Source organism: Pseudomonas sp. P7548, assembly GCF_013386585.1.
Lineage (GTDB): Bacteria > Pseudomonadota > Gammaproteobacteria > Pseudomonadales > Pseudomonadaceae > Aquipseudomonas.
Genome location: NZ_JACARO010000013.1, coordinates 1 through 56,948, shown reverse-complemented (window position 1 = coordinate 56,948; position 56,948 = coordinate 1). Strand labels below are relative to the sequence as shown.

The 56,948-nt window shown below is 62.8% G+C and carries 50 protein-coding genes and 3 pseudogenes (1 of these 53 running past the window's edge); 32 read left to right on the top strand and 21 right to left on the bottom strand.

What is annotated here, in order from left to right; all coding sequences use genetic code 11:
- A protein-coding gene (locus HX803_RS06460; RefSeq protein ID WP_178919678.1) for a sigma-54-dependent Fis family transcriptional regulator crosses the window boundary here: on the bottom strand, positions 1-1,435 show its 5' portion. 539 nt of this gene lie to the left of the window's left edge; only the first 1,435 of its 1,974 coding nucleotides appear in the window; its start codon is at positions 1,433-1,435; the stop codon falls past the left edge of the window.
- Between the two features lie 184 nt (positions 1,436-1,619).
- Between HX803_RS06460 and HX803_RS06455 the strand changes: the two genes are divergently transcribed.
- The 5 genes from HX803_RS06455 (at position 1,620) to HX803_RS06435 (ending at position 6,169) form a co-directional block, all read left to right on the top strand.
- Entirely contained in the window at positions 1,620-2,639 is a 1,020-nt protein-coding gene (locus HX803_RS06455; protein ID WP_178919677.1) for a Gfo/Idh/MocA family oxidoreductase, read from the top strand.
- Positions 2,636-3,415, top strand: coding sequence for a TIM barrel protein (locus HX803_RS06450; protein WP_178919676.1), 780 nt, complete (start codon positions 2,636-2,638; stop codon positions 3,413-3,415). The genes HX803_RS06455 and HX803_RS06450 overlap by 4 nt, the downstream gene beginning before the upstream one ends.
- A 19-nt stretch (positions 3,416-3,434) precedes the next feature.
- The gene (locus HX803_RS06445) at positions 3,435-4,361 is read left to right on the top strand and encodes a sugar ABC transporter substrate-binding protein (protein WP_178919675.1); all 927 of its coding nucleotides are present in this window, start codon (positions 3,435-3,437) and stop codon (positions 4,359-4,361) included.
- Positions 4,362-4,460: 99 nt separating this feature from the next.
- Positions 4,461-5,303, top strand: coding sequence for an oxidoreductase (locus HX803_RS06440; RefSeq protein WP_178919674.1), 843 nt, complete (start codon positions 4,461-4,463; stop codon positions 5,301-5,303).
- 173 nt (positions 5,304-5,476) lie between these two features.
- A complete protein-coding gene (locus HX803_RS06435; RefSeq protein ID WP_178919673.1) occupies positions 5,477-6,169 on the top strand; it encodes a GNAT family N-acetyltransferase in 693 nt (230 codons plus the stop codon).
- On the opposite strand, the gene yghU is transcribed toward HX803_RS06435, so the two are convergent.
- From yghU to HX803_RS06415, 4 genes are read right to left on the bottom strand one after another with little or no spacing between them, the layout of a single operon-like run.
- Positions 6,166-7,002 carry a glutathione-dependent disulfide-bond oxidoreductase gene (yghU, locus tag HX803_RS06430; RefSeq protein WP_178919672.1) on the bottom strand — a complete coding sequence of 279 codons (837 nt, stop codon included), beginning with the start codon at positions 7,000-7,002 and terminating at the stop codon, positions 6,166-6,168. The genes HX803_RS06435 and yghU overlap by 4 nt on opposite strands.
- A gap of 2 nt (positions 7,003-7,004) precedes the next feature.
- Positions 7,005-8,450 (bottom strand): efflux transporter outer membrane subunit, encoded by a 1,446-nt coding sequence (locus tag HX803_RS06425; protein WP_178919671.1) that lies wholly within the window; start codon positions 8,448-8,450, stop codon positions 7,005-7,007.
- Entirely contained in the window at positions 8,443-9,612 is a 1,170-nt protein-coding gene (locus HX803_RS06420) for an efflux RND transporter periplasmic adaptor subunit (protein ID WP_178919670.1), read from the bottom strand. Before HX803_RS06420 ends, HX803_RS06425 begins: the two co-directional genes overlap by 8 nt.
- 1 nt (position 9,613) lies before the next feature.
- A complete protein-coding gene (locus HX803_RS06415) occupies positions 9,614-12,793 on the bottom strand; it encodes an efflux RND transporter permease subunit (RefSeq protein ID WP_178919669.1) in 3,180 nt (1,059 codons plus the stop codon).
- Positions 12,794-13,066: 273 nt separating this feature from the next.
- Between HX803_RS06415 and HX803_RS06410 the strand changes: the two genes are divergently transcribed.
- Positions 13,067-13,537: a MarR family winged helix-turn-helix transcriptional regulator gene (locus tag HX803_RS06410; RefSeq protein WP_218646961.1), complete on the top strand. Its 471-nt coding sequence runs from the start codon at positions 13,067-13,069 to the stop codon at positions 13,535-13,537.
- Here the strand turns inward: HX803_RS06410 and HX803_RS06405 are convergent.
- The 4 genes from HX803_RS06405 to HX803_RS06390 all read right to left on the bottom strand — a co-directional run bounded on the left by HX803_RS06405 (position 13,534) and on the right by HX803_RS06390 (position 17,818).
- Complete coding sequence (locus HX803_RS06405) at positions 13,534-14,634, bottom strand: agmatine/peptidylarginine deiminase (protein WP_178919668.1); 1,101 nt, start codon at positions 14,632-14,634, stop codon at positions 13,534-13,536. The genes HX803_RS06410 and HX803_RS06405 overlap by 4 nt on opposite strands.
- Before the next feature lie 183 nt (positions 14,635-14,817).
- The gene (locus tag HX803_RS06400; protein ID WP_178919667.1) at positions 14,818-15,894 is read right to left on the bottom strand and encodes an extracellular solute-binding protein; all 1,077 of its coding nucleotides are present in this window, start codon (positions 15,892-15,894) and stop codon (positions 14,818-14,820) included.
- Positions 15,891-16,772 (bottom strand): N-carbamoylputrescine amidase, encoded by an 882-nt coding sequence (aguB, locus tag HX803_RS06395; protein WP_178919666.1) that lies wholly within the window; start codon positions 16,770-16,772, stop codon positions 15,891-15,893. Before aguB ends, HX803_RS06400 begins: the two co-directional genes overlap by 4 nt.
- Positions 16,769-17,818 carry an agmatine/peptidylarginine deiminase gene (locus tag HX803_RS06390; RefSeq protein WP_178919665.1) on the bottom strand — a complete coding sequence of 350 codons (1,050 nt, stop codon included), beginning with the start codon at positions 17,816-17,818 and terminating at the stop codon, positions 16,769-16,771. The genes aguB and HX803_RS06390 overlap by 4 nt, the downstream gene beginning before the upstream one ends.
- A gap of 134 nt (positions 17,819-17,952) precedes the next feature.
- On the opposite strand from HX803_RS06390, the gene HX803_RS06385 reads away from it, so the two are divergent.
- Positions 17,953-18,810, top strand: coding sequence for a LysR substrate-binding domain-containing protein (locus HX803_RS06385; RefSeq protein ID WP_178919664.1), 858 nt, complete (start codon positions 17,953-17,955; stop codon positions 18,808-18,810).
- 1 nt (position 18,811) lies between these two features.
- On the opposite strand, the gene HX803_RS06380 is transcribed toward HX803_RS06385, so the two are convergent.
- Complete coding sequence (locus tag HX803_RS06380) at positions 18,812-20,038, bottom strand: MFS transporter (RefSeq protein ID WP_178919663.1); 1,227 nt, start codon at positions 20,036-20,038, stop codon at positions 18,812-18,814.
- A 65-nt stretch (positions 20,039-20,103) separates the two neighbouring features.
- Here HX803_RS06380 and HX803_RS06375 point away from each other — a divergent pair, with 65 nt between their 5' ends.
- From HX803_RS06375 to HX803_RS06365, 3 genes are read left to right on the top strand one after another with little or no spacing between them, the layout of a single operon-like run.
- The gene (locus HX803_RS06375; RefSeq protein WP_178919784.1) at positions 20,104-21,102 is read left to right on the top strand and encodes an AraC family transcriptional regulator; all 999 of its coding nucleotides are present in this window, start codon (positions 20,104-20,106) and stop codon (positions 21,100-21,102) included.
- Entirely contained in the window at positions 21,099-21,632 is a 534-nt protein-coding gene (gene mug / locus HX803_RS06370) for a G/U mismatch-specific DNA glycosylase (RefSeq protein WP_178919662.1), read from the top strand. Before HX803_RS06375 ends, mug begins: the two co-directional genes overlap by 4 nt.
- Before the next feature lie 28 nt (positions 21,633-21,660).
- Entirely contained in the window at positions 21,661-22,257 is a 597-nt protein-coding gene (locus tag HX803_RS06365; protein ID WP_178919661.1) for a glutathione S-transferase family protein, read from the top strand.
- A 134-nt stretch (positions 22,258-22,391) separates the two neighbouring features.
- On the opposite strand, the gene HX803_RS06360 is transcribed toward HX803_RS06365, so the two are convergent.
- A complete protein-coding gene (locus HX803_RS06360) occupies positions 22,392-23,159 on the bottom strand; it encodes an SDR family NAD(P)-dependent oxidoreductase (protein WP_178919660.1) in 768 nt (255 codons plus the stop codon).
- Between the two features lie 137 nt (positions 23,160-23,296).
- Here HX803_RS06360 and HX803_RS06355 point away from each other — a divergent pair, with 137 nt between their 5' ends.
- A complete protein-coding gene (locus tag HX803_RS06355; RefSeq protein WP_178919659.1) occupies positions 23,297-24,445 on the top strand; it encodes an aldose epimerase family protein in 1,149 nt (382 codons plus the stop codon).
- Positions 24,446-24,561: 116 nt separating this feature from the next.
- On the opposite strand, the gene araH is transcribed toward HX803_RS06355, so the two are convergent.
- Genes araH through HX803_RS06320 form a run of 7 tightly spaced genes read right to left on the bottom strand, consistent with a single transcriptional unit; the run spans position 24,562 to position 32,899 of the window.
- Positions 24,562-25,530 (bottom strand): L-arabinose ABC transporter permease AraH, encoded by a 969-nt coding sequence (araH, locus tag HX803_RS06350; RefSeq protein WP_178919658.1) that lies wholly within the window; start codon positions 25,528-25,530, stop codon positions 24,562-24,564.
- A 9-nt stretch (positions 25,531-25,539) separates the two neighbouring features.
- Positions 25,540-27,042, bottom strand: coding sequence for an L-arabinose ABC transporter ATP-binding protein AraG (gene araG, locus HX803_RS06345; protein WP_178919783.1), 1,503 nt, complete (start codon positions 27,040-27,042; stop codon positions 25,540-25,542).
- On the bottom strand, positions 27,039-28,043 hold the full coding sequence (locus HX803_RS06340; RefSeq protein WP_178919657.1) for a substrate-binding domain-containing protein: 1,005 nt from the start codon (positions 28,041-28,043) through the stop codon (positions 27,039-27,041). The genes araG and HX803_RS06340 overlap by 4 nt, the downstream gene beginning before the upstream one ends.
- Before the next feature lie 36 nt (positions 28,044-28,079).
- Positions 28,080-28,943 carry an SMP-30/gluconolactonase/LRE family protein gene (locus tag HX803_RS06335; RefSeq protein ID WP_178919656.1) on the bottom strand — a complete coding sequence of 288 codons (864 nt, stop codon included), beginning with the start codon at positions 28,941-28,943 and terminating at the stop codon, positions 28,080-28,082.
- A 36-nt stretch (positions 28,944-28,979) separates the two neighbouring features.
- Positions 28,980-30,560 (bottom strand): aldehyde dehydrogenase (NADP(+)), encoded by a 1,581-nt coding sequence (locus HX803_RS06330; RefSeq protein ID WP_178919655.1) that lies wholly within the window; start codon positions 30,558-30,560, stop codon positions 28,980-28,982.
- A gap of 11 nt (positions 30,561-30,571) precedes the next feature.
- Positions 30,572-31,561: an AraD1 family protein gene (araD1, locus tag HX803_RS06325; RefSeq protein ID WP_178919654.1), complete on the bottom strand. Its 990-nt coding sequence runs from the start codon at positions 31,559-31,561 to the stop codon at positions 30,572-30,574.
- Positions 31,562-31,576: 15 nt separating this feature from the next.
- Positions 31,577-32,899: an MFS transporter gene (locus HX803_RS06320; RefSeq protein ID WP_178919653.1), complete on the bottom strand. Its 1,323-nt coding sequence runs from the start codon at positions 32,897-32,899 to the stop codon at positions 31,577-31,579.
- Between the two features lie 192 nt (positions 32,900-33,091).
- Between HX803_RS06320 and HX803_RS06315 the strand changes: the two genes are divergently transcribed.
- From HX803_RS06315 to HX803_RS33090, 7 genes and pseudogenes are all read left to right on the top strand, one after another.
- Positions 33,092-34,828, top strand: coding sequence for an IlvD/Edd family dehydratase (locus HX803_RS06315; RefSeq protein WP_178919652.1), 1,737 nt, complete (start codon positions 33,092-33,094; stop codon positions 34,826-34,828).
- 48 nt (positions 34,829-34,876) lie between these two features.
- The gene (locus HX803_RS06310; protein WP_178919651.1) at positions 34,877-35,599 is read left to right on the top strand and encodes a FadR/GntR family transcriptional regulator; all 723 of its coding nucleotides are present in this window, start codon (positions 34,877-34,879) and stop codon (positions 35,597-35,599) included.
- A 74-nt stretch (positions 35,600-35,673) separates the two neighbouring features.
- Positions 35,674-35,871: pseudogene (locus HX803_RS06305) on the top strand (LysR family transcriptional regulator); the annotation flags it as partial.
- A 153-nt stretch (positions 35,872-36,024) separates the two neighbouring features.
- Positions 36,025-37,371, top strand: coding sequence for a hypothetical protein (locus HX803_RS06300; RefSeq protein ID WP_178919650.1), 1,347 nt, complete (start codon positions 36,025-36,027; stop codon positions 37,369-37,371).
- A gap of 107 nt (positions 37,372-37,478) precedes the next feature.
- Entirely contained in the window at positions 37,479-38,369 is an 891-nt protein-coding gene (locus HX803_RS06295; protein ID WP_178919649.1) for a bestrophin family protein, read from the top strand.
- A gap of 144 nt (positions 38,370-38,513) precedes the next feature.
- Positions 38,514-39,593, top strand: a pseudogene (locus tag HX803_RS33095) (cache domain-containing protein); the annotation flags it as partial.
- 321 nt (positions 39,594-39,914) lie between these two features.
- Positions 39,915-40,457, top strand: a pseudogene (locus HX803_RS33090) (methyl-accepting chemotaxis protein); the annotation flags it as partial.
- A gap of 54 nt (positions 40,458-40,511) precedes the next feature.
- Here HX803_RS33090 and HX803_RS06285 read toward each other — a convergent pair.
- Positions 40,512-41,882 (bottom strand): APC family permease, encoded by a 1,371-nt coding sequence (locus HX803_RS06285; RefSeq protein ID WP_178919647.1) that lies wholly within the window; start codon positions 41,880-41,882, stop codon positions 40,512-40,514.
- Positions 41,883-42,020: 138 nt separating this feature from the next.
- On the opposite strand from HX803_RS06285, the gene HX803_RS06280 reads away from it, so the two are divergent.
- From HX803_RS06280 to HX803_RS06245, 8 genes are all read left to right on the top strand, one after another.
- Positions 42,021-42,779, top strand: a complete 759-nt coding sequence (locus HX803_RS06280; RefSeq protein WP_178919646.1) for an autoinducer binding domain-containing protein — start codon at positions 42,021-42,023, stop codon at positions 42,777-42,779.
- 81 nt (positions 42,780-42,860) lie between these two features.
- A complete protein-coding gene (locus HX803_RS06275; RefSeq protein ID WP_178919645.1) occupies positions 42,861-43,751 on the top strand; it encodes a proline iminopeptidase-family hydrolase in 891 nt (296 codons plus the stop codon).
- 130 nt (positions 43,752-43,881) lie between these two features.
- Complete coding sequence (locus HX803_RS06270; protein WP_178919644.1) at positions 43,882-44,472, top strand: amino acid synthesis family protein; 591 nt, start codon at positions 43,882-43,884, stop codon at positions 44,470-44,472.
- Between the two features lie 45 nt (positions 44,473-44,517).
- Entirely contained in the window at positions 44,518-45,351 is an 834-nt protein-coding gene (locus HX803_RS06265; protein WP_178919643.1) for an alpha/beta fold hydrolase, read from the top strand.
- On the top strand, positions 45,348-46,829 hold the full coding sequence (locus tag HX803_RS06260; protein ID WP_178919642.1) for an aldehyde dehydrogenase: 1,482 nt from the start codon (positions 45,348-45,350) through the stop codon (positions 46,827-46,829). The genes HX803_RS06265 and HX803_RS06260 overlap by 4 nt, the downstream gene beginning before the upstream one ends.
- 12 nt (positions 46,830-46,841) lie before the next feature.
- Positions 46,842-47,327, top strand: a complete 486-nt coding sequence (locus HX803_RS06255) for a flavin reductase family protein (RefSeq protein WP_178919641.1) — start codon at positions 46,842-46,844, stop codon at positions 47,325-47,327.
- 114 nt (positions 47,328-47,441) lie between these two features.
- The gene (locus HX803_RS06250; protein WP_178919640.1) at positions 47,442-48,194 is read left to right on the top strand and encodes a GntR family transcriptional regulator; all 753 of its coding nucleotides are present in this window, start codon (positions 47,442-47,444) and stop codon (positions 48,192-48,194) included.
- A gap of 2 nt (positions 48,195-48,196) precedes the next feature.
- Entirely contained in the window at positions 48,197-48,760 is a 564-nt protein-coding gene (locus tag HX803_RS06245; RefSeq protein WP_178919639.1) for an NUDIX domain-containing protein, read from the top strand.
- A 140-nt stretch (positions 48,761-48,900) separates the two neighbouring features.
- Here HX803_RS06245 and HX803_RS06240 read toward each other — a convergent pair whose 3' ends face one another.
- Entirely contained in the window at positions 48,901-49,194 is a 294-nt protein-coding gene (locus tag HX803_RS06240) for a DUF1330 domain-containing protein (RefSeq protein ID WP_178919638.1), read from the bottom strand.
- 70 nt (positions 49,195-49,264) lie between these two features.
- Here HX803_RS06240 and ribBA point away from each other — a divergent pair, with 70 nt between their 5' ends.
- From ribBA to HX803_RS06215, 5 genes are all read left to right on the top strand, one after another.
- The gene (gene ribBA / locus HX803_RS06235; RefSeq protein ID WP_178919637.1) at positions 49,265-50,374 is read left to right on the top strand and encodes a bifunctional 3,4-dihydroxy-2-butanone-4-phosphate synthase/GTP cyclohydrolase II; all 1,110 of its coding nucleotides are present in this window, start codon (positions 49,265-49,267) and stop codon (positions 50,372-50,374) included.
- A gap of 166 nt (positions 50,375-50,540) precedes the next feature.
- Complete coding sequence (locus HX803_RS06230; protein WP_178919636.1) at positions 50,541-51,566, top strand: ABC transporter substrate-binding protein; 1,026 nt, start codon at positions 50,541-50,543, stop codon at positions 51,564-51,566.
- Positions 51,563-52,480 carry an ABC transporter permease gene (locus HX803_RS06225; RefSeq protein WP_178919782.1) on the top strand — a complete coding sequence of 306 codons (918 nt, stop codon included), beginning with the start codon at positions 51,563-51,565 and terminating at the stop codon, positions 52,478-52,480. Before HX803_RS06230 ends, HX803_RS06225 begins: the two co-directional genes overlap by 4 nt.
- A gap of 6 nt (positions 52,481-52,486) precedes the next feature.
- Positions 52,487-53,296 carry an ABC transporter permease gene (locus HX803_RS06220; RefSeq protein WP_178919635.1) on the top strand — a complete coding sequence of 270 codons (810 nt, stop codon included), beginning with the start codon at positions 52,487-52,489 and terminating at the stop codon, positions 53,294-53,296.
- A 17-nt stretch (positions 53,297-53,313) separates the two neighbouring features.
- The gene (locus HX803_RS06215) at positions 53,314-54,468 is read left to right on the top strand and encodes an ABC transporter ATP-binding protein (protein WP_178919634.1); all 1,155 of its coding nucleotides are present in this window, start codon (positions 53,314-53,316) and stop codon (positions 54,466-54,468) included.
- A 189-nt stretch (positions 54,469-54,657) separates the two neighbouring features.
- Here the strand turns inward: HX803_RS06215 and HX803_RS06210 are convergent, their stop codons facing one another.
- Entirely contained in the window at positions 54,658-56,064 is a 1,407-nt protein-coding gene (locus tag HX803_RS06210) for a cytosine permease (protein ID WP_178919633.1), read from the bottom strand.
- A gap of 319 nt (positions 56,065-56,383) precedes the next feature.
- Here HX803_RS06210 and HX803_RS06205 point away from each other — a divergent pair, with 319 nt between their 5' ends.
- Positions 56,384-56,869: a flavin reductase family protein gene (locus HX803_RS06205; RefSeq protein ID WP_178919632.1), complete on the top strand. Its 486-nt coding sequence runs from the start codon at positions 56,384-56,386 to the stop codon at positions 56,867-56,869.
- The last annotated feature ends 79 nt before the right edge of the window (positions 56,870-56,948 follow it).

Sequence of the window (56,948 nt, the reverse complement as noted above, 5' to 3'; positions counted from 1 at the left end):
CAATGATGCGCACATCCACCCGTCGCGAGTTTTTCGCACCCACGCGGGTGACCTCCCCCTCCTGCAACACCCGCAACAAACTCACCTGGGCATCGAAGGACATGTCGCCAATCTCATCCAGGAAGATGGTGCCGCCATCCGCCAACTCAAACTTGCCCGCCGAACCGCCACGGGTGGCGCCGGTGAACGCGCCTTCCACATGCCCGAACAGCTCGCTTTGCACCAGGTCCCGTGGGATCGCGCCGCAGTTGACCGCAACGAATGGGCCTTTATGACGGTCGCTGCCGTTATGGATCGCCTGGGCGAACAGCTCCTTGCCGGTGCCGCTTTCGCCGAGGATCAAGGTGGTGGAATCGCTGCGACTGGCGATGCGCCCCAGGTGCAAGGCGTCCTGGATCGCTCGCGAACTGCCCTGGATGGTCTCAAAGGTGTAGCGGGCCTGGGTGCCGATGATGCGCCGGGTAATCTCGCGGATACGCCGGTTCTCGCGCAGCGAGACGATCACCCCGCCCTGCTCCAGCGGGCACACCGAGACCAGGCAGGCGAGCTGGCTACGGTCCTGCAGGTGAAAAGTGCAATCGAGGTCGCGCACCGGCTCGGCCAGCACGTCGCTCAACTCGCTGCGGCCCAAACACTGGAACGGGCTGCCGATCAGCTCCAGGCCCACGCCGAACAGTTGCCGCGCGTAACGGTTGAGCGCTTTGATGCAACCGCGCTCATCCAGCACCACCAGGCCTTCGTTGAGCACTTCGAGCACGGCTTGCTGCTCTTCCAGCAAACCGTGCAGCGCCATCTGCCGCGACACCGCTTCGGCTGCGGCCTGCACGGTGCCCAAGGTATGGAAGTGAAACCAGCCAGGCTCGGCGGTGAGGGTCAGCATCGCCAGGGTCTGGCCCTGGGCGTTTTTGATCGGCGCGGCGGCGCAGTGCATGCGGCGTTGGCGCAAGCCCGTGGCGAAGTTTTCTTCGGCCAGCACATACACCAGGCGGTCTTCGGCCAGGGCCAGGCCGGTGCAATTGGTGCCCTGCACCGACTCCAGCAGGCGGCTGCCGACCGGCGTGATATCCAGCCCGCAGAAGTACAAGGTGGTGCCGTGAGCATCGGTGAGGTTGATATGCCCGCGCGGGTTGTAGGCCAGCAGGCCGTGCATGACGTGCGCGGCGGCGGCGATCAGGACGCGGTGGGCGGCCAGGGTGGCGGCCAGGGTTTCATCGGCGACGAAGCGATACGCGCTGTCAGCCGGGTCAAGCCCCGCCTCGACACTGCGCCGCCATGAATCCCAGATGACCTGCCGCACCCCATCCGGGCGCTCGACCTCACCCGACAGGCACGCCAGCCACGCCTGCTCCAGGGCTGGAACGGGGCCGTCATTCAGCGCCGCTGGCCCCAGGGCCGTGAGGTAATCGAGGTCTTGTACGCTGAACGCCATGCTCATCCGGGGTGCCCATGTTCATATTTTCGACATGTCAGTATAGACATGTCATTTAAATGAACACTTTTTGTTTATAAAGATTAATTAATCGATAAATATCAGTAGTTTATGAATTGGCACAGCCCTTGCTCCTACCTCATTGCCCATCAGGACCGTCCTGAGGCCAACAATAAGAAGGGGTCAATTCATGAGTACACAGAACATCCGCCTAGGTCTGATCGGTGCCGGTCGCATGGGCAGCTTCCACGGCCTGACTGCTGCGCGGCACATCCCCGGCGCCAGCCTGGTGGCGATTGCCGACCCTACTCCAGGCCAGGCCGCGCGCCTCGCCGCTGAATTGGGGGTGGCCAAGGTCTACACCGACCCGCAACAGTTGCTCGACGACCCCGACATCGACGGCGTGATCATCGCCGCCCCCGCCCGCAGCCATGCCGAACTGGTGATCAGCGCCGCCCGCGCCGGCAAGGGCGTTTTCTGCGAAAAACCCATGGCCATCACCCTGGATGAAGCCGACCGCGCCATCGCGGCTGCAGCCGACGCCCGAGTGCCGCTGCAGGTCGGCTTCAACCGGCGTTTCGCCAAGAGCTTCCGCACCGCCCACCTCGATGTCGCTGCCGGCCGTATCGGCACCCCGCAGTTGCTGCGCTCGCTGACCCGTGACCCGGCGCTGAACAATCCGGCTGCTTCGCCGCAGTGGGTGATCTTCCTGGAAACCCTGATCCACGACTTCGACACCCTGCGTTATCTCAACCCCGGGGCCGAAGCGGTGCAGGTCTACGTGATGGCCGACGCCTTGATCGCCCCGGCCTTCAAAAGCAAAGGTTTCCTCGACACTGCCGTGGTTGCGATCCGCTTCGACAACGGCGCCATCGCCACTGCCGAAGCCAACTTCCAGGCGGTGTACGGCTACGACGTGCGCGGCGAAGTGTTCGGCAGCGAGGGCATGTTGAGCATGGGCAGCCTCAACGATTCCGACCTGGTGCGCTACCTGGCCCAGGGCATCCAGGCCGACACCCAGCGCATGGACACCGACCTGCTGCGCGACGCCTACATCGCCGAACTCAACCACTTCGCCGACTGCCTGCGCACGGGTGCCAAGCCGATGGCCAGCGGCGAAGACGCCCGCGCCGCCCTGGCGATTGCGCGCGCTTGTATCGAATCATTCGAAACCGGCAAGGCCGTGGCCGTACAGGACGCCCGCCCATGATCCCTTTCAAGCTGGCAATCAGCGCCGAGATGGTCTTTCTCGACCTCCCCTTCATCGAACGTGTGAAGCGCATTCATCAATTGGGGTTCAGTGCGGAAATCTGGAACTGGACCGACAAGGACATCAGCGCCCTCGCCGCCACGGGCGCTGACTTCACCTCCATGACCGGCTACATCAGCGGCACCCTCACCGACCCCGAGGGCATCCGCCAGTTGCTCGACAGCGCCCGCGAATCCATTGGCGTCGCCGAGCAACTCAACTGCCCCAGCCTCAACTTGCACGGCACCGGCCTGGGTGAAGGCGGCCTGCCCGTGCAACCGGTCAGCCAGACCACCGGACGCATGTGGCTGAGCGCCTGCAAGACGCTGGAAAAAATCGCCCGCCTGGGCGAGGACGCCAACCGCGTGTTCCTGCTGGAAAACCTCAACACCGAGGTCGACCACCCCGGCACGCCCTTCGCCCGTGCCGACGATACCCTGGCGCTGATCGAAGCCGTGGGCAGCCCGCACTTGAAGATGAACCTGGACCTGTACCACGCGCAGATTGGCGAAGGAAACCTGATTGAACTGATCCAGCGCGCCGGCGATTCCATCGGTGAAATCCAGGTGGCCGATGTGCCGGGCCGCAAGGAACCCGGCACCGGCGAAATCCACTACCCGGCCATCGCCAGGGCCTTGCACACCATGGGCTACACCGGCGTGGTCGGCCTCGAAGGCTGGGCCAGTGGCGACAGCGAATTGGCCCTGGAGCGTTTCCGCCAGGCCTTCACCCTATAACAATAAAAGGACCATCCTCATGCATCGCTATTCATTGCTCGTTGCCACGCTGTTGCTGCTGTTCAGCCAATGGACCTTCGCCGCCTACCGCATTGGCGTGAGCATCGCCCGGGTCGACGATAACTTCATGACCTATGTGCGCACCGGCCTCGAAGCCGCCGCCAAACAGCAAGATGTGCAGATCCAGTTCGAAGACGCCCAGGGCGACGTGGTGCGCCAGCTCAATCAGGTCGAAGGCTTTCTCAATCAGAAGGTCGACGCCGTGATCGTGTTGCCGGTGGACACCGCCGCCACCGCCAACATGACCCGCGCCGCCGTCGCCGCGAAGACGCCGCTGGTGTACGTCAACCGCCACCCGGATGAACGCACCCTGCCCAAGGGCGTGGTCACCGTGGCCTCCAACGACATCGAGGCCGGGCAGTTGCAGATGCGCTACCTCGCGGAAAAACTCGGTGGCAAGGGCAACGTGGCGATCATCATGGGCGACCTCGCGCAAAACGCCACCCATGACCGCACCGAAGGCGCCAGGCAGGTGCTCAAGGACTTCCCCGGGATCAAGGTGGTGGAGCAGCAAAGCGCGGAATGGCAACGCAACAAGGGCATGGACCTGACCAGCAACTGGCTGCTGGCGGGCACACAGTTCGATGCCATCGTCGCCAACAACGACGAAATGGCCATCGGCGCCGCCATGGCGTTGCAACAGGCGGGCAAGGCCAAGGGTGACGTGGCGATCATCGGCATCGACGGTTTGCCGGACGGTCTGGCGGCCATCAAACGCGGCCAGCTTGCCGCTTCAGTGTTCCAGGACCCCAAGGCCCAGGCGACCCAGGCCGTGCAGGCAGCCATCCGGATGATCAAGGGTGAGCCCATCGAGCCGGAAGTCTGGGTGCCCTTCGAGCTGATCAAACCCGAGCAAGTGGCGGTGTTTGAGCAGCGCTACAAGTAGGTATTGTGAAGCACGGCTTCAAAGCCTGAGCAGCTTCTGCCCGATTGTGTGCCTGGCCTTAACGGAGAAAGATCCCAGGCACACTCACGGGAGATCACCATGCCTGCACAACCCCAGAAAACCTGGCTTATCACCGGTATCAGTTCCGGCTTCGGCAAAGCCCTGGCCGAGGCCTTGTTGGCTGCCGGCGAGCGCGTCGTCGGCACCGTGCGCACGCCGGAGGCCATCGACGCGTTCGACCGGATCAAACCCGGCTACTCCTTTGCGCGCTTGCTGGATGTCACCGACAGCCTGTTTGTCCCGGCCGTGGTGGCCGAGATCGAAAAGAACGTTGGCGCGATCGATGTGCTGGTCAACAACGCCGGTTACGGCTTTGAGGGCGTGCTGGAAGAGTCGTCCCTGGACGATGTACGCCAGCAATTTGAAGTCAACGTGTTCGGCGCGGTGGCGATGATCCAGGCGGTGCTGCCGTTTATGCGCAAGCGCCGTCGCGGGCATATTCTCAACATCACCTCGATGGGCGGCTTGACCACCTTCCCCGGCCTGGGCGTGTACCACGGCAGCAAGTTTGCGCTGGAAGGCATCTCCGAGGCGTTGGGCAAAGAGGTGAAACCGTTCGGTATTCACGTCACCGCGATTGAACCGGGTGGCTTTCGCACCGATTGGGCGGGGCGCTCGATGATCAGGGCCGAACGCAGCATTGCCGACTACGACGCCTCGTTTGATGCCGTACGAGCGGCGCGGCACGCCCGCAGCGGGCGACAGGACGGCGACCCGGCAAAAGCGGCCCTGGCGATGATGCAGGTGGTGGCAAGCGCCGAGCCACCGGCGCATTTGCTGCTGGGCAATGACGCGGTGGAGCATGTGACGGCCAAGCTCACAGCGTTGCAAGCCGAGATCAGCGCCTGGGAAAGCGTTTCCCGCGCAACCGACTTTGGATAACCCAACCCTGTAGGAGCTGGCTTGCCGGCGATGGCCTCGACTCGGTGTACCTGATGCACCGAGGCGCCTGCAGGTGATGGCGTGAACGGTCTCAATAATGGCGTTTGCGACAATAGCCGCAACAGCGCACGGGCCGTAGAGTTCACTCACCTGATCCCTGCAGAGCCCCTGCCATGACCCCACTGGACATCGCCTTGAACAACCCCGTGTGGCACAGCCTGACGGGGAGCCACGCCCACCTGGGCAATGCCGGCACGCTGGCGGCGCTCTATCATTGCGACGTCACGCCCTTTGCCGGCTTGGCCGAACCCTCGGCCGAAGCCTTTGTTCAATTGGCCAAGATGACGACACCCGGCCAAGTGGTGGCATTGCCCAGCGCGCAGGCGGTCCATCCCTCCTCCGAATGGCAGATCATCCACCAGACGACCGTGGAGCAATTCACCTGCTCGCAGCTCGTCACACCAGCGTTGGAAAACCGGGCGCAATGGATTGCCCTGGGCGCCGCCGACACCGATCAGATGCTCGCATTGGCAGCCCAGACCCAGCCAGGGCCGTTTGGAATTCGTACCCGGGAATGCGGGCACTATATTGGCGTGCGCGCCCCCGAACTGGTGGCCATGGCCGGCGAACGCTTTCAGTTGCAAGGCGCGGTGGAGATCAGCGGTGTATGCACCGCCGCCAGCCACCGCGGCAAAGGCCTGGGCGGCCGGATGGTAGCGGCGCTGGCCGAGCGTATGCTCGCACGTGACACCGTGCCGTTCCTGCACGTTGTCACCACCAACACCTCGGCCATCCGCCTCTATGAAGCCCTGGGTTTCAGCCACCGGACGACGCTGCAGTTGACCACCCTCAAGCGCAATGCCTAAACGTCGAAGTCACTCGCGGCGTGCCGCTCGCGCAGTTGCTCATGCGGTTCGCCGGACACCCGGTTGACCCTGCGCCCGCGCTGCACGGCCGGCCGTGCCTCGATGGCGTCCGCCCAACGCAGCACATGCTTGTATTCATTCACCGACAGGAACTCAGCCGCGCCGTACAACCGCCCCTTCACCAGGCCGCCGTACCAAGGCCAGATCGCAATGTCGGCAATCGTGTACTCATCCCCGGCAATGTATTCGCTCACGGCCAAGCGCTGGTCGAGCACGTCCAACTGGCGCTTGGTCTCCATGGCAAAGCGGTTGATCGCGTATTCCATCTTGCTCGGTGCATACGCATAGAAATGCCCGAAACCACCGCCCAGGTACGGCGCGCTGCCCATTTGCCAGAACAGCCACGACAGGCATTCAGCACGTGCCGCCGGCTCGGTAGGGAAGAACGCACCGAACTTCTCCGCGAGATATTGCAGGATCGCCCCCGACTCGAACACCCGGATCGGCGTGGCGCCGCTGCGGTCCAGCAGTGCGGGAATCTTGGAGTTCGGGTTGACGCCCACAAAGCCGCTGCCGAACTGGTCGCCGTCGCCGATCTTGATCAGCCAGGCGTCGTATTCCGCGCCGCTGTGCCCCAGGGCCAGCAGCTCTTCGAGCAGGATGGTGACCTTTTGCCCGTTGGGCGTGGCCAGTGAATACAGTTGCAACGGGTGCTTGCCCACCGGCAATTCCTGCTCGTGGGTCGCTCCGGCGATAGGCCGGTTGATGCTGGCGAAAGTGCCGCCGCTTTCGGTGTCCCAGGTCCAGACTTTCGGGGGTACGTAGTCAGTCATCGTTACTGCTCCTTGGGTTGAATAGGGTTCGACGCCGCCAGTTGCGTCACGTTCCAGCCGCCACCCAGTGCCTTGATCAGGCCCACATTAGCGCTCAATTGCTGGGTTTGCAGTTGCAACACCGTGCGCTTGGCTTCCAGCGCCGCCACTTGGGCGGTCACGACATCGAGGTAGGCCACGGCGCCCTGGCGATAACGCGCGGTGGAAAGGTCCTCGGCGTACTGCGCAGCCGCCGCTGCATCACGCTGGTCGTCCAGGGCGCTGCCCAGCCCGGCGATCTGCGAGAGGTTGTCTTCCACCTGTTCGAACGCCCCCAGCACCACGCCCCGGTATTTGGCCGCGGCTTCATCGGTAGCGGCCTTGGCAATGTCGACCTGAGCCTGGCGCGCGCCGCCGTCGAACAGCGTGCCCACCAGTGATGGGCCGATGGCCCAGAACAGGTTCGGCGCGCTGAGCAGGCGCGCAAACTCATCGCTCTGGTAACCGCCCTGGGCGCTCAGGGTGATCTGCGGGAACCACGCGGCCTTGGCCACACCGATGCGTGCATTGGCTGCGGCGATGCGGCGCTCGGCGGCGGCGATGTCCGGCCGGCGTTGCAGCAGGCTCGACGGCACGCCGGTGGGCACGTTCGGCAAGGCAATCGGCGCAACGTTGACCGCCACCGTATAGGTCGACGCCGACTCCCCCAGCATCGCCGCAATCGAATGCTCCAGCACCGCGCGCTGCACCAGGCTCTGGCTCAATTGCGACTTGACCGTGGACAGTTGCGTGCGCGCCCGTGCCACGTCGAGGCCGGAGACAATCCCGCCGCCGTGCAGGCCTTCGGTCAGGCCCAACGCTTTGGCGTACGCGTCACGGGTCTGTTCCAGCAGTTGGTTCTGCCAGTCGATGCCGCGCAGGCGAATGTAGCTGTCGGCCAATTGCGCCTGCAGGCTCAGGCGCACCGAGGCGAGGTCGGCCTTGGCCGCTTCGGAGTCGCTGGTGCCGGCGGCGACGGTGTCGCGCACGCGGCCCCACAGGTCCACTTCATAGTCGACTTCCAGGCCCAGGGTGGCCGAGTTGTAGACATTTGGCGAGGTGGCCGAACGCAGCGGTTTGGTGTCGGACTGGCGAATACGCTGGCCGTTGCCGATGGCCGACACTGTCGGAAACAGCCCCGAACGCGCCTGGGCCACATAGCCCTGGGACTGCTCGTAATGGGCCAATGCCGCACTCAGGTCGGGGTTGTTCTTCAGCAACTGCTGCTGCATCGCGTCCAGTTGCGGGTCGTTGTAGATGTGCCACCAGCCGTCACGGCTGGCCTGGTCGTTAGGCGCGCCGACCGTCCACGGGCCCTGGGTGTGAAACTGTGCCGCCACCGGGGTTTCGGGCACTTTGAGCGGCGGCGCCAACGAGCACGCCCCCAGGCTCAAGGTGGCGACCAGGCCGAAGAGAGTGCGCTTAGCCATGGGGCTTGACCTCGGCTGGAGCGGCCGCCAATTGCACCGCATCGTTGTCGGCCAGGCCATCGGGCGGTGTGTCGATCACACGTTCGTTCGCTTGCAGGCCGCTGGCAATTTCCACGCTGTCGCCAAAGTCGCGGGAAATGCTGACGGTCTTGAAGCGCACGTGATCCGTGCTGTCGAGGGTGGCGACGCGCATGCCGTGGTCATCGAACACCAGGGCGCTGGAAGGCACCCGCAGCACATCGGCCTGCACCGGCAAGTCGAACTGCACGCTGGTGTAGCCGCCCGGCAGCAGGCGCCCGCCCGGGTTGTCCACCAGCAGTTGCACCAGGGTGCTGCCGGAGGCGGCATTGACCGCGTCGGCGGTGGCGATCACCTTGCCGGTGAAAGTTTCGCCGCGATATTCCGGCACGCTCAGGCGCGCCGTGGTGCCTTCGCGGATCTGCGGCGAAAAGGTCTGTGGCACCTGCACGTACACGCGCAGGCGGCTGACGTCGGCCACCGCGAACAGCTCTTTGCCGGCAGCGCCACCGGCACTGATCAGTGCGCCCACGTCGGTGCTGCGGGCGGTGACCACGCCGGCAAACGGCGCCACCAGGCGCTGGAAGCCCTTGGTTGCCACCAACTGGTCGACATTGGCCTTGGCCGCCGCCACCTTGGCTTGTTTGGCGGTCAGGTCGCCGGTGCGTTCGTCCACGTCCTGGCGCGACACCGAATCGGTCGCCAGCATCGCCTGCCAACGCTTGGCGGTGGTTTCGGCAAGGTGCGCATCGGCCTGGGCCGAGGCCAAGGTAGCGCGGGCCTGCAGCAATTGCTGGTCGAGTTCCGGGGTGTCGATTTCAGCCAGCACCTGGCCGGCTTTCACCCGGGTGCCGATGTCGACGTTCCAGGATTTGAGGTAGCCATTGACCCGCGCAAAGATCGACGCACGGGAATAGGCTTCCATGCGCCCCGGCAGGTTGAGCACCGGGCCCTGGGCCTGCACCAACGGCTTGATCAGCTTGACGCTGGGCAGCGCCTGCGCGTCGGTCCAGGTCTTGAGGTCACGGGACTCATTGGCGCGCACGCCGATGCCCACGCCCACGATGGCAACCACCACCACCCCGCCGACGATCAGCCAGAGCAGCCCACGGGAAGACTTCGGTTTAGAAAGAGAAACGGACATGTCAAACCCCTTGGGTAACGGTGGTCGCCCGCGTGGCGTGCTGGCGACGCCCGTGGACAAGACTGAAAATCAGCGGAACCAGAATCAGCGTGGCGATGGTGGCAAACGCCAAGCCACCAATCACCGCACGGCCGAGCGGCGCGTTCTGCTCGCCGCCCTCCCCCAGGCCCAGGGCCATGGGCGCCATGCCGATGATCATCGAAATGGCGGTCATCAACACCGGCCGCAGCCGGGTAAAGCCGGCTTCCAATGCGGCCTGCACGGCATCGCCATGCACTGCCAGGCGCTCGCGGCAGAAGCTCACCACCAGGATGGCGTTGGCGGTGGCCACGCCCATGCACATGATCGCCCCCGTCAGCGCCGGCACCGACAGCGGTGTATGGGTGACAAACAGCATCCACACGATCCCCGCCAGTGCGGCCGGCAAGGCGGTGATGATCACGAACGGGTCGCTCCACGACTGGAAGTTGACCACGATCAACAGGTAGATCAGCACCACCGCCCCCAGCAGGCCAAACAGCAAGCCGCTGAACGCGGCGTTCATGGTCTGCACCTGGCCCTGCAACAGCACCTTGGAACCGGTGGGCACTTCACTGGCGTGGGCGGCGATGATCTTCTGGATATCGGCCGCCACGGCGCCCAGGTCACGACCCTGGATCGCGGTGAGCACTTCGACCACTGGCTGGATATCCGACTGGGTAATGACCGAGTTGCTGTGGCTGCGCTGGATATTGGCCAGGCCGCCCAGGGTCTGGTCGGTGGCCGCGCCGGCACTGCCGCTGAGCGGCAGGTTATGCAGGGCCGCCAGGCTTTCCAGGCTGTACTGCGGGGTTTGCATGACGATCGGGTAGGAAATGCCGTTGGCCGGGTTCAACCAGAACGTCGGCGCCACCTGGCTGGAACCGGCCAGGTTGACCACCAGGCTGTTGGTCACATCGCGCTCGGTGAGGCCGACCAATTGCGCGCGGGTGCGGTCCACGTCGATGTTGAATGTGGGCAACTGTCGGGACTGCTGGATACGCGCGTCCACCACTCCGGGCACGCGGCGAATATCCCGCAGCAATGCACTGGCATAGGTGAAGTTGGCGGCCAGGTTGTTACCGGTGACTTGCACGTCCACCGGTGCCGATGAACCGAAGTTGAGGATCTGCCCGACGATGTCCGACGCCGGGAACGAGAACACCGCACTCGGGAATTCCCGTGGCAGGCTTTCACGCAGCTCACGCATGTACTCAGCGGTCGGACGATGGCCTTCGTTGAGGCTGATCTGGATGTCGCTGTCCTGGGAACCCACGGTGCCGGTGTTGTTGTACACCACGTTGATGCCGCTGATGGACAGGCCGATGTTGTCCACCAGGGCCTTGAGGTCTTCGCCCGGGATCTTGCGGCGGATCGAGTTCTCGATGTCGGCAATCAGATGCGCATTGCTTTCCACCCGTGTGCCCACCGGAGCACGCACGTGCAGCAGGATCAGCCCGGAATCAACCTCGGGGAAAAAGTTGCGGCCCAAAAACGGCACCAGCGCAAACGACACCGCGACAAACGCCAGCAAGCCCACCACCACGGCGCGGCGATGGTGCAAGGCGCTGTCGAGCACGCCATGGTAGCGCTCGCGGAACGCTTCAAAGTGCCGCTCGAACCCACGCTGGAATTTCACCAGCGGGTTGCGCGACGGCGCATGCCCGTCTTCGCCGTGCACATGGGGCTTGAGCAGGTAGTTGGCGAGGGTCGGCACCAGGGTCCGCGACAGGATGAACGAGGCGATCATCGCGAAGATCACCGCTTCGGCCATCGGCACGAACAGGAAACGCGCCACGCCGTCGAGGAAGAACATCGGCACGAACACGATGCAGATACACAGCAGCGAGACGAACGCCGGGGTCACGATCTGCGCCGCGCCGTCGAGAATCGCCGTCTCCACCGGCTTGCCCTGCTCCAGGTGCCAGTTGATGTTTTCGATGGTCACCGTGGCGTCGTCCACCAGGATCCCCACGGCCAGCGCCAGGCCGCCAAGGGTCATGATGTTGAGGGTTTCGCCCAAGGCCGAGAGCGTCGCAATCGAGGCCAGGATCGCCAAGGGAATCGACGTGGCAATGATCACGGTGGAACGCCAACTGCCGAGGAACAGCAGGATCATCAGGCTGGTCAGCGCCGCCGCGATCAAGCCTTCACGGGCCACGCCGCCGATGGCCGAGCGCACGAACAGCGATTGGTCGCCGATCAGGTCGATGTTCAGGTTGGGCGGCAAGGCGGCTTTGTTATCGGCCAGCTTGTCCTTGACCCCGGCGATCACGCCCAGGGTGGAGGCCGAACCGGTCTTGAGCACGGTCAGCAGCACCGAACGGTTGCCGTTCACGTGCACGATGTTGGTTTGCGGCGGGTTGCCGTCGCGCACCGTGGCCACGTCACGGATCAGCACGGTGGTGCCGTCGGCGGTCTTGATCGGCAGGTTTTCCAGGTCATGGAAGTCCGACGGCGAGTTGTTCAACTGCAGGTTGAACTCGTAGCTGCCGATCTTTTGCGTGCCCACCGGGGTGATCAGGTTCTGGGTGGCCAGGGCGGTGGCGACGTCTTGCGCCGACAGGCCACGGGCTTGCATACGCGCCGAGTCGAGGTCGATCTGCACCTGCCGGCTCTTGCCGCCGAACGGGTACGGCAGCGCCGCACCCGGCACGGTGGTGAGCATCAGGCGCACGGAGTTGATGCCGATATCGCCCAGTTGCTGCTCACTCAGGCCCGGGCCCGATAAGGCCAGCTGCACGATGGGCACGGTGGACGCGCTGTAGTTGAGCACCAGCGGCGGCACCGTACCCGGCGGCAGTTGGCGCAGGATCGCCTGGGACACCGAGGTCACCTGGGCGTTGGCGGTACTGATGTTGACCCCGGGCTGGAAGAAGATCTTCACGATGCCGTAGCCGTTCATCGACTGCGCTTCGATGTGCCGGATGTCGTTGACCGTGGTGGTCAGCACCCGCTCGAACGGCGAGGTGATACGCCCCGCCATCTGGTCCGGCGGCAAGCCGGTGTACTGCCAGATCACGGCAATCACCGGGATGCGAATTTCCGGAAAGATGTCGGTTGGCGTTCGCCAGGCCGCCAGCGGGCCGATGATCAGGATGAAAATGGCCAATACCAGAAAGGTATAGGGGCGCCGCAACGCGATGCGCACGAGGCTCAGCATAGGAGGTGATCCAGACAGGGGGTTGGATGTTCAAGCCGGCAGGGCCGTGCCTTTTTTCCGCCTCGCCCCATGCGCTTCCTGGGGAATTTGCAACGACATCCGGGTCACAAAGAGGCATACGCCACGATATCGAATTTAGTGGCGTACGCAACTAATTTGTTTCAAGCTGTCTCAGTCTTCATCTGGAAGGGCATATTCGGCCGAAAAGCCTTGTCCTGAAGGGTTCGAACGGCATAATTGCCACGTCGTTTTTGTATCAGAGAGTATCCGCCCTTGAAAGCTGCAAAGCCTTGCTCCGAGAGCCCCAGCGCCTGTGTGAACGGTGCCGTGCGTCGCACGTCGCGCCGCCTGGGCCAGATCTATGACGAGGCGTATGCCCCCTGCGGTTTGAAAGCCACCCAGTACGCAGTGCTCAACCAGATTGCCAAGGCCGGCACGCCGAAGATGGGTGAGTTGGCACAAAACCTGGTGATGGACCTGTCGGCCCTGGGCCACACGCTCAAGCCGCTGGTGCGTGACGGGCTGGTGGAGTTGCGCGTGGACGAACTGGACCGCCGCACCCGCCGCGTGCTGCTGACCGAGGCCGGTGTGCAGACCCACGCGACGGCCCGGCAGGTGTCATTGAAAATGGCCGAACGCTTCGATCAGGCGTTCGGCCGCGAAGCCGCGGCGCAGTTGCGCCAGACCCTGGACTTCATCGCCTCCGACGAATTTGCCAGGGTGCTGCTGGCAAAGGACGACTAAGCCAGCGGCTGGTGGTTGGTCACGCAGTGAATGCCACCGCCACCTGCCGCGATCGCGTCGATATTGAGCTGCACCACCCTGCGGTTCGGGTAGAGCTGCGACAGCAGGTCCAGCGCCTTGCGGTCGGCCACCGCATCGCCAAACTCTGGCGCAATCACCGCGCCGTTGATCACGAAGTAATTGATGTACCCCGCCGCGAAATCCTCATTGCCTCGGCTGAACTTGCTTTTGCGCGGGTTCAGCGGCGGCGACACGGTGTGCACGGTCAGCGGCCGGCCGTCGGCGTCGGTGGCGTTCTTGAGGATGTCCAGGTGCGCCAGGGTGACCTTGTGGTCGTAGGACTCAGGGTCGGTGTCGAGGTTGGCCAGCACCACACCCGGGGCGACGAAGCGCGCGTAGAAATCCACGTGAGCGTCGGTGATGTCCTTGCCCTTGATGCCGGGCAGCCAGATGATCTTGCGCAAGCCCAGGCGCTCCTTGAGTTCGGCTTCGACGTCGGCCTTGCTCCAGTCGGGGTTGCGATTGCGGTTGATCCAGCTGCTTTCGGTCATGATGCCGGTGCCCAGCCCATCCACCTCGATGGCACCACCCTCACCCACCAGTTCACTGCGAATGTGGCGCGCACCGGTTTCTTCGGCAACCAGGGCCGCCACGTGCGCGTCGTCTGCGTGCTGCTGCTTGTTGCCCCAGCCGTTGAAGTTGAAGTCCACCGCCGCCTGGCCGCCCGTGCCGTCGATGACGAAATTGGCGCCGGTGTCACGCATCCAGATGTCGTCCAGCTCGGCTTCCACAAAGGTGATGTTGCGCGTACCGCAGTGCTGCTCGGCGAGGGCGCGCTCGTCTTCGCGGCAGAACAAGGTGACCGGTTCGTATTGGGCAATCGCTCGGGCGATACGGCCCAGCGCGGCCTGCACGTCGGCGGTGAAGTCTTCCCAGATGGCGTCCTGGGCGCCAAAGGCAATGAACGCCTGGCGGTGTTTTTCACCCTCGTCGGGCATGTAGAAGCGGCCCTTTGTGGCGGCCCGCACGTGGGGAGTGAGCATTGTCATGGCGCAGACCACGCTGGCTTGTTTGATGAAGGTACGACGGGTTGGCATGGTGGTTCCTGCATACGGTATTGAATTGAAAAACGCTCGCTACGGACGCGACCAAACTCGCTTGTAGTGAGCGGGCTTGCCCCGCGCCGGCGGCGTAACGGCCCCACACAAACAGGAGCGCTGCACACTCCGGCGCGAGCAAGCTCGCTCACTACAAACGTTCGCGCGTCCAAAAATGCGCGATCATTGCTGGGTTTTGAATTTAGTCCACACGCGCATCCGTGCACGCATGTCCGCCTGGGGAATGTCCTTGCCGGCGATCAACCGCTCGAACGTGGCCGCGTCCGGGTAGATGTCGGGGTTGTCGCGCATGCTGGCTTCCACTTCCGGCCGGGCCTTGGCGTTGGCCGTGGGGTAACCGGTGAAATTGGTGATGGCGGCCATGTTTTCCGGGCGCATCACGAAGTTGATAAACGCGTAGGCGTATTCCGGGTGCTTGGCATCGACGGGAATGGCCATGGTGTCCATCCACACCGTCGTGCCTTCGCGGGGGATGTGATAACCAAAGGTCACCGGCTTGCCGGCCGCATCGGCGGCGCGCTGGGCCTGGGTCATGTCGCCGCTGTAGCCCAGGGACAGGCACAGGTTGCCGTTGACCAGATCGGTCACCGGTTGCGACTGGAACTTGCGGATGTACGGGCGCAGCTTGAGCAACACGTCGCTGGCCGCCGCCAGGTCTTCACGCTTGGCGCTGCGCGGGTCGCGGCCCAGGTAGTTGAGCACCACGGCCAACACCTCGTCCGGCGAGTCGATCAGCGAGATGCCGCAATCGGCAAATTTGGCCGCCAGCTCAGGCTTGAACAGCAGGTCCAGGCTGTTGACCGGCGCATTTGGCAAGCGCTGCTCGATCTGCCGCGTATTGTAGGTCAAGCCAATGGTGCCCCAGGTGTAGGGCACCGTGGCCTTGTTCGAATTGACGTAATGGGTGCGCAGCTTTTGTAAGCCCGGTTCGATATCACCCAGCGCGGTGAGCTTGGCAGGGTCCAACGACTGAAGGCTGCCGGCCCGCATCAGGCGCTCGGCCACGGTGTCACCCGGGAAGATCAGGTCGTAGCCGCTGCCGCCCGCCATCAGCTTGGCTTCCAGGGTTTCGCTGCCATCCATTACGTCGTAGATCACCTGGATACCGGTCTCGGCCGTGAACTTGGCCAAGGTGTCGGCGGCAAAATAGTCGGCCCAGTTGTAGAGCCTCAGGGTTTTGTCGTCGGCCAAGGTGCAGGCACTCGTGAGCATCAGTACGCAACTCAATAGACGTTTCATGATGGGCGCCCATCCAAGGTGAGTAGGCCGCTGTACATTTCCGGGCGGCGGTCGCGGAAGATGCCCCAGGTCAGGCGGTCTTCGCGCATGGCGGACAAGTCCAGGCGATGCACCCGCACGCCGGTAGTGTCGCGGTCGGCTTCGGCCAGCAACTTGCCTTTGTGGTTGCAGATGAACGAGGAACCGTAGAAGTCCATTTGCAGAGCAGTGTCGGTGCTCGCCACTTCACGCCCGACGCGGTTGGCCGCCACCACCGGCAACAGGTTCGCTGCCGCGTGGCCGCGCATGGTCATCTGCCAATGGTCGCGGGAATCAAGGGTCGCACAGCCCGGTTCCGAGCCGATGGCCGTGGGAAACAGCAGCACTTCAGCGCCCTGCAACGCCAGGCAACGCGCGGTTTCGGGAAACCACTGGTCCCAGCAGATCCCCACGCCCAGGCGCCCGAAAGCGGTATCCCACACGCGAAAGCCGGTATCGCCGGGGCTGAAATATTCCTTCTCCTGATAGCCGATGGCATTCGGGATATGGGTCTTGCGGTACACGCCGAGCAAGCGCCCGTCGGCATCGGCCACGCTCAGGGAATTGAAGAACGCATTGCCAGCTTGTTCGAACCAGCTCAACGGCAGCACCACGCCCAGTTCCTTGGCCAACGCAGCGAAGCGTTTGAGCACGCCGCTGTGCTGGTACTCTTCGGCCAATGCCAGATGCTTGTGATGCTGTTCGATACAGAAATACGGCGTGGCGAACAGCTCCTGCAACAGGATCACCTGGGCGCCCTGCGCCGCCGCCTCTCGCACCAACTGCTCGGCACGGTCGAGGTTGCCCGGCAAGTCCCAGGTGCAAGGCATCTGGGTCGTCGCAATCGTCAGCAGGCTCATGGCTGCACCCACTCAGGTTGTTGTTGGGTGATGCAGTGCACGCCGCCGCCGCCATGGGCCAGGTGGTTGATCTGCACCGGCACGATTTCGCGCCCCGGGAACGCCCCGGCCAGGACCTCGGCCGCCACCTGATCGGCGGCAATGCCATAGGCCGGCATGATGATTGCGCCGTTGGCGATGTAGAAGTTGGTATAGGACGCGCAGAACACTTCGGCCTCGGTGTCGACCGCGTCGGTGGCTTCATACAAGTCGATCAGCTCGAAACGCCGGCCATGGGCATCGGTGGCGAGTTCCAGGGCGCGGCGGTTTTCCCGCACCACTTCGGCGTAGACAGAGCCCTGATCATGGGTCGCATCGACCAGCAACACCCCGGGACGGGCGAAGGCGCAGACACCGTCGACATGGCCGTCGGTCATGTCGCCCGTGACGTAGTGCGGATCGCCGGGCAGCCAAATGGTCTTCTTGATGCCCAGCAGCCGCGCGAAGATGTCTTCCATCTCGGCCTTGGTCACGCCGGGGTTGCGATTGGGGTTGAGCAGCACCGATTCGGTGGTGATCAACGTGCCCTCGCCGTCCACGTGGATCGCCCCGCCTTCGTTGCTCAGCGGCGTGCCGAAGCACTCCAGCCCCAGGTGATTGAGCACTCGGCGCGCCAGGCTTTCGTCCAGGTCATGGGCCGACTTGCCACCCCAGGCATTGAAGCGCCAGCTCACCCCGGCCGTACCCAGTTGCGGGTGGCAGACAAAGCTCGGGCCGGAGTCGCGGCACCAGCTGTCGTTGACGGCCTGCTCGATCAGTTCGATGCCAGGACCGCACAGGGCCTTGGCGCCCGCGACTGCGGACGGATCGACCAGCATCTTCACCGGTTCGAAGCGGGCGATCGCATTGGCGACCCGCGCAAAATCCTGCTGCACCTGCACCAGGGTCACGCCCCAGGTGGTTTCCCACAAGGCGCGGTTATGTGGCCACACCATCCAGGTCGCCGCGTGCCGAGCCCACTCCGCAGGCATCCACCAACCATTGCTTTGCATTGCATTCTGCTGCATGACAAGTACCCTTTAGTTAAGTCATTGTGTTCAGTGAAAACTGCCCACGGAGTCTTGGCGTACATGCTATGGCGGGCTGCAAAGCCGGACAAACGATGGATTTTGTAGAAAACTGATTAGAGGAACTTATCAGCATGCTCAACCACTGGCCGCCCCTTGGCACCCTGCGCGGCTTTGAAGCCGCGGCCCGGCTAGGCAGTTTCCACAAGGCTGCCGAAGAACTGCACCTGACCCAATCGGCGATCAGCCAGCAGATCCGCAGCCTGGAGGCGTACCTGGAGCAGCCGCTGTTTTTTCGCAGCGGGCGCAGCGTGAGCCTGACCGACGCCGGCCATGACTTCCTCAGCACCACCCAGGCCCTGCTGCAGCAACTGGCGGTGGGCGTGCGGCGCCTGGGCCAGTACCGCAAACCCAACCAGCTGGTGCTCAACACCACGCCCACCTTTGCGCGTCACTGGCTGTTGCCACGGCTTGCGGATTTTCGCCGGCAACACCCGGAAGTCGACCTGTGGATCTTCAGCACCGACGAAGTGCCCGACATGGCCAGCCAGACCATCGACCTGGCGGTGCGCGACGACATCAGCTCCCAGGCCGAATGCAGCTTCAAGGTGCTGCATACCGATCGCTTGTTTCCCGCCTGTCACCCGCGTGTACTGGAACAGCCCCGGGAGCAACGCACCACCCTGCACGGCGAGCGCGAAATGGATTGGAGCCACTGGGCGGTGGAAGCCGGGGTTGATGTGGGCCAACAAGACCAGGGGCTGAATTTCTCCGACCCTGGCCTGTTGCTGGACGCCGTATGTACCGGGCTAGGCATTGGCTTGGTCAGCCAGTTGTTGTGCCGCCAAGCGCAGCAAGACGGCCTGCTCGTGCCCTTGGTGGAGGCGACAATCCGTGGGCCGAGCTGGGCGCTGCTGACCCATCGCGACAGCGAACACGACCCGCTGGCGCGCAGTTTCACGGCGTGGCTGCTGGCCAACCTGATCAGCTAGCTCACAGGTGCAGCGCCACGCCCACGCCAGCGTCGGCGCGTGGTACCTGCACGCGTAGTGCGATCAACAAGGCAGCCAACAGCATCAGTACCCCCGCCCCCAGAAACACCCCGCTTATGCCACTGAGACTGAACATCGCGCCCCCACCGGCCGCTCCTGCCGCGATGGCCGACTGCACCGAAGCCACGACCATGCCACCCGCACTTTCAGCTTGATCCGGCACGGCGCGGGCTACCCAGTTCGACCACGCCACGGGCACTGCGCCAAAAGCCATGCCCCACAGCATCAGCAGCGCTGCCTGCCCTGGCAGGGACGCAGGCAACACCACCAGGGCGAGCGCCGCGACGCCCACCGCCACCGGCATCAACACCAGGGTGCCACGCGGAAAACGCACCAGCATCCAACCGGCCAACAGCGTGCCAACAAAGTTGGCTGCACCGAACCCCAGCAGCATCAGGGCAAGCCCTTCGGTGCCCACGCCCGTGGTGCTTTCCAGGAATGGCCGGATGTAGGTGAACAGCGCAAAGTGCCCGGTGTGTACCAGCACGCAGCCAAACATGCCGATGGCAATACCCGGGCGCAGCAACACCTCCAGTATCGTGCGCAGACGTGCGGCCCCCGTGGGCGCCAGGCGTGGCAGCGTGAACAGCTGGAATGCCAGCGTCACGCCACCGACGGCGGCGGCGGCAACGAACGCACTGCGCCAGCCATACAGCCCCCCGAGGTAGCTGCCCAGCGGCACGGCGACCACCGTGCCCACCGCAATACCACTGAAGATGATCGACAGCGCACGGGGCAGCAGTACCGCCGGCACCAAGCGCATGGCCACCGCGGCCGCCATGCTCCAGAAACCACCCAGGGCGATGCCCAGCAAGATGCGCATCAGCAACAACACCGCCAGGCTTGAAGAGAACGCCACCAACAGGTTTGAGGCAATCATCAACACGGAGAAGCCCAGCAGCACCACGCGCCGGTCGATGCCCCGCGTGAGGCCGGGCACCAGCAGCCCGGCAAACAGTGCCACCACTGCCGTTACGGTCACGGCCTGGCCCGCCAGCGCCTCGGACACGCCCAGGTCCATCGCCATTGGCGTCAACAAGCTGGCCGGCAGGTACTCCGCCGTCAACAGCCCGAACACCCCCATGGCCAGGGAAAACACCGCCATCCAGGCAGGCGCATCGGGCTCCGCGTGGGCAGGGTTAGCGGCTTGAGCGACACAATCATTCATCACACGACATCCTCGGGAAATTAGCGCGACGGCCAGTCTAGGTTCGCCCGTTAGGATGATCTATGATGCAGACCCTTGAGTTTTTGACTGAAACCCCGAACATGAGCGTAGCGGCCCCTTTCAATCTGTCTTCCGACCTGATCGACGAACTGCTGCGCGGCATGCGCCTGAGCGGGGTGCAGTACCGGCGCATCCAGGCCGGACCGAGCTTCGGCATGGGCTTTGAGGCCAAACCCGGACACGCCTACTTCCACTTCCTGGCAGCGGGAACGGCCACCCTGCGCACCGACGACGGCAGCCTGTTTGAGTTGTCGGCGGGCAATGCCGTGTTCATCTCCCACGGCGGCGCCCATGCGCTGTCCTCCGACGCAAACGCGCCTGTGCAAGACATTGGCGGCTTTGGCGCGACCCCGTTGGGCGAGACCGTGTGTGCCGTGGATGCATCTCCCGATAGGCCCCCCAACACCTTGCTGTTCAGCGCCTGCATGGCGTTCGAACTTGGCAGCCTCCAGGGGCTCGGCAGCCTGATGCCGGCCTTGATGCTGATCGATGCCCAGGGCCAGCGTTACCCCGGCCTGATGCCGATCCTGGCGGTGATGGAACGTGAAGTATCCGCTGCCCGCATGGGCTACTCCGGCATCCTCGCGCGCCTGGCCGATGTGGTTGCCGCCATGATCGTGCGAGGCTGGGTGGAATGCGCCTGCGGTAATGCGTCCGGGTTAGTGGCGGCGCTGCGCGACACGCGATTGGCCGGAGCCCTGCTCGCGCTGCATCAACAACCGGGTCGCGATTGGCGCGTGGACGAATTGGCTGCGCACTGTCACACCTCGCGCTCGGTGTTCGCCGAGCGCTTCCAGGCCACCCTGGGCATCCCGCCCCTGCGTTACGTGACAGAGTTGCGCATGCGCCTGGCGAGCCAATGGCTGACCCTGGAGCGTTTGCCTATCGAAGAAGTGGCGCTGCGGCTGGGTTATACCTCCCAGGCAGCTTTCAGCCGTGCGTTCAAGCGCATTACCGGCCAACCACCTGGGGCCAGCCGTCAGCGCAGCAGGCGCTCGACATGAACGACCGCCTTGACGACATCCTCGCCGACCACCTGGACGTGCTGTTCTGCGGCATCAACCCCGGCAAAGGCTCCGCCGCCCTGGGCCTGCACTTTGCCAATCGCAGCAACCGCTTCTGGCGCACCTTGCACCTGGCCGGTTTCACGCCCCATGAACTCCGCCCGCAGGATGGCCCCATGTTGTTGCACCATGGCTGCGGCCTGACCACCGTGGTGGAGCGCCCCACGGCAAGCGCGGGCGAGTTGGCGCGACATGAATTCAAGGATGCAGCAGCGGCGTTCGAACAGAAGATCCGCCGTAGCGCACCCCACTTCGTGGCGTTCCTGGGCAAGGCCGGCTACAGCGCGCTGTCGGGCCAGCGCGACATCGCCTGGGGCTTGCAGCCACAGGCTTTCGGCGGCGCAGCGGTGTGGGTGCTGCCCAACCCCAGCGGGCGCAACCTGGCGTTCAATCTGGAGCAGTTGGTGGAGGCTTATCAAGCCCTGCACGCGGCCATTGCGCACGCCGATCCTGAGCCCTTACTCTCTTGAGCCCGTCACCGTAAGCAATGGAGGCTTTATGAAACTGATCGGCATGCTGGACTCGCCTTACGTACGCCGCGTGGCCATTTCCCTGGAGCTGTATGGCGTGGAATTTGTGCATGAACCGCTGTCGGTGTTTCGCACCTTCAATGAGTTCGCCCAGATCAACCCGGTGGTCAAGGCCCCGACCCTGGTGCTGGACGACGGCACGGTGTTGATGGATTCCAGCCTGATCCTCGACTACCTGGAAACCCTCGCCCCAGCTGACAAAAAGCTGCTACCCCAGGCGCCCGCCGCCCGCGCTCGTGACTTGCAGTTGTTGGGCCTGGCCCTGGCGGCGTGCGAGAAAAGCGTGCAGATCGTCTATGAACACAACCTGCGCCCGGCCGAGAAACAGCATGCACCGTGGCTGGACCGGGTCAGCAGCCAATTGCTGGCGGCCTACGCGCTGCTGGAAAAACAGCTGCCTGACAGCGAGGCGCTGACCCAGGCGTCGATTACGGCCGCCGTCGCCTGGTCGTTCAGCCAGTTCACCGTGGCGTCGGTGGTCAGGGCCGATGCGTTTCCCAACCTGAAGCGCCACGCTGAGCGGCTGGAGGAGCACCCGGCGTTTAGGAAATACCCAATCGAATAATCACCCCCAAACTGTAGGAGCTGGCTTGCCCCGCGCTAGGAGGCGACGCCACCCCAACCTGAGCACCTCGGCCTTTCTGAAAGACGGAGGTGCCCCGGCGCGGGGCAAGCCCGCTCACTACAGAGGCAAGCTGCCTATACCCAGCCGCCATCCACGATGAAGTTCTGCGCCGAGCACATTGCCGACGCGTCAGAGGCGAGGAACAGCGCCATGTTGGCGATGTGCTCCGGCAGCACACTGCCGGGCAGGCACTGGCTGCGGCTGATCAGTTCCTTGGCGGCATCGTCGACCCACATCGCCAGTTGTTTTTCGGTCATTACCCAGCCCGGCACCAGCGTGTTCACGCGGATCTGGCTCGGCCCCAGTTCCCGGGCCAGCGCGCGGGTCATGCCGTGGGCGGCAGCCTTGCTGGCGGCGTACACCGGGTAACCGGCCGAAGCCATCATCCACCCCACCGACCCCAGGTTGATGATTGACCCACCGCCTGCACTTTTCATCATCGGCACCACCGCCTTGGCGGCGAAGAACGCGTGCTTGAGGTTGACGGCGATGAGTTTGTCGAAGGTCTGCGAATCGACTTCTTCCAGGGTATGGCGCACGTCATTGGCTGCGTTGTTGATCAACACGGTGATGGGGCCCAGGGACTGCTCGAAGCGTCCGATCGCTGCCTTGTAGGCGATTTCATCGGTGATGTCGCCATGCACGAATTCCACCGTGTGCCCCTGGGCACTCAACAGTGCCGCCAGGCGCTCGCCCTGGCTTTGAGCACGGTCGACAAAGCCCACCTTGGCGCCCTGCGCGGCGAAAGCCCGCACCATGAACTCGCCAATGCCAGAGGCGCCCCCGGAAATCAGTACGGTCTTGCCTTTGAGGTCGGGGTAACTGGCCTGCTGCGTACTCATAAAATGCTGCCTCGCTTAATTAGTCTTATTTTATTTTGCAAAAACGGCTCTAAAGGCTATAAATTCGCTGTCATATCGACAAAATATCGCACATTAGTAGAACTATTCCACTCAAAACAACAAAAGGAAGTTCGATCATGAAGCACCCTCGATACCTGCTGTCGGGCCTCGCCATGTCCCTGCTGATCGCCAGCGGCGGCGCCCAGGCTGGCGGGCTCACCAGCGAGCACAAACCCTTCGGTAAAACCAATGACGGCACCGCCGTCGAACAGTACGTGTTGCGTAACAGCCATGGCATGCAAGCCACGGTGATCACCTACGGCGGCGTGCTGCAGTCGCTCAAGGTGCCGGACAAGCACGGCAAGGTCGAAGACGTGGTGCTCGGCTTCGACGACGTTCAAGGCTATCAAAGCGGTACCGCGTTTTTTGGCGCGACCATCGGCCGCTTCGGCAATCGCCTGGCCGGGGGAGCCTTTGAACTCGACGGCAAGCGCTACCAGGTGCCGCTCAACGATGGTCCCAACTCGCTGCATGGCGGCGCCCAGGGCTTTGACAAGCACGTGTGGAAGGCCGCGCCGGTCAAGGGTAAGGACTCGGTGGGCGTCACCCTCACCTACCTGTCCAAGGACGGTGAAATGGGCTTCCCCGGCAACTTGAAGACCGAGGTCACCTACAGCCTCAATGACAACAACGAACTGCACATCGACTACAAGGCCAGCACCGACAAACCCACGGTGCTGAACCTCACCAACCACAGCTACTTCAACCTTGCCGGTGCGGGCAACGGCGACATCCTCAAGCAGGTTGCCACCTTGCATGCCAGCCATTACACGCCGGTGAACGCCACCTTGATCCCCACGGGCGAACTGGCACCCGTCACCGGCACGCCGATGGACTTCCTCAAACCTACGCCTATCGGCCAGCACATCAAGGACGATCACCCGCAGCTGAAATTCGCCGAGCCTAAGCAGGGTGGATTCGACTTCAACTGGGCGCTGGACACCCAAGGCGACGTGAAGCAACTGGCGGCCGAGGTGCATGACCCTGAGTCCGGGCGGCGCCTGCAGCTGTTCACCACCGAGCCGGGCGTGCAGTTCTATACCAGTAACTTCCTTGATGGGACGGTGAAGGGCAAAGCGGGCAAGACGTATCAGCACTGGAGTGGGTTTACGCTGGAGACGCAGCACTTTCCGGATGCGCCGAATCAGCCGACATTTGCCTCGACCCGTTTGAACCCGGGCCAGACCTACACCCAGCACACCATTTTCAGATTCACCGCGGACTAAAACTGTGGGAGCGGGCTTGCTCGCGAATACGGAGTGTCAGGCCCTAATGAGTTGACTGATACACCGTCTTCGCGAGCAAGCCCGCTCCCACATTTTGGTCTTCACGTGGCTGGAAATCAGCGTTGTTTCATACGGTCGATGACCACCGCCAGCAGCAGGATCGAGCCACGAATCACGTACTGGTAGAAGGTGTCGATGTTCTTCAGGTTCATCGCATTTTCAATGATCGCCAGGATCAGCACCCCGGCAATCACGTGCCGGATCATCCCCACTCCGCCGCTCAACGACACCCCGCCCAGCACGCACGCCGAGATCACCGTCAGCTCGAAGCCTTGGCCAATCATCGGCTGGCCAGAGGTCATGCGCGACGCCAGGATCACCCCGGCCAGCGCGCCAATCACCCCATGCACGGCAAAGATCAGGATCTTGGTGCGGTCCACATTCACGCCCGCCAGCAGCGCCGCTTCCGGGTTGCCGCCAATGGCCATGGTGTTGCGCCCGTAGGTGGTGTAGTTGAGCAACCAGCCGAAAAACAGGAAGCACAGGACCGTGATCAGGATCGGCACAGGCACGCCCATCAGTTGGCCGTTACCGAAGATAAAAAACTGATCCTGGGATACGCCCACCGCCTTGCCGTTAGCAAAAATGTACGCGAGGCCGCGCACGATCTGCATGGTCGCCAGCGTCGTGATCAGCGCATTGACCCGCAGCTTGGCGATGACGATGCCGTTGATCAGCCCCACCATCAGGCCCATCAGCAACGCGGCGCCAATCCCGAGCAGGACGCTGTCGGTGTCGCGCATCACAATCGCCGCGACCACGCCGGCGCAGGCAATCACCGAACCGACCGACAAATCGAAATGCCCGGATGCCAGGCAGAACAGCATGGTGCAGGCCGCAATGCCCACGGTCGAAATCGCCAGGCCCAGCCCGCGCATGTTCAACGGCGAGAGGAAGTTGTCGATGAGCAAGGCGCACAGCAAAAAGAGGCTCACGGCGGCCAGCAGCATCGCCCAGTTGTCGAGCAATGCACGCAGGTCCAGGGGCTTGCGCGCCGTGGGCAGCACGTTGTGTTGAGTGGTCATAGCGCTCTCTCAGTGGGCCAGGCTGCGTGGCAGGGCCAGTTGCAGCAAGTTGGATTCAGTGGCGTGCTCGCGGGTGTGTTCGCCGCGCATCGCGCCTTCGCACAGCACCAGGATACGGTCGGAGATGCCCATCACTTCCATCAGGTCGCTGGACACCACGATCACCGCAATGCCCTGGGCCGCAAGGTTATGGATGATCTGGTAGATCTCGGCCTTGGCGCCGATATCAATGCCGCGGGTGGGCTCGTCCAGCAGCAGGACTTTCATCGGCATGGACAGCCAGCGGCCGAGAATCGCCTTCTGCTGGTTGCCGCCAGACAGGTACATGATCTTCTGCGCCGCGCTGGGAGTCTTGACCTTCATCGCCTGGATCTGTCGGTCAGCGTTGCCCTTTTCCCAGCCGTCACGCAGCAGCCAGCCGAAGGCGGAATGGGCGCTACGGGCACTGAGGTTGATGTTCTCGGCCACGCTCGACAGCGGGATGATGCCTTCCTTCTTGCGGTCTTCCGGGCACAGCAGCACACCCGCAGCGATGGCATCACGGGGTGACTGCAAGTGCAGCGGTTTACCACACAGCTCCAGTGTCCCGGCGCTCGCGCGTTCCAGGCCGCTGAGCAGCCTGAACAGCTCGGTGCGCCCTGCCCCGACCAAACCGAACAACCCGAGAATCTCGCCCTTGCGCACCTCAAAGCTGACGGGCTCACGCAGGCCGGGGCCCAACAGGCCATCAACCTTGAGTGCGACTTCGCCGTGCTGACGTGGGCGGTAGTCATAGATGTCCTGGATGTCGCGACCGACCATGCACGTCACCAGTTGGTCGTGGGTGAGCGCGGCCATGTCATCGAAGGTACGCACGTAACGACCGTCCTTGAACACGGTGACCGCATTGCAGATGCGGAACACCTCTTCCATGCGGTGGGACACGTACAACACCACTTTGCCCTCGTCCCGCAGGCGCGTGATGATCGCCATCAAGCGGTCGATCTCCCGCGCCGACAGGCTGCTGGTGGGTTCATCAAAGGCAATCACATGGGCACCACGGGACAACGCCTTGGCGATTTCCACCAGTTGGCGCTGGCCCAGGGACAGGCGCCCGAGCTTCTCAGCCGGGTCGATTTCATCCGCCAGACCCTTGAGGCAAGCGAGGGCTTGCTGACGCAGCCGCCCTCGATTGACCACGCCAAAACGCGATGGCAAATGGCCGAGGAACAGGTTTTCGGCGACGGTCATTTCCGGCACCAGGTGCAGTTCCTGGTGAATCACCGCGACGCCGCTGGCAATGCTGTCGGCAGCGCTCTTGAAGGCCATGACCTGCTCGCCAATCTGCAACGTGCCAGAGCTGGGAATGTAGGCGCCGCCGAGGATTTTCAGCAGCGTCGACTTACCCGCGCCGTTCTCGCCCATCAAGGCGTGTACCTGCCCGGGCTGGGCGCTGAAACTGATTCCGTCCAGCGCCTTGACCCCGGGGAAGGTCTTGCCGATGCCGTCAAACCGCAAGGCGGCCGCTGTCATTGCCACAGCCCGATCTTGGTCAGCTCTTCCTTGAAGTTGGCACGGGTGATCAGTGTGACTTCATCCATCGCCGTGTACTTGGCCGGCTCAGTGCCTTTGGTGACCCACTCGTACATCATCAGCGCGGTGTTGTAGCCCTCGATGTGCGGGCTAGGCAGCATCGAACCGAAGAAGCCGCTGTCAGCCTTTTTCAATTCGCCGATGGCGTCGGTGCCATTGATGCCGATGCCGATCACGTTGGCCGCCTTGAAGCCGGCGCTTTCAGTGGCGCGTACGCCGCCCAGCACAGTGTTGTCGTTCATGCCGCCGATGATCAGGTTTTTCGCGGTACCCGGCAGTTTCACCAAGGCCGAGTTGGTGGCGTCCATGCTGCCCGGAACGTCGAGGGTCTTGGCGGCGGTGAACAGGATGTGGTCCTTGGGAATACCCGCCTCTTCCAGGGATTTGACCGAGCCGTCGGTGCGCTTCTTGCCGGTGTCGAGTTCGTTGAAGGTGTTGATCACCGCGTAGGTCTCTTTCCAGTCCCAGCCGCGTTTTTTCGCTTCAGCCGCCATCGCTGCGCCTTGCTTCTGGCCGACTTCAAAAGCGGCCATGCCCAGGTAAGGCACGTCCTCCATGAAGTTGCCCTTGGCATCGACAAAACGGTCATCCACCGCAATCACTTTCAGGCCGTTGGCCTTGGCCTTGGCGACAATCGCCGGGCCGAGTGACACGTCAGGCGGGCAAATCACAAACCCCTTGGCGCCGTTGGCGGCCAGGCTGTCGATGGCCGACAGGGTTTTCTCGCCATCGGGCACGGCGATCTTGATCACAGTGAAGCCATGTTCCTTGCCGGCTTTTTCGGCGAAGGCCCATTCGGTCTGGAACCATGGCTCTTCCGCCTGCTTGACCAGGAACCCGATCTTCACTTCTTCTGCGGCCAGCAACAGCCCGCTCAAGCTCATGGCCGAGACCGCCACAGCGGCGCAAGCCAGGGAACGCAAACCACGACGACGATTCATACGGGTGACTCCTTGTTGTTGTTTTTAAATGGGCACTTATCCAGCGAAGCGAGTGCAGGGTTTTCCGGGTACATCCACTTCAATCGCCAGCACGGCACCGTCCAAAGGATGATCCAAAGGGCTCGCGGCACTGGTGATGTAGAGGGTGGTGAGGTTCGGCCCACCAAAAACGCAGCTGGTGGGGCGGCTGACGGGCAGCTCGATAATGCGGTCCACGCTGCCATCCGGTGCTATGCGTAGCAGGCAACTGCCATCCCAGCGGGCATTCCAGATATAGCCTTCGATGTCCATCGCCGAGCCGTCGGGGCCACCGCGCTCGTGTGGGCCGAACCAGATCTGGGCGGGCGCGAGTTGACCATCCGCTTGAATGCCATGTCGGTACAGCGTGCCATCCATGCTGTCACCAAACAGCACCTGGCTGCCGTCTTCATGCCACAGCAAGGTATTGGGAATGCCCAGGCCACTGAGCAACGGCGTGACCTGTGCATCGGCATCGATGCGAAACAGTCCACCTGATCGCCGGGTGATTGGCAGGTCTTCGCCGCGTTCGCCAATGTTGTTCTGCATGGTGCCCAACCACAGGCGGCCCCTGGCATCGCAGCGTGCTTCATTGCCACGGTTGCCGGGTTGCGGGTCGGCCACGCACAACAGTGTCAGGGCTTCAGTGGCGAGGTCGAGGCGGTACACGCCGCTGCTCAAGGTCACCAAGGCATCGCCGCTCTCACACGGAATGAAGGCCGACACATGCTCGGGCAACTGCCAAACCTGCAACTGCCCCTCCATCAGGCGCAGCGCTTGTTTGCCGGCGATATTCACCCAATACAACGCTTGGGTCGGCCCATCCCAGAACGGACCTTCGCCCAATTGCGCCCGGTGCGGGGTAACGGCGATACACGACATGTTGCCTCCTGGATTGTTGTTGTTCTCAGGTGTGCGTTACAGCGGGTCGCGTGATGGCGTGCCATCCACCAGCCGCTGGATACGCAACGGGTTGGCGTTTTTCAACGCGTCGGGCAGCAGGCTATCAGGGTAATTCTGGAAGCACACTGGGCGCAGGAAACGGTCGATCGCCAAGGTGCCGACCGAGGTGCCACGGGCATCCGACGTGGCCGGGTACGGCCCGCCGTGCACCATCGCATCGCAGACCTCCACACCGGTCGGGTAACCGTTGAGCAGGATGCGCCCGACCTTCTGTTCCAGCAGCGGCGTGAGTTCGGCGAACTGCTGCAGGTCGGCGGGCTCGCCAATGAGTGTGGCGGTGAGTTGACCGTGCAGGCCGTGCAAGGCGGTGCTGAGCTGGGCCTGGTCGGCCACCTCGACGAACACCGTGGTGGGGCCGAAGACTTCTTCCTGCAGCACCTCATCGCCATCGATCAGCAGGCGCGCATCGGCCTTGAACAACTGCGGTTGTGCTTGGTTGCCGGCCTGTTGACTGCCCGCCAGGTGCTGGATGCCAGGATGGGCCAAGAGTTTTTCCAAGCCCTTACCGTAGCTGCCCAAGGTGCCTGCGTTGAGCATGGTTTGTGGCGGTTGGTCGCCGATCATCTGTGCCACTTGTTGGGTGAACGCGCTGAACTCAGGCGATGCAATCCCGATCACCAGGCCCGGGTTGGTGCAGAACTGCCCGCAACCCTGGACCACCGAGGCGGTCAGGTCCCGTGCGATGGTGTCGGCTCGCGCAGTCAACGCCTGGGGCAGCACGATCACCGGGTTGATGCTCGACATCTCGGCAAACACCGGAATCGGCTGCGGGCGCGCCGCTGCCATGTCGCACAACGCACGGCCGCCCTTGAGCGAGCCGGTAAAGCCCACGGCCTGGATGGCCGGGTGCTTGACCAGCGCTTCACCGACGCCACCACCGAAGATCATGTTGAACACACCGGCCGGCATCCCGGTGGTTTGGGCTGCTTGAATGATCGCGTCAGCGACACGCTCGGCCGTCGCCATATGCCCGCTGTGGGCCTTGAACACTACCGGGCAACCTGCCGCCAATGCCGCAGCGGTGTCGCCGCCCGCCGTGGAGAACGCCAGGGGGAAGTTACTCGCGCCGAACACAGCGACCGGGCCGAGGCCGATGCGGTATTGGCGCAAATCCGGGCGCGGCAACGGCTGGCGATCCGGCAGTGCTTTGTCGATGCGAGCGCCGTAAAAGTCGCCGCGACGCAGTACGGTCGCAAACAGGCGCATCTGGCCACTGGTACGCCCGCGCTCGCCTCTGATACGCGCAGCCGGCAGTGCAGTCTCGCGGCAGACCAACTCGATAAAGTCATCACCCAGCGCGTCCAGCTCATCCGCGATTGCATCGAGGAACTGCGCACGGCGTGCTGCACTCAACCCGCGATAGGCAGGGTATGCCGCGGCCGCGGCCTCGGCGGCGGCGTCAACTTCTTGCGTGGTCGCCTGGAAAAAAACCTGGGACAACGCCTCGCCGGTCGTGGCATCGACGCTGTTGAGGGTGACGCTGCCGTTGGCGCTGCGTTGACCGCCGATGTAGTTGTGGCCGAGGAACTGGGTCATGTGGATCTCCGTTAAAGGGTGACGACGTTGCCGGGTTCAAAGGCGGTTTCGGCGCTGCCGACGCGGTTGATCAGCGGCGCGCCGAACTCGCCTTGGCTGATCTCGAACACGTCGCCCGGCTGGGTCCGTATACCGTCGGCGAATGACAGGGTGGCGGTGCCGAAGAAATGAATGTGCACATCACCCGGCGTGAGGAACTGGTGGTATTTGAAGTGGTGGTATTCGAGGTTCTCCAGGCTGTGGCACATATTGGCTTCACCGCTGAGGAACTCGTTCCGCCAGATTTCCTCGCCGTTGCGCAGGATGCGACTGGTGCCCGCCAGGTGCTCGGGCAACTCGCCCACGCGCAACTCGGGGCCATAGCTGCAACTGCGCAGCTTGGAATGGGCCAGGTACAGGTAGTTCTTGCGCTCCATCACGTGGTCGGAAAACTCGTTGCCCACGGCAAAGCCGACGCGATAGGGCTTGCTGTCCGGGCCGATGACGTAGAGGCCGCCGATCTCCGGTTCTTCACCGGCATCCTCGGCAAACGGCGGCACCGGGAACGCGGCACCGGGGCGCACGACGATGCTGCCGTCGCCTTTGTAGAACCACTCGGGTTGCACGCCCGCCTGACCGGCTGCCGGTTTACCGCCCTCCACGCCCCACTTGAAGATGCGCATGGTGTCGGTCAGCGCCGTGTCGTCACCGGCCTGGTGCATTTTGTCGCGAGCAGCGGCGCTGCCCAGGTGGGTCAGGCCGGTGCCGCTGATCAGCATGTGGGCCGGGTCCGGGTGGTCCAGGGGCGGCAGGATTTTCAAGTCCGCCAGCAAGGTGGCGTAGTCATGACTGTCACCCAGGCCCAGGCTGTCGACCTGTTGCGCCAGGCCCACGCCGGCTTCGATGGCGGCCAGCGCCAATTCGCGCACGCTGCGCGCCGCCTGGACTTCACGCACCTGAGTGCCTTGAACCACGCCGACGCGGCGCTCACCGTTGCGAGACTCGAACTGAACTAAACGCATGCCATTTCTCCTGGATTAAGTACGTGTGGCGCCACGGGCGCTGGCGGCGAATTGGTCCACGGGCAGCACGTGCTTGCGTTCCAGCAGGCGGTACACCACGCCGGTCAGCAACAAGCCGAACACCATCACCGCAGACAAGAAGTACAAACCCGACGCCAGGTTGCCGGTGTATTCCTTGAGCGCACCGATCACGAACGGGCCGATATAGCCGCCGAGGTTGCCCACCGAGTTGATCAAGGCAATGCCCGCCGCCGCACTGGCACCGGCAAAAAACCGCCCCGGCAAGGTCCAGAACACCGCCGTGCAGGAAAACAGCGCGAACGCCGCCAGGCACAACGCGGCCATTTGCAGCACCGGCACATTGAGCCAGGCACTGCAGAACAGGCCGATGGCGCCCAGCACATAGAGCACGGCGAGGTGGCCGTAGCGGTCATTCAAACGGTCGGAACTGCGCGGGATGATCAGCAGGCCGATAATCCCGAAGAGATAAGGCACGGCAGAGATAAAACCGGTGACCAGATCAGTGCCGCCGAACTGCTTGATCAGCGTCGGCAACCACAGGCCGAGGCCGTAGATGCTCAGGGTCACCGGCAAGTAGAACAGCGCCAGCAGCAGAACACGCTTGTCTTTGAGGGCATGCAGCGGGTTGCCGTGGCGGGTCTGGCCATAGGCTTGCAGGTCTTTGGCCAGCTCACCGGTGAGCCAGGCTTTTTCGTCCTCGCTCATCCAGTTGACCTGCCTGGGGCCGTCCGGCAGGTAGCGCAGTACCGGCCAGGTCAGCAGGATCGCCGGGGTGCCGATTACGATAAACAACCACTGCCAACCGTGCAGGCCAAGCATGCCGTCCATGCCCAACAAGCCACCGGAGACCGGCCCGGTGATCATCATCGCAATCGGCTGGGACAGGATGAACAACCCCAGGATCTTGCCGCGATGGCGCACCGGAAACCATTGGGTGATGTAGTAGAGAACCCCCGGAAAGAACCCCGCCTCCGCCGCGCCGAGCAAAAAGCGCATCACGTAGAAGCTGTGCGGCCCCTGCACGAACGCCATGCCGATGGTGATCGCGCCCCAGGTAATCATGATGCGTGCAAACCAGCGGCGGGCGCCGAAGCGGTCGAGCATCAGGTTGCTAGGGATCTCGAACAGGAAGTAGCCAATGAAGAACAACCCGGCACCCAAGCCGTACGCCGCATCACCGATGCCGACGTCGGCGCCCATGTGCAACTTGGCAAAGCCCACGGCAGAGCGGTCCACGTAGGCGATCAGGTACAGCAGGATCAGGAAGGGAATCAGTTTCAGCGTGATGCGCCGAATAAGCCGCAGTTCCTGGCTCATGGGGTCGATCTCCGATTGTTGTTTTTATAGAAGCTCGGGACACGCCTCTCGCGAAAAATCGCCAGGGCAATGCCTCAGTTGAGACGGACTATATAGTATGACTATTTGCAAAACAACACTTCCAAAGCTTCGATTTTGCGCTTATGTTTAGACGCAGATAGAACATATAGTCATACAATAAGAGAATCGATCATGCCCGATAAAAAGCCTGGCCTACGCTCCGCCCAGTGGTTTGGTACCGCCGACAAGAACGGCTTCATGTACCGCAGCTGGATGAAGAACCAGGGCATTGCCGACCACCAGTTCCACGGCAAGCCGATCATCGGCATCTGCAACACCTGGTCGGAACTGACGCCGTGCAACGCGCATTTCCGCCAGATCGCCGACCACGTCAAACGCGGCGTGATCGAAGCCGGTGGCTTCCCCGTGGAATTCCCGGTGTTCTCCAATGGCGAATCCAACCTGCGCCCCACCGCCATGCTCACGCGCAACCTGGCGAGCATGGACGTGGAAGAAGCGATTCGCGGCAACCCGATTGATGGTGTGGTGCTGCTGACCGGCTGCGACAAGACCACCCCGGCCTTGTTGATGGGCGCGGCCAGCTGCGACGTGCCGGCCATCGTGGTCACCGGTGGGCCGATGCTCAACGGCAAGCACAAAGGCCAGGACATCGGCTCGGGCACGGTGGTGTGGCAACTGAGTGAACAGGTCAAGGCCGGTACCATCACCTTGGACGACTTCCTCGCCGCCGAGGGTGGCATGTCACGTTCGGCGGGTACCTGCAACACCATGGGCACCGCGTCGACCATGGCCTGCATGGCCGAAGCACTGGGCACGTCCCTGCCCCACAACGCGGCGATTCCGGCGGTGGATGCACGGCGTTATGTGCTGGCGCATATGTCGGGCATGCGTGCAGTGGAAATGGTGCGTGAAGACTTGAAGCTGTCGAAGATCCTCACCAAGGAGGCGTTTGAAAACGCGATCCGCGTGAATGCGGCCATCGGCGGTTCGACCAACGCGGTCATCCACTTGAAAGCCATTGCCGGGCGTATCGGTGTGGAACTGGACCTGGATGACTGGACGCGCATGGGCCGTGGCATGCCGACCATCGTCGACCTGCAGCCGTCGGGGCGCTTCTTGATGGAAGAGTTCTATTACGCCGGTGGCCTGCCAGCGGTATTGCGGCGTCTCGGTGAAGCCAACCTGATCCCCCATCCGAATGCCTTGACCGTCAACGGCAAATCCCTGGGTGAGAACACCCAGGATTCGCCGATTTATGGCCAGGATGAAGTGATCCGTACCCTCGACAACCCGATCCGCGCGGATGGCGGCATCTGTGTGTTGCGCGGCAACCTCGCGCCACTGGGCGCCGTGCTCAAGCCTTCGGCGGCAAGCCCGGAACTGATGCAGCACCGTGGCCGTGCGGTGGTGTTCGAGAACTTCGACATGTACAAGGCGCGCATCAACGATCCGGAGCTGGACGTGGACGCCAACTCGATCCTGGTCATGAAGAACTGCGGGCCCAAGGGTTACCCGGGCATGGCCGAAGTCGGCAACATGGGCTTGCCGGCCAAACTGCTGGCTCAGGGCGTGACCGACATGGTGCGCATCTCCGACGCGCGCATGAGCGGCACGGCGTATGGCACGGTGGTGTTGCACGTGGCGCCGGAAGCCGCTGCCGGAGGGCCGCTGGCCACGGTCAAGGAAGGTGACTGGATCGAACTGGACTGCGCCAACGGCCGCCTGCACCTGGACATCCCCGACGCAGAGCTGGCGGCGCGCATGGCCGACCTGGCGCCGCCGCAGAAACTCATCGTTGGTGGCTATCGCCAGCTGTACATCGACCATGTGCTGCAGGCCGACCAAGGCTGCGACTTTGACTTTCTGGTGGGGTGCCGCGGGGCGGAAGTCCCAAGGCATTCCCACTAATTGGGATGCTATGATGCGGCGAATTCAAGCCAGAGCCTCCCTGTAGTCATGGATCACCAGCCGTCCAAGCCGCGCAAGAGCCAGCATGCCCAGATCGTTCAGGACTTGGGCATGCACATCGTTTCCGGTCGCTTCAAGCCGGAAGAAAGACTGCCCATGGAGGCCACGCTCTGCGAAGAGTACAAGGTCAGCCGCTCGGTGTTGCGTGAAGCCACGCGGGTGCTCAGTGCCAAGGGCCTGGTGTATTCCAAGCCACGGGTGGGCGCGGTGGTGCGACCACGGTTGAAATGGCACCTGCTCGATCCGGACGTGTTGTCCTGGTTGATGCAGTCCACGCCCCACAGCGAGTTCTTCAATACCCTGGCCGGTGTACGCCGCATCCTCGAACCGGAGATCGCCGCCATGGCCGCGACCACCGCCACCGATGAAGACATCGCCACCATCGAAAAAGCCTACCTGGGCATGGAAACCGCCAAGACCCACGAGGACCTGTTGCAGGCCGACCTGGACTTCCACCGCGCCATCGCCGACGCCACCCGCAACGACCTGTTGGCCTATATGTGCAACATGCTGTCGCTGCCGTTGCGCGAGTCGATCAACATCACCAACCGCCGCCCCGACATCCAGGGCCTGAGCCTGCCTCGGCACAAGGCGATCCTCACCGCGATCCAGAACCGTGATGCCTTGGGCGCTCGGCATGCCTCGCTGGTGCAGTTGGATGACACGCGGGTGGCGCTGGATACGGTGATGAATGTGCTGACGCCGCTTTAGGCTGCGGGCGACTCCTGTAGGAGCCGGCTTGCCGGCGATAGCGGTGGCTCAGACGACTCATTCGTCACTGAAACGCTGGGCTGGGAATGGGCCTCGTCAGCCATTTGCTCAGCCGCCAAGCGCAAGCCGATGAGTTGCTGGTGCCCGTGGTCGACGCGACGATTCGCGGGCCTAACTGGGCCTTGTTGACCCACCGTGACAGCGAGAACGACCCGCTCGCACGCAGTTTCACCGCATGGCTGCTGGCCCACTTGCAAGTAGACTCGACATGAACTGGCGTTCAATCTGGAGCAGTTGGTGAGTGCTTATCGGGCTTTGTATGAGGCTTATGGCGTGCTGGGATAGCCAATTGCGATGAGACCTGGAGAAGCGACCAGTGCTAAAATGCCATCATCCAATCACCAACGGAATGGCGCAGAACACAGATGGATCTTTCCTTCTACCTCAAGTACCCCGAATCAGCCAAACGCATCGCAGCCCAACTCGAACCGCTAAACCGCAGGTTCCAATGGGTCAAACACTGTCCAGATCTGTCCCGCTACAATCCAGAATTATTCGACACGCTTATTCACGATCAAGTCGTTGACTACTACCGCCAGAATCCTCAAAGCGTGGCCCCTGACGGGACAGAGACACTCCCACTGATCTATCTCGATGAAGAGACCCGTACCGGTCAGTTGATCAAGAACACACGGGAGAAGTTCGGCGATATCATCGCGGTCTTCGCTCTTATCTTTCTGACCCCCACACCTCGCCAGCTCATCGGTAAAGCACCGATGATTCATGATCTTTTGCAGGACGAGAACTTCGCCTACGAAAAATCCATGGCCCAGCAAATCGCCGGGCATGCGGCCGGCATTCAAGCGTTTACCGAAGACTCGGACAACAAAACAGCCAGCGAAAGACTCTTGGACCTCTCCATTCACGCCCACACCATCACAAGACAGATAGAAGAACTGGACGCACTCAGCAAAGAGACAAAAGCCCGCACCCACATGCTGGACGACACCCAGAAAACCAAGGCTATAAAAGCCAGAAAGCTGATGGTCAACCGTCTAAGAAAATTCAATACCACGCTGAAAACCCTCAAGGCCGACGCTTCCAGCTCAATTAAAACCGCCGAGCAACACCTGGCCAATGCCAAAGAGCTGTACACCAGCCAAGTCGACCTGTCCAAATCGGTGGAGTACTGGAGAAAACGAGCCGCCGACCATAAGCAAAGCAAGGCCTCCAGCCTCAAGATGGTCATCGGCTCAATGGTGCTGACCGTGGCTATCGTCTTTGGCTACTACGCCATGGGCGGCATCGCCAACATGGCTCGGGACACTGGCCCGCACAACGTGGCAAACGCCCCAGCACAACCCGCAACGCCGACCACAGCCGCCGTCGACAAGGCGCTGGCCGACGCTGCCAAAACGGAACCCACCGGCAAGACCATCATCGTCGACACCGCAAGTGCCGGTGGCCTGGAACTGGCCAAGACCCTCACCAACTTGGTGGGTGCGGCTTTGTTGCTGGCCCTGTGCAGCGTTTTGATCCGCCTGGCGTTACGCCAATACAACACCCATTCCCATTGCGCGCTGGACGCCAATGAACGAGTGATCTTCATCGAGACCTACCTGTCCCTGATGCTGGATGAAAAGCTGACCGCTGACGCAGACCGCAAAATCATCCTCGAAAGTATCTTCAGGGCCACCCAGCCGGCGACCGGCACTGACATTCCGTTCGCCACACCCGTGGACACCCTCATTCGTTTGCTCGACAAGAAGTAACCCGGCCTGCGGCAGCCTGCTTCCGCGGGCAGCCTTACAAACGAACCTTTACCCCCAAACCTGCGTCCGAGCTAAGGCACTGTTGCCAACCGCCGCGAGGTTCCCGTTTGAAAGCCGCCATCCTCAAGAAGTACCGCCTGATCATCAAGACCATGGGCTACGTGGGCTGGGCCCTGTTCTGGCTGTTGTTGTGGGACATCGCCGTGACGGTGGATTTCATGCTGTTCCTCAATGCCAAGATCAACTTGCCGTTGATGCCGTTGACCCTGCTGGGCTCGGCGCTGGTGGTGCTGATCAGTTTTCGCAACAGCAGCGCCTACAACCGTTGGTGGGAGGCACGCACGCTGTGGGGGGCGATGGTCAACAACTCGCGCAGCTTCGCACGCCAGGTGCTGACCCTGCTGGACGACCCCGGCAGCGAGGCCAACCCGGTCAAGGCCAGCCTGCTGCGCCGCCATGTAGCCTATGTGAACTGCCTGGCCGCCCACCTCAAGGGCCAGCCGTGCCCCGACGAAGTGCGTGCGTTTATTCCGCCAGAGGAGTTCGCCCGCAGCGGCGCGACCAACAACTTTGCCAACGACATCCTCACCGGCTCTGCTGCGTTGCTCGCCAAGGAATACAAGGCCGGCCACTTGGACAGCATCCGCCTGGCACGGCTGGAGTCGACACTGGTGGACTTGTCCAACGCCCAGGGCGGCATGGAGCGCATCGCCAACACGCCGCTGCCCTACCCCTACGTGTACTTTCCGCGCCTGTTCATTTCGTTGTTCTGCCTGATCGTGCCGGTAGGCCTGGTGGAATCCCTGGGCTGGTTCACCCCGCTGGCCTCCACGGTGGTGGGCTTCATGTTGCTGGCCATCGAGCGCATCGGCACCGACCTGCAAAGCCCGTTTCATTCCAGCGAACACCAGATCCAGATGGAAACCATCTGCGAAACCATCGAGAAAAACCTGCAGTCGATGCAGCGTGATGCGCTGGGCGGCGAGCGTATCGTTTAAACCCGCCTTGCGGCCTAAAGTGCGTACTCCCGCAGTCGATATACAGGGAGTACGCATGGGCCCTATCCCCTCAAAACAACACATGCGACGCTCGACGCTACTGTTTTCTCCTTGCCAAAATTATAAATACCCGCGGGTGAAGTCATGAATATCAAGCAAAAGCTGACCTGGGCGTTTGCCGCCATCGCGTGCGTCCCGGTTATTTTGGTCGCTGTGTTGGTTGTGCTGAACCTGCGCGAGGGGGCCCTGGCCAATTTCCTCGACAGCAGCGGCCGCGAGATCCGCCAGATCGACAATGGCATGAAGCAGTTCTTCGACGGCATCAGCCAGAACGTCGACTACGTGGCCAAGGACCCGCGCGTTGTCGCGGCCAAGGACCTCAAGAGCTACGCCGGCGCCGACGCCGCGCAAATCCCCCTCACCCCGACCAACAAGGCGCTGCTGGAGATTTTCGACCAGTTCGCCAAGAGCCACCCCAGCACTGCCTACCTGTCCCTGGGCTTGAAGGACGGCGGCTACGCCAGTTGGCCCGACGACACCAAACTGAACAACTACGACCCGCGCGTACGCCCCTGGTACCAGGCGGCTATCGCCGCGCCGGGCAAGACCGTGCGCACCGGCGCCTATTATTGGGCGCCGGACGACGTGACGCTGATCGGCACCGTGCACACCGTGGCCGATGCCAGCGGTAATATCCTTGGCGTGGTCGGTCTGGACGTGTCGCTCAAGCAACTGACTGAGCTGGTGCGCAACATCAAGCTCGGCGACAGCGGCTACCTGATGCTGGTCGAAGCCAACGGCAACGTGCTGGTCGACCCCAGCGATGCCAAGCACAACTTCAAGCCCCTGACAGACCTCGGCGCCAATTATGCCGAGCTGGCCAAACGTGGCGACGGTGTGACCCAGATCGACATCAATGGCGTGACCTACATGGCCAACGTGGTCAGCTCCAAAGACTTGGGCTGGCGCTTTATCGGCCTGATCAAGCGCGATGAAGTCATGGCCCAGGCGGCGAGCCTCACCTGGTTGATCGCCGCCATCGCGGCGGTGCTGGCGGTGATCTTTGCGATTGTCGGCGCCAGTTTTGCCCGGGTGATCGTGCGCCCGATCCGTGGGGTTGCCGACGGCCTGCAGGAGATTGCCGAAGGTGAAGGTGACCTGACGCGCCAGCTCAAGGTCGAGGGCAAGGACGAAACCGCCAGCCTGGCCGGCTGGTTCAACCAGTTCCTGAGCATGATCGCCCAGCTGGTGCAGCGCATCGGCAACGCGTCCTCCGACCTGCAGACCGCCGCCGCCGACACCCGCGAAGTGGCGAACAACATGAACCAGGCGGCCGGGCGCCAGCGTGAAGCCGTGGAACTGGTGAGCACCGCGTTCAATGAAATGGTCGCCACCGCCAACGAAGTGGCCCGCTCCTGCAGCGCTGCCGCGTCGAGTGCCGACGAAGGCTACCGCGACGTGCACGATGGCCAGCAACACATCGGCGAGGCCACCGGCAGCGTGCTCAAGCTGAGTGAAGACCTGCAGCGCTCGACCCAGACCATGCAGCAGCTGGAGCAGGACAGCAAAAACATCAACACCATCCTCGACACCATCCGCTCGATTGCCGAACAGACCAACCTGCTGGCGCTCAACGCGGCCATCGAGGCAGCCCGCGCTGGTGACCAGGGCCGTGGTTTTGCGGTGGTGGCTGACGAAGTCCGTGCCCTCGCCCGCCGCACCGCCGACTCCACCGGCGAGATCGACAGCCTGCTGGGTAACCTCGCCCGCCGCACCCAGGAAGTCACCCAGCAGATGCAGGGCAGCCTGTTGGTGTCCCACACCAGCGTGGAACGCATCCAACAGGCCCGCGACAGTTTCGACAAGATCCGCGGGTCGGTGGACTCGATCCGCGACCAGAACACCCAGATCGCCACCGCCGCCGAAGAGCAGCACCAGGTGGCCGAGGAGATCAACCGGCACATTGCGCAGATTCACGCCGATGCGCAGTTGGTCGAAGGCTTTGCCCATTCGGCGCAGACCGGTTCCGGGCGGTTGACGGATATTTCCGGTCAGCTCAAGGGGTTGGTGGGCCGCTTCAAGTTCTGACCTGGCGGGCGGTGGCGACCTTGCGGACGCCACCGCCGGCAAAGGCTCATGATTTCAACCCACTTGCAGCTCGGTGGAACGGCCAGTGGCCTTGAAGAAAGCCAGCACGGCAATGCCCAGCGCGATCCAGCACGTCCCGCCAACCTTGGCGTAGATATCGGAATTGACCAGCACGTAGCTGATGATCACAAAGCCGATCAGCGGCACCAGCCCATGCACCACCCGGCGACCGGCGCCACGGTAGTGCCAGGCCACGGCCACATGAAGCAGCAGGAACGCGGTCAGCGCACCAAAGTTGCACATGGACGCCAGCAGGTTGATCTGCCCCACAAAGAACAGCCCCAGCACCAGGCTCAAGCCCGCCACCAACAACGTGGCGCGTTGCGGCACGCCGGTGACCGGGTGCACCTGGCTCAGAAACTGCGGCAACTGGCGGTCGCGGGCCATGGCGAACAACAGCCGTGAAGTCGCCGCCTGGGCCACCAACGAGTTGGCAATGGCCGCGCCGATGGCCACGGCCAGGGCGATCACCACCTGCAACCAGGGCCCGGCCACCAGGCGGCCGATTTCGTAGAACGCGTTGTTCGACGCATCGGCATCCGGGTACTGCACCAGGTTGGGCTGCAACAGCGCCGCCAGCCAGGTCTGCACCATGAACAGCGCCGCTACCAAGGCCAGCGCCCACAGGGTTGCACGCCCGACGGCGCGGCTGCCGCCACGGGTTTCTTCCGACAAGGTGGAAATCGCATCAAAGCCCAGGAACGACAGCACCGCCACCGACAGCGCACTGAAGATCAGCGGCAAGGAAAACTCGGCCGGGTTGTACAACGGCTTCATCGTCCAGCTGGCGCCATTCACACCGTTGCTGATCGCGATACTCGCCAGCACCACAAACACCACCAGCACCACCAGTTGCCCATAGAGGAACAAGCGGTTGGCACGGGCCGTGGTCTGGATACCGCGCAGGTTGACCAGCGTATTGAGTACCACGAAAAACACGATCCACAACGGCTGGGGCACCGAGGGGATCACGTTGGCCATGGCATTGGCGCCGATCACATACAGCAAGGTCGGCACCAACAGGTAATCGAGCAGGATCGCCCAGCCCGCCAGGAACCCCAACTGGCTGCTCAGCCCGCGCCCCACATAGGCATACACCGAGCCTGCCACCGGGAACGCATGGGACATCTGCTGGTAGCTGATGGCGGTGAACAGCATCGCGACAAAGCCGATCAGGTAGGTCAGCGGGACCATGCCGTGGCTGGCGTCGAACACCCCGCCAAAGATCGAGAATGGCGCCAGCGGCACCATGAACACCATGCCGTAGATCAGCAGGTCGCCGAGGCTCAGCTGGCGCTTGAGTTGTTGGGTATATCCGAAACGCGCGAGGTCCGCGCTGTCACCGGGGGTGGAAGGGTCGATCATGATGGCGCTCCGCAAGGGTTGAACACAAAGCACACTCTAGGGCGACGCAAGCCCGCGCTCTATCCTGAAAACTACTAGGTTTTGGCCTTGGCAGAGTGTTTGCTTGCAAACCTGCGCAGCCCAACGCCCGGAGGCGCCATGCACACCGACCTGATGAGATTCAGCGAACACCTCGCCCACACCACGACGCTGGACGCGTGCCTGGCCGAGGTTCAGGCCGCCACCCAGCAACTGGGTTTCAAGACGCTGATCTACGACTACGCGCCCGTACCCGTCAGCCATGAGGGCGCGCTGATCACACCGTCGGTGTTCAAGACCCTGGATGCGCCGAGCGACATGCACGCGCTGTGGTGCGAGCGCGGTTACTACCAGATCGATCCCGTGCAGCAATGCGCCGCCCGCCGCACCACGCCGTTTGCCTGGTCCTTCAGCACCGACGCGCCCTGGAGCGGCACCCTCACCGATGCCCACCGCCCGGTGGCCCACTACATTCGCGACTACGGCCTGAGCACCGGGCTGACCGTGCCGCTGCACCTGCCCGACGGCGGCTTCGCCACCCTCACCGCGATTGTCGACGGCACGCCCGCCGATGCCGAGCGACAAGCCCAGCACAACCTTGGCGAGATGCTGGTACTGGCCCACGCCTTCCAGGCCCGGGCCAGCGAGCTGCTGGCGCCGGCCGAGCGCTGCTGCAGCCACATCCACCTCACCCGCCGCGAGCGCGAGTGCCTGCAGCATTCGGCCAAGGGGCTCACGGCCAAGGGCATTGCCGCCACGCTCCACCGTTCCGAAGCCACGGTCAACCTGCACTTGATCGGCGCGGCGCGCAAACTGGGCGCACGCAATCGCGTCGAAGCCGTGGTGCGCGGCCTGCATTACCGGTTGGTGGAAGTCTGAGAACCTAGCATTTTTGCCAGTGCCCTTGCCGCGCGCTTTTGACTAGCCTGTACCTCATTGATCCCCAAGGAGGTACACAACATGCAGGTTCGCGAAGGTTATGCCGATTTCCGTGGCCATCGGACGTGGTTCCGGGTCACCGGCGACTTGAATTCAGGGCGAGTGCCCTTGATCGTCGCCCACGGCGGCCCCGGCTGCACCCATGATTACGTCGACAGCTTCAAAGACCTGGCCAGCACCGGCCGCGCCGTCGTGCACTATGACCAGCTTGGTAACGGTCGCTCCACCCACCTGCGTGACGCCGCCAGCGATTTCTGGACCGTGGAGCTGTTTCTCGCCGAACTGAACAACCTGGTCGCCCACCTGGGCATCCGCGACTACGCCCTGCTGGGCCAGTCCTGGGGCGGCATGCTCGGGGCCGAACACGCAGTGCGCCAACCGGCCGGCCTTAAAGCCTTGATCATCGCCAACTCGCCGGCGTCCATGGACCTGTGGTGCGAAGCCGCCCACGAGCTGCGCCAGGCACTGCCGGCGGAGGTGCAGGCCACTCTGCTGCAGCATGAAAACGCCGGCACCACCGACAGCGCTGAATACCGCGCCGCCTCGGACGTGTTCTACGCACGCCATGTGTGCCGCCTCGACCCGGTGCCCGAGGATGTGGCGCGCACCTACGCGGCCATCGACGACGACCCCACCGTGTACCACGCCATGAATGGCCCGACTGAATTCCACGTGATCGGCAGCATGCGCCACTGGAGCATCATCGATCGGCTGTCGCGCATCCAGGTGCCGACGCTGCTGATTTCCGGGCGCTACGACGAAGCCACCCCGGCGACCGTGCAGCCGTTTGCCGACGGCATCGCCGATGTGCGCTGGCAGATTTTCGAACAGTCCAGCCATATGCCCCACGTGGAAGAGCGCGAGGCGTGCATGGCGTGTGTGGCGGCGTTTCTGGAACAACGCGACGGCTGATCCCAGGCCCCCGTCAACACCCGCCGCAAGCGCATGACCCCGCCGGTCATGCTAATTCGCTCTTGTCTATTGTGATTCTCGTATTATGGTATACCATCATACGCATACCTCACCTTAGACGGAGCACCCCATGAGTTTTGAAATCCGCAAAATCGTCAGCTACGTAGACCAGACCTTTATCGAAGGCGGCAAAGCCTCGGATACGCCGGTGACCATGGTCGGCCTGGCCGTGGTGCTGAAGAACCCGTGGCTGGGCCGCGGTTTCGTCGAAGATCTGAAACCGGAAATCCGCGCCAACTGCTCCGACCTCGGCGCACTGATGGTCGAACGCCTGGTGGGCATCATCGGCGGTGCCGAGAAGATCGAGGCCTACGGCAAAGCGGCAGTGGTCGGCGCCGACGGCGAGATCGAGCACGCCTCGGCGATCATCCACACCCTGCGCTTTGGCAATCACTACCGCGAAGCGGTCAAGGCCAAGAGCTACCTGAGCTTCACCAACAAGCGCGGTGGCCCGGGCACGTCGATCCAGATCCCGATGATGCACAAGGACGACGAAGGCCTGCGCTCGCACTACATCACCCTGGAAATGCAGATCGAAGACGCTCCGCGTGCCGACGAAATCGTCGTGGTACTGGGTTGCGCCGACGGTGGCCGCCTGCATCCGCGCATCGGCAACCGCTACATCGACCTGGAAGAACTGGCCGCCGAAAAGGCCCAGTGAGGCCCAGTCGATAACCCAACAAGAAAAGGTATGCAGGAGCGCTCCATGATTCGGCTCACCGCTGAACGCACCCCGGCTGGCACCAGTTATCTGGCGACCGGCCAAGGCCAGCCTGTGGTTTTGATCCACGGCGTGGGCCTGAATAAAGAAATGTGGGGCGGGCAAGTCGTTGGCCTGGCCACGCACTACCGCGTGATCACCTACGACATGCTCGGCCATGGCGCCAGCCCGCGCCCGGCCGCCGGCACGCCGCTCTTGGGCTATGCCGATCAACTGCTGGAACTGCTCGACCACCTGCAACTGCCCCAGGCCACGGTGATCGGCTTTTCGATGGGCGGCCTGGTCGCCCGGGCGTTTGCCCTGCAGTACCCCGAACGCCTCAAAGGCCTGGTGGTGCTTAACAGTGTGTTCAATCGCAGCCCCGAGCAGCGGGCCGGCGTGATCGCCCGCACCGCCCAGGCCGCCGAACACGGGCCGGACGCCAACGCCGAAGCGGCGCTGTCGCGCTGGTTCAGCCGCGAATACCAGGCGGCCAACCCGGCGCAGATCGCAGCACTGCGCGAAACCCTGGCGGGTAATGATCCCCAAGGCTACCTCACGACTTATGAACTGTTTGCGACCCAAGACATGTACCGCGCCGACGACCTCAAGACCCTGCGCGCGCCAACTCTGGTCGCCACGGGCGAACTCGACCCGGGCTCAACCCCGGAAATGGCGCGCCAGCTGGCTGATCGCATTCCCGGTGCCACCGTTGCGGTGCTGGCCGAGCAACGGCATATGATGCCGGTAGAATCGCCGCGCCTGGTCAATCAGCTGCTGCTGGGCTTTCTTGACACGGTGTACGCCCAAAACACTCCAATAAAGGGGATCGTTGCATGACGCTTGAACGCTTCCAGATGTGCATCGGCGGTGAATGGGTCGATGCCTTGTCCGGCAAGACCTTCGACAGCCTCAACCCGGCGCTGGCCGAACCTTGGGCGCAACTGCCCGACGCCGATGAGGCCGATGTGGAGCGCGCCGTACAGTCTGCCCAAGCGGCGTTCGACAGTCCGGCCTGGCGCGGCCTCACCGCCACCGCGCGGGGCAAACTGCTGCGCCGCCTGGGTGACTTGATCGCCGAGAACAAGGAGCAACTGGCCCAGCTGGAAAGCCGCGACAACGGCAAACTGATCCGCGAAACCCGCGGCCAGGTCAGCTACCTGCCGGAGTTTTTCCACTACACCGCAGGCCTGGCCGACAAGCTTGAAGGCGGCACCCTGCCGCTGGACAAGCCGGACCTGTTTGCCTACACCGTGCACGAAGCCATGGGCGTGGTCGCTGCGATCATTCCGTGGAACAGTCCGCTGTACCTGACTGCGATCAAACTCGCGCCAGCCTTGGCAGCGGGCAATACCATTGTGATCAAGCCGTCCGAGCACGCCTCGGCGACCATCCTCGAACTGGCCCGCCTGGCGCTGCAAGCCGGCATTCCCCCAGGTGTGGTCAACGTGGTCACCGGCTACGGCCCGAGCACGGGCGCCGCCCTCACCCGCCACCCGCTGGTGCGCAAGATCGCCTTCACCGGCGGCGCGGCCACCGCTCGCCATGTGGTGCGCAGCAGCGCGGAGAACTTCGCCAAGCTGTCCCTGGAACTGGGCGGCAAGTCACCGAACATCATCTTTGCCGATGCCGACCTGGACAGCGCCATCAACGGCGCGATTGCCGGTATCTATGCCGCGTCCGGGCAGAGCTGCGTGTCCGGCTCACGCCTGCTGGTGCAGGATGAAATCTACGACGAATTCGTCGAGCGCCTGGTGGCGCGTGCCCAACGCATTCGCATCGGCAACCCGCAAGACGACGCCAGTGAAATGGGCCCCATGGCCACCGCGCAGCAACTGGCCGTGGTCGAAGGCCTGGTGGCCGATGCGATCGCCGAAGGTGCGCGCCTGCGTACCGGCGGCAAGCGCCCGCAGAACCTGGGTGAAGGCTGGTTCTATGAGCCGACGCTGTTCGAGTGCGACCGCAACTCGATGAAGATCATGCAGGAAGAAGTGTTCGGCCCGGTGGCCTCGGTGATCCGCTTCACCGACGAAGCCGAAGCCCTGGCCATCGCCAACGACTCGCAGTTCGGCCTCGCCGCTGGCATCTGGACCCGCGACCTGGGCCGCGCCCATCGCCTGGCCCGGGACGTGCGCTCAGGCATCATCTGGGTTAACACCTACCGCGCCGTATCGGCCATGGCGCCCATCGGTGGCTTCAAGAACAGTGGCTATGGACGCGAAAGCGGCATCGATTCGGTGCTGGCCTACACCGAGCTGAAAACGGTGTGGATCAACCTGTCCCAGGCGCCCATGCCTGATCCTTTTGTGATGCGCTAGGAGTCCCCTGCCATGATCGAACCCGGCATTTACAAAGACGTGATGAGCTCGTTCCCGTCCGGTGTCACAGTAGTGACCACCCTCGACCCGGACGGCGGCATCGTCGGCATCACCGCCAGCGCCTTCAGTGCGTTGTCGATTGACCCGGCACTGGTGCTGTTCTGCCCCAACTATGCTTCCGATACCTACCCGGTGCTGCGCGACAGCAAGCGCTTTGCGATCCACCTGCTGTCCGCCGACCAGACCGCCGAGGCCTATGCGTTTGCCGGCAAGGGCAAGGAAAAAGCCAAGGGGATCGAGTGGCACCTGAGCGAATTGGGCAACCCGCTGCTGGCCAAGGCAACGGCGATCATCGAGTGCGAGCTGTGGCGTGAATACGACGGCGGCGACCACGCGATCATCGTCGGTGCAGTGAAGAACCTGATCCTGCCTGCGCAGCCGGTCACGCCGATGGTCTACCACAAAGGCAAGCTGGGCCCTTTGCCAGCCCTGGCCTGAGGCCTGCCGGGGGTGGTGAGGGTTTGTCGCTTAAAGGACATCGCGTGATAAACTCGCCGGCAATTTAGGCCCTCGACCGGCCCCCAGTTAACCGTTACATACAGAGCAGACCCCATGAAACGCCTGCCACTCGACGACAGCTTCAAGGTCAATCACAACCCGGTAACCCTGCGGGAAATCGTGCTGGAAAAACTGCGCAGCGCGATCATGAACTTCCAACTGCTGCCCGGCGACCGCCTGGTGGAACGCGACCTGTGCGACCGTCTCGGCGTCAGCCGTACCTCGGTGCGTGAAGCCTTGCGTCACCTGGAGTCCGAAGGCCTGGTGGAGTTTGCCGATGCCAAGGGCCCGCAAGTGGCAATCATCACCCTGGCCGACGCTGTCGACATCTACGAGCTGCGTTGCGTACTCGAAGGCTTGATCGTGCAGTTGTTCACCCTGCGCGCCAAGGCCAAGGACATCAAGGCCCTGGAAAAAGCCCTTGAAGAGAACCGCAAAGCCCTCAAGGACGGGGAATTGCAACAGGTGATCGACTCGGTTCAAGGCTTCTACGACGTCTTGCTGGAAGGCTCCGGCAATCACGTCGCGGCCACCCAGCTGCGCCAGCTGCAGGCGCGCATCAGCTACCTGCGCGCCACGTCGGTATCCCAGGAAAACCGCCGCGACGCCAGCAACCAGGAAATGGAACGCATGGTCGAGGCGATCAAGAGCCGCGACCCGCTGGCCGCCCACCAGGCCTGCGTCGATCACGTGCGCGCCGCCGCTGCCGTAGCCCTGGAGTACCTCAAGCGCAAACAGGACGAGACCGGCAAAGTCCCCGAGATCACCCTGCCCATCGCCCTCAAAGAACCGCGCATAGGTCACTGACCGTGTTCAGCCCCAGCTTTTGCCCGGAATGCGGCGGCAGTGACTTAGGTCACCAGCTGCCACCGGGCGATACCCATGAGCGCCTGATGTGCCGGGGCTGCGGCTATATCCACTACATCAATCCCAAGATCATTGCCGGCTGCATCATCGAGCAGGACGGCAAGTACCTGTTGTGCCAGCGGGCGATTCCACCCCGCCCAGGCACGTGGACACTGCCCGCAGGCTTCATGGAAGGCGGCGAGACCACCGAACAGGCCGCATTGCGCGAGGTATGGGAAGAAAGCGGTGTGCGGGCGGAAATCGTTTCGCCCTACTCCATCTTCAGCGTGCCGACGATCAGCGAGGTGTACATCATCTTCCGCGCCATTGCGCTGGAGATCACCGGGCAATTCGGGCCGGAAACCCTCGACTACAAGTTCTTCGCCCCCGAGGACATTCCCTGGGAAAGCATCTATTACCCGGCGATCCGGCAGATCCTGGAGCGGTATATCGAGGAGCGCCAGGCCGGGGTGTATGGCATCTACATCGGCAATGACGACAGCGGCAAAATCCATTTCATCCGCTGATCTCCAGGCAAAATCGGGTCCAAATGTGGGAGCGGGCTTGCTCGCGAATGCGGCATGTCAGTCAACTGATTCGTCGGCTGATGCACTGCATTCGCGAGCAAGCCCGCTCCCACATTTAGATCAATTGATACCCGATAAATCTACGGTTCCAACCCTTCCACAATAATGATCTGCGCCTGCGCCACGCCCTCCCGATGAGCCTTGGCGTCCTGGTACTCCTTGGACTCATAGCAGGCCACCGCCTGGTCGTAGCTATCAAACTCAATCACCACGTTGCGCGCCCTTGCCGGCCCGCCTTCCAGCGCAATGCTGCGCCCACCCCTGGCCAGGAACCGCCCGCCATACTTTGCAAACGCCGCCGGGCCACGGCTGGCGTACTGCGTGTACTGCTCGGCATCCGCCACATCCACATGGGCAATCCAGTAAGCCTTCATCGGGACATCCTCTTATTCAAATTTTGTGGTATACCATAATACATACAACCAACAAATCGAGCACCCTACTATGAGCTTCAACAGCATCGCAGACATCATCGAGGACTACCGTCAGGGCAAGATGGTATTGCTGGTGGACGATGAAGACCGCGAAAACGAAGGCGACCTGTTGCTGCCTGCTGCGTGCTGCACCGCCGAGACTATCAGTTTCATGGCCCGCGAAGCCCGTGGTTTGATCTGCCTGACCCTCACCGATGAACATTGCCAGCGCCTGGGCCTCGAGCAGATGGTGCCGAGCAACGGCAGCGTATTCAGCACGGCGTTTACCGTCTCCATTGAAGCCGCCACCGGCGTGACGACCGGCATCAGCGCCGCCGACCGCGCGCGCACCGTCGCGGCGGCTGTCGCACTTGATGCGGGGCCAGCCGATATCGTGCAACCGGGGCATATCTTCCCGCTGCGGGCCAAGGACGGCGGCGTGCTCACCCGCGCCGGCCATACGGAGGCAGGTTGCGACCTGGCACGACTCGCCGGGCACACACCGGCCTCGGTGATCGTCGAGGTGATGAACGACGACGGCACCATGGCCCGCCGCCCCGACCTGGAGGTGTTCGCGCGCAAGCACGGGATCAAGATCGGCACCATCGCCGACCTGATCCACTATCGCCTCAGCACCGAGCGCACCGTGGTGCGAATCGGCGAGCGCGACCTGCCGACGGTGCATGGCACCTTCCGCCTGATCACCTTTGAAGACCGCATTGACGGCGGCGTGCACATGGCCATGGTCATGGGCCAATTGCGCCGTGATGTGCCTGCGTTGGTCCGCGTGCATGTGATCGACCCGCTGCGCGACCTGGTGGGCGCCGAATACAGCGGCCCGTCGAACTGGACGCTGTGGGCCGCGCTGCAACGCGTCGCAGCAGAAGGCAGCGGTGTGGTGATGGTCCTCGCCAACCACGAATCCTCCCAAGCCCTGCTGGAGCGGGTTCCGCAGTTGACCCAGACACCCCGCCAGTTCAGCCGTTCACAGTCGCGGATTTATTCGGAAGTGGGCACCGGTGCGCAAATCCTGCAAGACCTCGGAGTCGGTCAACTGCGTCACCTCGGCCCTCCCCTCAAATATGCCGGTTTGACCGGCTACGACCTGGAAGTGGTGGAGAGCATCCCGTTCACTGAATGAACCTGGCCAGATGGCCGGCATGGCAAAATGCTTGCGCAAATGTTGGAATACCATAATATGATATTCCATAGGTTGGATGACGCTCGAAACGTCATCCACACCGACTGCTCCCGATAGGCGGGCACTCAAAAGCCCCGCTCATAAACACAACAATGAGGGCGTAAAAATGGTGTTGAACAAACAGCTCGGCGCAATCCTGTTCGCAGGCTTGCTGGCAACCGCCACCCAGGCGGCCTTGGCAGCCGAAAGCGTGAACTTTGTCAGCTGGGGCGGCAGCACCCAGGAAGCGCAGAAGCAGGCATGGGCCGACCCCTTCAGCAAGGCCAGCGGTATCACGGTGGTGCAGGACGGCCCCACCGACTACGGCAAACTCAAGGCCATGGTCGAAAGCGGCAACGTGCAGTGGGATGTGGTCGATGTAGAAGCCGACTTCGCCCTGCGCGCCGCTGCCGAAGGCCTGCTTGAGCCCCTCGATTTCTCGGTGATCCAGCGTGACAAGATCGACCCACGGTTTGTCTCCGACCATGGCGTCGGCTCGTTCTTTTTCTCCTTCGTGCTCGGCTATAACGAAGGCAAGCTCGGCGCCGGCAAGCCACAAGACTGGACTGCGCTCTTCGACACCAAGACCTACCCCGGTAAACGCGCCCTCTACAAATGGCCAAGCCCTGGCGTGCTCGAACTGGCGCTGCTGGCCGACGGCGTCCCCGCCGACAAGCTCTACCCCCTGGACCTGGACCGCGCCTTCAAGAAGCTCGACACCATCAAGAAAGACATCGTCTGGTGGGGCGGCGGTGCGCAGTCACAGCAACTGCTGGCCTCCGGCGAAGTCAGCATGGGCCAGTTCTGGAACGGCCGAATCCACGCCCTGCAGGAAGACGGCGCACCGGTAGGCGTGAGCTGGAAACAGAACCTGGTGATGGCCGACATCCTCGTCGTGCCCAAAGGCAGCAAGAACAAAGCCGCAGCGATGAAGTTCCTGGCCAACGCCAGTAGCGCCAAGGGCCAGGCCGACTTCTCCAACCTGACCGCTTATGCACCGGTGAACATCGACAGCGTGCAGCGCCTGGATTCAGTCCTGGCACCGAACCTGCCGACGGCGTACGCCAAGGACCAGATCACCCTCGATTTCGCCTACTGGGCCAAGAACGGTCCGGCCATTGCGACACGGTGGAATGAATGGCTAGTCAAATGAAAATGGCGGCAACCACACCGAGCGGCAGTACCCTCGGTGCCCGCGGCGCGGTTTCAGGCGGCGGTGCATCGCCGTCCCTGGCTCAGCGCTGGAAGGGGTCGAGCAACCTGATCCCTGCCCTGCTGTTTCTGGGGTTGTTCTTCCTGGCCCCCCTGATCGGCCTGCTGTTGCGCGGCGTGCTGGAGCCGGTGCCGGGGCTGGGCAACTACGCGGAGCTGTTCGCCAACTCGGCGTACGCGCGGGTGCTGCTCAACACCTTTTCGGTGGCGGGGCTGGTGACCCTGTTCAGCCTGTTGCTCGGCTTTCCACTGGCCTGGGCGATCACCCTGGTGCCACGGGGCTGGGGCCGCTGGGTGTTGAATATTGTGCTGTTGTCGATGTGGACCAGCCTGCTGGCCCGCACCTACTCCTGGCTCGTGCTGCTGCAAGCGTCGGGGGTGATCAACAAGGCGCTGATGGCCATGGGCATCATCGATCAGCCGCTGGAGATGGTCCACAACCTCACCGGCGTGGTGATCGGCATGAGCTACATCATGATCCCGTTTATCGTGCTGCCCTTGCAGGCGACCATGCAGGCCATCGACCCGATGATCCTGCAGGCCGGCTCCATTTGCGGCGCAAGCCCATGGACCAACTTCTTCCGGGTGTTCCTGCCGCTGTGCCGGCCGGGGTTGTTCTCCGGTGGCTTGATGGTGTTTGTGATGTCCCTCGGTTACTACGTCACCCCGGCGCTGCTGGGCGGAGCGCAGAACATGATGCTGCCTGAGTTCATCATCCAGCAGGTGCAATCGTTCCTCAATTGGGGCCTGGCCAGTGCCGGTGCCGCGTTGCTGATCTTTATCACGCTGGTGTTGTTCTACTTCTACCTGAAGCTCCAGCCGGAATCCCCGGTTGGCGCCAGCAACACGAGGTAAGTCGTCATGCTCCTGACCCCCAATGCCATGAGTCGCAGGATGCGCTTGGGCCTCTACACCACCACCGGCATCATTGGCCTGTTCCTGCTGTTGCCGATCGTGTTCATCGTGCTGCTGTCATTCGGTTCCTCCCAATGGCTGGTGTTCCCGCCGCCGGGCTGGACCCTGAAATGGTACGGCCAGTTCTTCTCCAATGCCGACTGGATGAACGCGGCCATGGCCAGCCTCAAGGTGGCGGTGCTGACCACCGTGTTCGCCGTGGCGCTGGGCTTGCCAACGGCATTCGCCCTGGTGCGCGGGCGCTTCCCCGGCCGCGAACTGCTTTACGGCTTGTTCACCCTGCCGATGATCGTGCCGCTGGTGATCATCGCGGTGGCGGTGTACGCACTGTTCCTCAAGCTCGGCTACACCGGCACGATGTTCGCCTTTGTGGTCAGCCATGTGATTGTCGCGCTGCCATTCACCATCATCTCCATCATCAATTCGCTGAAGCTGTTCGACCAGTCGATTGAGGATGCCGCGGTGATCTGCGGCGCATCGCGCCTGCAGGCCGTGTTCAAGGTGACGTTTCCGGCGATCCGCCCCGGCATGGTGGCCGGTGCGCTGTTTGCCTTCCTCGTCTCGTGGGATGAGGTGGTGCTCAGCGTGATGATGGCCAGCCCTACCCTGCAAACCCTTCCCGTGAAAATGTGGACCACCCTGCGCCAGGACCTGACGCCAGTGATCGCAGTGGCTTCGACGCTGCTGATCGGCCTGTCGGTACTGGTCATGGTGATTGCCGCCGTCGCTCGCCGACGCTCCGAAACCCGCGCATGAGCGCCGAGGATCAAGACATGAGTGCAGTGATCAAAGACCCCGCACAGAACCCTGGCCAACCCCTGGTCAGCCTGCGCAACCTGAACAAGCACTACGGCGAATTTGCCGCCGTGGACAACATCTCGCTGGACATCAGGGACGGTGAATTCCTTACCTTCCTCGGCTCCAGCGGCTCGGGCAAAAGCACCACCCTGTCGATGCTGGCCGGCTTTGAAACACCGAGCAGCGGTGAGATCCTGGTAAAGGGTCAATCCCTGGTCAACGTACCGCCGCACAAACGCGACATTGGCATGGTGTTCCAGCGCTACTCGCTGTTCCCGCATTTATCGGTGCGCGACAACATCGCCTTCCCCCTGGCGATCCGCAAACTGGCCAGTGCCGAGCGTGAAAAGCGCGTCGACGCCATGCTCAAGCTGGTGCAGCTGGAACCGTTCGCCCATCGCCGCCCTTCGCAACTCTCCGGCGGCCAGCAGCAACGCGTGGCCATCGCCCGGGCGCTGGTGTACGAGCCGCGCATCCTGCTGATGGACGAACCCCTCGGCGCCCTCGACAAGAAGCTGCGTGAAGACTTGCAAGATGAACTGCGCCAACTGCATCGGCGCCTGGGCATCACCATTGTCTACGTGACCCACGACCAGGAAGAAGCCATGCGCCTGTCCCAGCGCATCGCGATTTTCAGCCACGGCAAGATTGTGGGGTTGGGCAGTGGTTTTGATTTGTATCAGAACCCGCCGAATGCGTTTGTGGCCTCGTTCCTGGGCAACTCCAACTTTCTCAAGCTCAAGGCACAGGGCAATGCCGTGGCGTCGTTCGAAGGCCAGGCGTTGTCGATACGGCTGACGACCGGGCTGCGTACCGAACAGGATGTGTTGCTGATGGTGCGCCCGGAAAAAGCTCTGGCGCTGAGCGTGGAGCAGGCTAACCTTGAACCCTTGGCCGCCGGCTGGAACGAGGTGTCCGCCATCGTCGGCGAAGTGTTGTTCCTCGGCGAAAGCCAGACCTGCAGTGTAAGAACCCAGGGCGGCACGTCCATGACGGTCAAGGCGCTGTCCGCCGCCGGCATGCCGCTCAAGGCCGGCGACCCGGTGCGGGTGCGCTGGGCCACGGCGGATGCATGTGTGTACACCGAATGGGCCGAAAGCGACCTGAACAAGGCCGCCGGCGCTCACTGAGTCACCCTTGGGCCGCCACAACGTCGGGTTGTGGCGGCCTTTTTTCGCCCAGGTATTGCGTGCGTCAATCACACCCTCGATCCAGATGCGATCTCGGTTAAACAGGTGGAAGCGAGCAAGTCAAATCGTCGCACCGCCGCTCCCATCTTTGAGTCACGGTCAATCAGACCGACAACGTTCAGCACAGAATCAGTCGGTGTAGCCCAACCGCGCGGCCCTGACCTTCTGGGTATGTTGACGCGTTGCCAGGCAGTAATACAACGGACACGTCACCACCAACCCCACCAGCCACGACAGGTCCGCGCCTTCCACCAGATTGGCCCACGGCCCCACATACAGCGACGTATTGGCAAACGGCAGCTGCACGATGATGCCGATGAAGTACGCCACGATCGCGTGCAGGTTGAAGCGTCCGTAAACCCCGCCATCGGCACGGAAGATCGAGGCAATGTCGTAGGCCCCGCGCTTGATGATGTAGAAGTCGATCAGGTTGATCGACGCCCATGGCACCAGCACCAGCAACAGCGCCAGAATCAAACCGATGAACTGCGAGATAAAGTCCGCCGATGCGCCCAGCGCAACCACACAGCACCCCATGAGGACCACGCCCGACAGCACCACACGCACCTTGATGCTGGGGGTCCAGTGGCTGGCGAAGGTCTGGATCGAGGTGATGATCGACAAGACTGCGCCGTACAGATTCAGCGCGTTGTGGCTGATGATATTGAGCAGGAACAGCACCATCAGGATCGGCCCGAGCACGCCAGTGGCTTGCTTGACCGCGACCATGGCTTCGGTGCCTTCAGGCGTGGCCAACGCAGCAACCAAGCCAAAGGCGAAGGACAGGAAGGTGCCGAGCGTCGCGCCCAGGTAGGTCGCGATAAACGGCCGGGTGATGCCGATGTCGGCCGGCAGGTAGCGGGAGTAGTCGCTGGTATAGGGCGAGAAACTGATCTGCCAGATCACGCCCAGCGACACGGTGGCCAGCCAGCCGGCTGCATTGAAGCCGCCCCGGGTGGCGAAATCCGCCGGCAAGTCATGGGCGAAGATAGCGATGAAGCCGGCGAGCAATGCGCCGCCCATCACCCAAGTGCCAATGCGGTTGAGGGAATGGATAAAGCGGTAACCGATCACGCCGATGGCGGTGGCGCTGAGGGCGCCGATCAGGATGCTCGCCGGGACCGGCACCGACGGCACGATGCCAACGATGGACTTGCCGGCCAGCACGATATTGGAAATGAAGAAGCCGATGTAGATCAGTGCCGCGAAGAACACGATCAGCAGCGCGCCGTAACGCCCGAACTGCCCCCGGCTCTGCACCATCTGGGGGATGCCCATGCGCGGCCCCTGGGCTGACGCGAGGGCAATCACGACGCCGCCGAGCATATGCCCGAGGGCAATCGCTAGCAGCCCCCACATCAGGTTGAGATGGAACACCTGGGCCACCATGGCACCGGTGACAATCGGCAGCGGGGCAATGTTGGTGCTGAACCATAAGGTGAACAGGTCGCGGGCCTTTCCATGGCGCTCAGCGAGGGGAACGTAATCGACCGTGTGATTCTCGATCAGGGGGTCTTGCCGTGACATCTGGGGCATGGAAATGAACTCGCGTTGGTCTGATCTTATAGTTGTTTGACGCCAAACCGGGGGCGCTCTATGGCCGCCCCTCAGATGAACACCATATTATGGTATTCCAACATTTTCACAAGACTGATCCGTAGTCTTTGCACGCATCTGCTCTGCAATTGTGCCACAGGCCCCACGCCCACTTCTCGCTGAAACCCCCGTATTTATTGGTTATAAGACCAATGGCCGACACCCGTCGGGCGTTTGAAAAAGCGCTTGCATCATATGTATTACGGTATACCATCAGACATACAAACTCATAAAAACCACCCTACCCTCCGAGGTTCCCATGATCGATGCCGCCCTCTATAAACAAGTGATGGGTTCGTTTCCGTCCGGAGTCACCGTGATCACCACCCTGGATGACGACGGGCAAGTCGTCGGGCTGACCGCCAGTGCATTCAGCTCATTATCGATGGACCCGGCCCTGGTGTTGTTCTGCCCCAACTACAGCTCTGATTCCTATCCGGTGTTGATCAAGAACAAGCGCTTTGCCATCCATGTGCTGTCCGGCGGGCAACAGAACGAAGCCTACGCGTTTGCGCGCAAGGGCAAGGACAAGGCGCAAGGCATCGAATGGACGTTGAGTGAATTGGGCAACCCGATCCTGGCGAACGCCACGGCGGTGATCGAATGCGAGTTGTGGCGCGAATATGAAGGCGGCGACCACGCGATCATGGTGGGTTCGGTGAAGAACCTGATCGTGCCCCAGCAGAACGCCGGGCCGTTGGTGTATTGCCAGGGCAAGATGGGCGCGCTGCCCCTCGTTGCCTGATTATTTCTGATACATCGCAGTGCCTGCGATAGCGGCGGCACAGCCAATAGAGATGTCACCTGGCCCACCGCCTTCGCAG

What these genes read in the sequence shown, in the direction of transcription:
- HX803_RS06205 (WP_178919632.1), top strand. Translation starts at nt 56,384, where the DNA reads ATGATCGATGCCGCCCTCTATAAACAAGTGATGGGTTCGTTTCCGTCC.
- HX803_RS06355 (WP_178919659.1), top strand. Translation starts at nt 23,297, where the DNA reads ATGAAGCACCCTCGATACCTGCTGTCGGGCCTCGCCATGTCCCTGCTG.
- HX803_RS06400 (WP_178919667.1), bottom strand. Translation starts at nt 15,894, where the DNA reads ATGAAACGTCTATTGAGTTGCGTACTGATGCTCACGAGTGCCTGCACC.
- HX803_RS06225 (WP_178919782.1), top strand. Translation starts at nt 51,563, where the DNA reads ATGAAAATGGCGGCAACCACACCGAGCGGCAGTACCCTCGGTGCCCGC.
- HX803_RS06265 (WP_178919643.1), top strand. Translation starts at nt 44,518, where the DNA reads ATGATTCGGCTCACCGCTGAACGCACCCCGGCTGGCACCAGTTATCTG.
- yghU (WP_178919672.1), bottom strand. Translation starts at nt 7,002, where the DNA reads ATGACTGACTACGTACCCCCGAAAGTCTGGACCTGGGACACCGAAAGC.
- HX803_RS06425 (WP_178919671.1), bottom strand. Translation starts at nt 8,450, where the DNA reads ATGGCTAAGCGCACTCTCTTCGGCCTGGTCGCCACCTTGAGCCTGGGG.
- HX803_RS06390 (WP_178919665.1), bottom strand. Translation starts at nt 17,818, where the DNA reads ATGCAGCAGAATGCAATGCAAAGCAATGGTTGGTGGATGCCTGCGGAG.
- HX803_RS06415 (WP_178919669.1), bottom strand. Translation starts at nt 12,793, where the DNA reads ATGCTGAGCCTCGTGCGCATCGCGTTGCGGCGCCCCTATACCTTTCTG.
- HX803_RS06405 (WP_178919668.1), bottom strand. Translation starts at nt 14,634, where the DNA reads ATGCCAACCCGTCGTACCTTCATCAAACAAGCCAGCGTGGTCTGCGCC.
- HX803_RS06320 (WP_178919653.1), bottom strand. Translation starts at nt 32,899, where the DNA reads ATGAGCCAGGAACTGCGGCTTATTCGGCGCATCACGCTGAAACTGATT.
- HX803_RS06375 (WP_178919784.1), top strand. Translation starts at nt 20,104, where the DNA reads ATGCAGACCCTTGAGTTTTTGACTGAAACCCCGAACATGAGCGTAGCG.
- araD1 (WP_178919654.1), bottom strand. Translation starts at nt 31,561, where the DNA reads ATGCGTTTAGTTCAGTTCGAGTCTCGCAACGGTGAGCGCCGCGTCGGC.
- HX803_RS06270 (WP_178919644.1), top strand. Translation starts at nt 43,882, where the DNA reads ATGAGTTTTGAAATCCGCAAAATCGTCAGCTACGTAGACCAGACCTTT.
- HX803_RS06450 (WP_178919676.1), top strand. Translation starts at nt 2,636, where the DNA reads ATGATCCCTTTCAAGCTGGCAATCAGCGCCGAGATGGTCTTTCTCGAC.
- HX803_RS06365 (WP_178919661.1), top strand. Translation starts at nt 21,661, where the DNA reads ATGAAACTGATCGGCATGCTGGACTCGCCTTACGTACGCCGCGTGGCC.
- HX803_RS06300 (WP_178919650.1), top strand. Translation starts at nt 36,025, where the DNA reads ATGGATCTTTCCTTCTACCTCAAGTACCCCGAATCAGCCAAACGCATC.
- HX803_RS06340 (WP_178919657.1), bottom strand. Translation starts at nt 28,043, where the DNA reads ATGAATCGTCGTCGTGGTTTGCGTTCCCTGGCTTGCGCCGCTGTGGCG.
- araH (WP_178919658.1), bottom strand. Translation starts at nt 25,530, where the DNA reads ATGACCACTCAACACAACGTGCTGCCCACGGCGCGCAAGCCCCTGGAC.
- HX803_RS06310 (WP_178919651.1), top strand. Translation starts at nt 34,877, where the DNA reads ATGGATCACCAGCCGTCCAAGCCGCGCAAGAGCCAGCATGCCCAGATC.
- HX803_RS06275 (WP_178919645.1), top strand. Translation starts at nt 42,861, where the DNA reads ATGCAGGTTCGCGAAGGTTATGCCGATTTCCGTGGCCATCGGACGTGG.
- HX803_RS06220 (WP_178919635.1), top strand. Translation starts at nt 52,487, where the DNA reads ATGCTCCTGACCCCCAATGCCATGAGTCGCAGGATGCGCTTGGGCCTC.
- aguB (WP_178919666.1), bottom strand. Translation starts at nt 16,772, where the DNA reads ATGAGCCTGCTGACGATTGCGACGACCCAGATGCCTTGCACCTGGGAC.
- HX803_RS06445 (WP_178919675.1), top strand. Translation starts at nt 3,435, where the DNA reads ATGCATCGCTATTCATTGCTCGTTGCCACGCTGTTGCTGCTGTTCAGC.
- HX803_RS06230 (WP_178919636.1), top strand. Translation starts at nt 50,541, where the DNA reads ATGGTGTTGAACAAACAGCTCGGCGCAATCCTGTTCGCAGGCTTGCTG.
- ribBA (WP_178919637.1), top strand. Translation starts at nt 49,265, where the DNA reads ATGAGCTTCAACAGCATCGCAGACATCATCGAGGACTACCGTCAGGGC.
- HX803_RS06240 (WP_178919638.1), bottom strand. Translation starts at nt 49,194, where the DNA reads ATGAAGGCTTACTGGATTGCCCATGTGGATGTGGCGGATGCCGAGCAG.
- HX803_RS06335 (WP_178919656.1), bottom strand. Translation starts at nt 28,943, where the DNA reads ATGTCGTGTATCGCCGTTACCCCGCACCGGGCGCAATTGGGCGAAGGT.
- mug (WP_178919662.1), top strand. Translation starts at nt 21,099, where the DNA reads ATGAACGACCGCCTTGACGACATCCTCGCCGACCACCTGGACGTGCTG.
- araG (WP_178919783.1), bottom strand. Translation starts at nt 27,042, where the DNA reads ATGACAGCGGCCGCCTTGCGGTTTGACGGCATCGGCAAGACCTTCCCC.
- HX803_RS06260 (WP_178919642.1), top strand. Translation starts at nt 45,348, where the DNA reads ATGACGCTTGAACGCTTCCAGATGTGCATCGGCGGTGAATGGGTCGAT.
- HX803_RS06250 (WP_178919640.1), top strand. Translation starts at nt 47,442, where the DNA reads ATGAAACGCCTGCCACTCGACGACAGCTTCAAGGTCAATCACAACCCG.
- HX803_RS06440 (WP_178919674.1), top strand. Translation starts at nt 4,461, where the DNA reads ATGCCTGCACAACCCCAGAAAACCTGGCTTATCACCGGTATCAGTTCC.
- HX803_RS06385 (WP_178919664.1), top strand. Translation starts at nt 17,953, where the DNA reads ATGCTCAACCACTGGCCGCCCCTTGGCACCCTGCGCGGCTTTGAAGCC.
- HX803_RS06330 (WP_178919655.1), bottom strand. Translation starts at nt 30,560, where the DNA reads ATGACCCAGTTCCTCGGCCACAACTACATCGGCGGTCAACGCAGCGCC.
- HX803_RS06360 (WP_178919660.1), bottom strand. Translation starts at nt 23,159, where the DNA reads ATGAGTACGCAGCAGGCCAGTTACCCCGACCTCAAAGGCAAGACCGTA.
- HX803_RS06210 (WP_178919633.1), bottom strand. Translation starts at nt 56,064, where the DNA reads ATGCCCCAGATGTCACGGCAAGACCCCCTGATCGAGAATCACACGGTC.
- HX803_RS06380 (WP_178919663.1), bottom strand. Translation starts at nt 20,038, where the DNA reads ATGAATGATTGTGTCGCTCAAGCCGCTAACCCTGCCCACGCGGAGCCC.
- HX803_RS06280 (WP_178919646.1), top strand. Translation starts at nt 42,021, where the DNA reads ATGCACACCGACCTGATGAGATTCAGCGAACACCTCGCCCACACCACG.
- HX803_RS06435 (WP_178919673.1), top strand. Translation starts at nt 5,477, where the DNA reads ATGACCCCACTGGACATCGCCTTGAACAACCCCGTGTGGCACAGCCTG.
- HX803_RS06285 (WP_178919647.1), bottom strand. Translation starts at nt 41,882, where the DNA reads ATGATCGACCCTTCCACCCCCGGTGACAGCGCGGACCTCGCGCGTTTC.
- HX803_RS06455 (WP_178919677.1), top strand. Translation starts at nt 1,620, where the DNA reads ATGAGTACACAGAACATCCGCCTAGGTCTGATCGGTGCCGGTCGCATG.
- HX803_RS06255 (WP_178919641.1), top strand. Translation starts at nt 46,842, where the DNA reads ATGATCGAACCCGGCATTTACAAAGACGTGATGAGCTCGTTCCCGTCC.
- HX803_RS06215 (WP_178919634.1), top strand. Translation starts at nt 53,314, where the DNA reads ATGAGTGCAGTGATCAAAGACCCCGCACAGAACCCTGGCCAACCCCTG.
- HX803_RS06315 (WP_178919652.1), top strand. Translation starts at nt 33,092, where the DNA reads ATGCCCGATAAAAAGCCTGGCCTACGCTCCGCCCAGTGGTTTGGTACC.
- HX803_RS06420 (WP_178919670.1), bottom strand. Translation starts at nt 9,612, where the DNA reads ATGTCCGTTTCTCTTTCTAAACCGAAGTCTTCCCGTGGGCTGCTCTGG.